Annotated in this window: 55 protein-coding genes, 1 tRNA gene and 1 pseudogene (1 of these 57 only partly in view); 39 read left to right on the top strand and 18 right to left on the bottom strand. The window is 60.4% G+C overall.

The annotated features are described in order from the left end of the window. Positions 1–383 precede the first annotated feature (383 nt). The 7 genes from HYT87_13685 to HYT87_13655 all read left to right on the top strand — a co-directional run bounded on the left by HYT87_13685 (position 384) and on the right by HYT87_13655 (position 3,760). Positions 384–749 (top strand): nucleotidyltransferase domain-containing protein, encoded by a 366-nt coding sequence (locus tag HYT87_13685; protein ID MBI2060814.1) that lies wholly within the window; start codon positions 384–386, stop codon positions 747–749. Next, on the top strand, positions 728–910 hold the full coding sequence (locus tag HYT87_13680; GenBank protein ID MBI2060813.1) for a hypothetical protein: 183 nt from the start codon (positions 728–730) through the stop codon (positions 908–910). Before HYT87_13685 ends, HYT87_13680 begins: the two co-directional genes overlap by 22 nt. Positions 911–941: 31 nt before the next feature. After that, positions 942–1,337 (top strand): hypothetical protein, encoded by a 396-nt coding sequence (locus HYT87_13675; GenBank protein MBI2060812.1) that lies wholly within the window; start codon positions 942–944, stop codon positions 1,335–1,337. 179 nt (positions 1,338–1,516) lie between these two features. Further along, positions 1,517–2,395, top strand: a complete 879-nt coding sequence (locus HYT87_13670; GenBank protein ID MBI2060811.1) for a hypothetical protein — start codon at positions 1,517–1,519, stop codon at positions 2,393–2,395. A gap of 263 nt (positions 2,396–2,658) precedes the next feature. Then, positions 2,659–3,093: a HEPN domain-containing protein gene (locus HYT87_13665; protein MBI2060810.1), complete on the top strand. Its 435-nt coding sequence runs from the start codon at positions 2,659–2,661 to the stop codon at positions 3,091–3,093. Then, entirely contained in the window at positions 3,090–3,437 is a 348-nt protein-coding gene (locus HYT87_13660; GenBank protein ID MBI2060809.1) for a nucleotidyltransferase domain-containing protein, read from the top strand. Before HYT87_13665 ends, HYT87_13660 begins: the two co-directional genes overlap by 4 nt. After that, on the top strand, positions 3,434–3,760 hold the full coding sequence (locus HYT87_13655; protein MBI2060808.1) for a hypothetical protein: 327 nt from the start codon (positions 3,434–3,436) through the stop codon (positions 3,758–3,760). The genes HYT87_13660 and HYT87_13655 overlap by 4 nt, the downstream gene beginning before the upstream one ends. Positions 3,761–3,859: 99 nt before the next feature. Here the strand turns inward: HYT87_13655 and HYT87_13650 are convergent, their stop codons facing one another. Further along, entirely contained in the window at positions 3,860–4,090 is a 231-nt protein-coding gene (locus tag HYT87_13650) for a hypothetical protein (GenBank protein MBI2060807.1), read from the bottom strand. Between the two features lie 209 nt (positions 4,091–4,299). Here HYT87_13650 and HYT87_13645 point away from each other — a divergent pair, with 209 nt between their 5' ends. The 8 genes and pseudogenes from HYT87_13645 to HYT87_13610 all read left to right on the top strand — a co-directional run bounded on the left by HYT87_13645 (position 4,300) and on the right by HYT87_13610 (position 10,439). Further along, the gene (locus HYT87_13645; protein MBI2060806.1) at positions 4,300–4,710 is read left to right on the top strand and encodes a retroviral-like aspartic protease family protein; all 411 of its coding nucleotides are present in this window, start codon (positions 4,300–4,302) and stop codon (positions 4,708–4,710) included. Between the two features lie 40 nt (positions 4,711–4,750). After that, on the top strand, positions 4,751–5,560 hold the full coding sequence (locus tag HYT87_13640; protein MBI2060805.1) for a hypothetical protein: 810 nt from the start codon (positions 4,751–4,753) through the stop codon (positions 5,558–5,560). Between the two features lie 355 nt (positions 5,561–5,915). Further along, a complete protein-coding gene (locus HYT87_13635; protein ID MBI2060804.1) occupies positions 5,916–6,494 on the top strand; it encodes a hypothetical protein in 579 nt (192 codons plus the stop codon). Positions 6,495–6,569: 75 nt separating this feature from the next. After that, positions 6,570–7,841, top strand: coding sequence for a hypothetical protein (locus HYT87_13630; protein ID MBI2060803.1), 1,272 nt, complete (start codon positions 6,570–6,572; stop codon positions 7,839–7,841). A gap of 194 nt (positions 7,842–8,035) precedes the next feature. After that, positions 8,036–8,248, top strand: a pseudogene (locus HYT87_13625) (LysM peptidoglycan-binding domain-containing protein). Positions 8,249–8,278: 30 nt separating this feature from the next. Next, the gene (locus HYT87_13620) at positions 8,279–8,731 is read left to right on the top strand and encodes a M23 family metallopeptidase (protein MBI2060802.1); all 453 of its coding nucleotides are present in this window, start codon (positions 8,279–8,281) and stop codon (positions 8,729–8,731) included. A gap of 113 nt (positions 8,732–8,844) precedes the next feature. Continuing rightward, on the top strand, positions 8,845–9,297 hold the full coding sequence (locus HYT87_13615; GenBank protein MBI2060801.1) for a hypothetical protein: 453 nt from the start codon (positions 8,845–8,847) through the stop codon (positions 9,295–9,297). Further along, positions 9,288–10,439: a pyridoxal-phosphate dependent enzyme gene (locus HYT87_13610; protein ID MBI2060800.1), complete on the top strand. Its 1,152-nt coding sequence runs from the start codon at positions 9,288–9,290 to the stop codon at positions 10,437–10,439. The genes HYT87_13615 and HYT87_13610 overlap by 10 nt, the downstream gene beginning before the upstream one ends. A 147-nt stretch (positions 10,440–10,586) precedes the next feature. On the opposite strand, the gene HYT87_13605 is transcribed toward HYT87_13610, so the two are convergent. After that, positions 10,587–10,991, bottom strand: a complete 405-nt coding sequence (locus HYT87_13605; GenBank protein ID MBI2060799.1) for a zinc ribbon domain-containing protein — start codon at positions 10,989–10,991, stop codon at positions 10,587–10,589. A 93-nt stretch (positions 10,992–11,084) separates the two neighbouring features. Between HYT87_13605 and HYT87_13600 the strand changes: the two genes are divergently transcribed. From HYT87_13600 to HYT87_13550, 11 genes are all read left to right on the top strand, one after another. Beyond that, positions 11,085–11,951: a hypothetical protein gene (locus HYT87_13600; protein ID MBI2060798.1), complete on the top strand. Its 867-nt coding sequence runs from the start codon at positions 11,085–11,087 to the stop codon at positions 11,949–11,951. 179 nt (positions 11,952–12,130) lie between these two features. Next, positions 12,131–16,951, top strand: coding sequence for a hypothetical protein (locus HYT87_13595; GenBank protein ID MBI2060797.1), 4,821 nt, complete (start codon positions 12,131–12,133; stop codon positions 16,949–16,951). A gap of 98 nt (positions 16,952–17,049) precedes the next feature. Next, complete coding sequence (locus tag HYT87_13590) at positions 17,050–18,513, top strand: leucyl aminopeptidase (protein MBI2060796.1); 1,464 nt, start codon at positions 17,050–17,052, stop codon at positions 18,511–18,513. A 21-nt stretch (positions 18,514–18,534) separates the two neighbouring features. Next, entirely contained in the window at positions 18,535–18,903 is a 369-nt protein-coding gene (locus HYT87_13585; protein ID MBI2060795.1) for a cytochrome c, read from the top strand. After that, positions 18,893–20,164 carry a bifunctional ornithine acetyltransferase/N-acetylglutamate synthase gene (locus tag HYT87_13580; GenBank protein ID MBI2060794.1) on the top strand — a complete coding sequence of 424 codons (1,272 nt, stop codon included), beginning with the start codon at positions 18,893–18,895 and terminating at the stop codon, positions 20,162–20,164. Before HYT87_13585 ends, HYT87_13580 begins: the two co-directional genes overlap by 11 nt. Before the next feature lie 138 nt (positions 20,165–20,302). Then, positions 20,303–20,608 carry an integration host factor subunit beta gene (locus HYT87_13575; GenBank protein MBI2060793.1) on the top strand — a complete coding sequence of 102 codons (306 nt, stop codon included), beginning with the start codon at positions 20,303–20,305 and terminating at the stop codon, positions 20,606–20,608. Between the two features lie 535 nt (positions 20,609–21,143). After that, positions 21,144–22,268, top strand: coding sequence for a SpoIID/LytB domain-containing protein (locus HYT87_13570; GenBank protein MBI2060792.1), 1,125 nt, complete (start codon positions 21,144–21,146; stop codon positions 22,266–22,268). A gap of 56 nt (positions 22,269–22,324) precedes the next feature. Next, on the top strand, positions 22,325–22,807 hold the full coding sequence (locus HYT87_13565; GenBank protein MBI2060791.1) for a chemotaxis protein CheD: 483 nt from the start codon (positions 22,325–22,327) through the stop codon (positions 22,805–22,807). A 10-nt stretch (positions 22,808–22,817) separates the two neighbouring features. Beyond that, the gene (locus HYT87_13560; protein MBI2060790.1) at positions 22,818–23,675 is read left to right on the top strand and encodes an HDOD domain-containing protein; all 858 of its coding nucleotides are present in this window, start codon (positions 22,818–22,820) and stop codon (positions 23,673–23,675) included. Continuing rightward, complete coding sequence (locus HYT87_13555) at positions 23,672–24,391, top strand: nucleotidyltransferase domain-containing protein (protein MBI2060789.1); 720 nt, start codon at positions 23,672–23,674, stop codon at positions 24,389–24,391. Before HYT87_13560 ends, HYT87_13555 begins: the two co-directional genes overlap by 4 nt. Next, positions 24,388–24,690 carry a hypothetical protein gene (locus HYT87_13550; GenBank protein ID MBI2060788.1) on the top strand — a complete coding sequence of 101 codons (303 nt, stop codon included), beginning with the start codon at positions 24,388–24,390 and terminating at the stop codon, positions 24,688–24,690. The genes HYT87_13555 and HYT87_13550 overlap by 4 nt, the downstream gene beginning before the upstream one ends. On the opposite strand, the gene HYT87_13545 is transcribed toward HYT87_13550, so the two are convergent. The 12 genes from HYT87_13545 to pdxA form a co-directional block, all read right to left on the bottom strand. Further along, positions 24,657–25,961: an adenylosuccinate lyase gene (locus HYT87_13545; GenBank protein MBI2060787.1), complete on the bottom strand. Its 1,305-nt coding sequence runs from the start codon at positions 25,959–25,961 to the stop codon at positions 24,657–24,659. The two genes, HYT87_13550 and HYT87_13545, sit on opposite strands and share 34 nt — an antisense overlap. A gap of 166 nt (positions 25,962–26,127) precedes the next feature. Continuing rightward, positions 26,128–27,252: an NAD(P)-dependent oxidoreductase gene (locus HYT87_13540; protein ID MBI2060786.1), complete on the bottom strand. Its 1,125-nt coding sequence runs from the start codon at positions 27,250–27,252 to the stop codon at positions 26,128–26,130. 8 nt (positions 27,253–27,260) lie between these two features. Continuing rightward, entirely contained in the window at positions 27,261–27,767 is a 507-nt protein-coding gene (locus HYT87_13535; protein ID MBI2060785.1) for a bifunctional nuclease family protein, read from the bottom strand. Between the two features lie 19 nt (positions 27,768–27,786). Continuing rightward, positions 27,787–29,184: a tRNA (N6-isopentenyl adenosine(37)-C2)-methylthiotransferase MiaB gene (gene miaB, locus HYT87_13530; protein ID MBI2060784.1), complete on the bottom strand. Its 1,398-nt coding sequence runs from the start codon at positions 29,182–29,184 to the stop codon at positions 27,787–27,789. Next, positions 29,184–29,543: a TIGR02266 family protein gene (locus HYT87_13525; GenBank protein MBI2060783.1), complete on the bottom strand. Its 360-nt coding sequence runs from the start codon at positions 29,541–29,543 to the stop codon at positions 29,184–29,186. The genes miaB and HYT87_13525 overlap by 1 nt, the downstream gene beginning before the upstream one ends. After that, positions 29,543–30,091, bottom strand: a complete 549-nt coding sequence (locus tag HYT87_13520) for a hypothetical protein (protein MBI2060782.1) — start codon at positions 30,089–30,091, stop codon at positions 29,543–29,545. Before HYT87_13520 ends, HYT87_13525 begins: the two co-directional genes overlap by 1 nt. Positions 30,092–30,251: 160 nt before the next feature. Continuing rightward, complete coding sequence (locus HYT87_13515) at positions 30,252–31,718, bottom strand: DUF342 domain-containing protein (protein ID MBI2060781.1); 1,467 nt, start codon at positions 31,716–31,718, stop codon at positions 30,252–30,254. A gap of 42 nt (positions 31,719–31,760) precedes the next feature. Beyond that, positions 31,761–32,435 carry a tRNA (adenosine(37)-N6)-threonylcarbamoyltransferase complex dimerization subunit type 1 TsaB gene (gene tsaB / locus HYT87_13510; GenBank protein MBI2060780.1) on the bottom strand — a complete coding sequence of 225 codons (675 nt, stop codon included), beginning with the start codon at positions 32,433–32,435 and terminating at the stop codon, positions 31,761–31,763. Next, positions 32,416–33,420 (bottom strand): glycosyltransferase family 9 protein, encoded by a 1,005-nt coding sequence (locus tag HYT87_13505; GenBank protein MBI2060779.1) that lies wholly within the window; start codon positions 33,418–33,420, stop codon positions 32,416–32,418. Before HYT87_13505 ends, tsaB begins: the two co-directional genes overlap by 20 nt. After that, positions 33,417–34,631 carry a cofactor-independent phosphoglycerate mutase gene (locus HYT87_13500; protein MBI2060778.1) on the bottom strand — a complete coding sequence of 405 codons (1,215 nt, stop codon included), beginning with the start codon at positions 34,629–34,631 and terminating at the stop codon, positions 33,417–33,419. Before HYT87_13500 ends, HYT87_13505 begins: the two co-directional genes overlap by 4 nt. A gap of 13 nt (positions 34,632–34,644) precedes the next feature. Beyond that, positions 34,645–35,580 (bottom strand): alpha/beta fold hydrolase, encoded by a 936-nt coding sequence (locus HYT87_13495; GenBank protein MBI2060777.1) that lies wholly within the window; start codon positions 35,578–35,580, stop codon positions 34,645–34,647. Then, entirely contained in the window at positions 35,577–36,548 is a 972-nt protein-coding gene (pdxA, locus tag HYT87_13490) for a 4-hydroxythreonine-4-phosphate dehydrogenase PdxA (GenBank protein ID MBI2060776.1), read from the bottom strand. Before pdxA ends, HYT87_13495 begins: the two co-directional genes overlap by 4 nt. Positions 36,549–36,745: 197 nt before the next feature. Between pdxA and HYT87_13485 the strand changes: the two genes are divergently transcribed. The 3 genes from HYT87_13485 (at position 36,746) to HYT87_13475 (ending at position 38,222) form a co-directional block, all read left to right on the top strand. Beyond that, a complete protein-coding gene (locus tag HYT87_13485) occupies positions 36,746–36,937 on the top strand; it encodes a hypothetical protein (protein MBI2060775.1) in 192 nt (63 codons plus the stop codon). 647 nt (positions 36,938–37,584) lie between these two features. Continuing rightward, positions 37,585–38,043, top strand: coding sequence for a hemerythrin domain-containing protein (locus tag HYT87_13480; protein MBI2060774.1), 459 nt, complete (start codon positions 37,585–37,587; stop codon positions 38,041–38,043). A 105-nt stretch (positions 38,044–38,148) separates the two neighbouring features. Next, a tRNA-Val gene (locus HYT87_13475) sits at positions 38,149–38,222 on the top strand. A gap of 11 nt (positions 38,223–38,233) precedes the next feature. Here HYT87_13475 and HYT87_13470 read toward each other — a convergent pair. Further along, the gene (locus tag HYT87_13470; protein MBI2060773.1) at positions 38,234–38,452 is read right to left on the bottom strand and encodes a DUF167 domain-containing protein; all 219 of its coding nucleotides are present in this window, start codon (positions 38,450–38,452) and stop codon (positions 38,234–38,236) included. Between the two features lie 78 nt (positions 38,453–38,530). On the opposite strand from HYT87_13470, the gene HYT87_13465 reads away from it, so the two are divergent. The 10 genes from HYT87_13465 to HYT87_13420 all read left to right on the top strand — a co-directional run bounded on the left by HYT87_13465 (position 38,531) and on the right by HYT87_13420 (position 49,550). Beyond that, a complete protein-coding gene (locus tag HYT87_13465) occupies positions 38,531–39,490 on the top strand; it encodes an NAD-dependent epimerase/dehydratase family protein (protein MBI2060772.1) in 960 nt (319 codons plus the stop codon). After that, on the top strand, positions 39,487–40,626 hold the full coding sequence (locus HYT87_13460; protein MBI2060771.1) for a DegT/DnrJ/EryC1/StrS family aminotransferase: 1,140 nt from the start codon (positions 39,487–39,489) through the stop codon (positions 40,624–40,626). The genes HYT87_13465 and HYT87_13460 overlap by 4 nt, the downstream gene beginning before the upstream one ends. Positions 40,627–40,632: 6 nt before the next feature. Then, complete coding sequence (locus HYT87_13455; GenBank protein MBI2060770.1) at positions 40,633–41,268, top strand: acetyltransferase; 636 nt, start codon at positions 40,633–40,635, stop codon at positions 41,266–41,268. 5 nt (positions 41,269–41,273) lie between these two features. Beyond that, positions 41,274–42,095 carry a glycosyltransferase family 2 protein gene (locus tag HYT87_13450; protein MBI2060769.1) on the top strand — a complete coding sequence of 274 codons (822 nt, stop codon included), beginning with the start codon at positions 41,274–41,276 and terminating at the stop codon, positions 42,093–42,095. A 150-nt stretch (positions 42,096–42,245) separates the two neighbouring features. Continuing rightward, the gene (gene acs, locus HYT87_13445; protein MBI2060768.1) at positions 42,246–44,192 is read left to right on the top strand and encodes an acetate--CoA ligase; all 1,947 of its coding nucleotides are present in this window, start codon (positions 42,246–42,248) and stop codon (positions 44,190–44,192) included. A 138-nt stretch (positions 44,193–44,330) separates the two neighbouring features. After that, positions 44,331–45,035, top strand: coding sequence for an oxidoreductase (locus HYT87_13440; protein ID MBI2060767.1), 705 nt, complete (start codon positions 44,331–44,333; stop codon positions 45,033–45,035). An 11-nt stretch (positions 45,036–45,046) separates the two neighbouring features. After that, complete coding sequence (locus HYT87_13435; GenBank protein ID MBI2060766.1) at positions 45,047–45,397, top strand: histidine triad nucleotide-binding protein; 351 nt, start codon at positions 45,047–45,049, stop codon at positions 45,395–45,397. Between the two features lie 227 nt (positions 45,398–45,624). Then, entirely contained in the window at positions 45,625–47,004 is a 1,380-nt protein-coding gene (locus HYT87_13430; GenBank protein ID MBI2060765.1) for an FAD-binding oxidoreductase, read from the top strand. A gap of 27 nt (positions 47,005–47,031) precedes the next feature. Next, positions 47,032–48,438 (top strand): hypothetical protein, encoded by a 1,407-nt coding sequence (locus tag HYT87_13425; protein ID MBI2060764.1) that lies wholly within the window; start codon positions 47,032–47,034, stop codon positions 48,436–48,438. A 59-nt stretch (positions 48,439–48,497) separates the two neighbouring features. Then, positions 48,498–49,550, top strand: a complete 1,053-nt coding sequence (locus tag HYT87_13420) for a diguanylate cyclase (GenBank protein ID MBI2060763.1) — start codon at positions 48,498–48,500, stop codon at positions 49,548–49,550. 16 nt (positions 49,551–49,566) lie between these two features. Here the strand turns inward: HYT87_13420 and HYT87_13415 are convergent, their stop codons facing one another. The 3 genes in view from HYT87_13415 to HYT87_13405 are tightly spaced (at most 14 nt apart) and all read right to left on the bottom strand, a layout consistent with a single transcriptional unit that may run on beyond the window. Further along, entirely contained in the window at positions 49,567–50,460 is an 894-nt protein-coding gene (locus HYT87_13415) for an amidohydrolase (protein ID MBI2060762.1), read from the bottom strand. Further along, positions 50,426–51,202: an enoyl-CoA hydratase/isomerase family protein gene (locus HYT87_13410; GenBank protein ID MBI2060761.1), complete on the bottom strand. Its 777-nt coding sequence runs from the start codon at positions 51,200–51,202 to the stop codon at positions 50,426–50,428. Before HYT87_13410 ends, HYT87_13415 begins: the two co-directional genes overlap by 35 nt. A 14-nt stretch (positions 51,203–51,216) precedes the next feature. Beyond that, positions 51,217–52,121 carry the 3' portion of an acyl-CoA dehydrogenase family protein gene (locus HYT87_13405; GenBank protein MBI2060760.1) on the bottom strand. 235 nt of this gene lie beyond the right edge of the window, so 905 of the gene's 1,140 nt are visible here — the last part of the coding sequence; the start codon falls outside the window, past its right edge; it ends in the stop codon at positions 51,217–51,219.

The raw sequence follows: 52,121 nt of genomic DNA, 5'->3' as shown, positions 1-52,121 counted from the left end.
TTGTCGGGAGGGTCTGAAGACCCTCCCCTACGCATAATGACCAACATAAACCTTTCAAAAAATGGCAAAAGTCGATCTCAGAGCCTCTGACAGAATGCCTCCTCGTAGGGGAGCACCTTCAGGTGCTCCCTCTTGGTTGCTCCCCCTTGTCGGGAGGGTCTGAAGACCCTCCCCTACGCATAATGACCAAACATAAACCTTTCAAGAAATGGCAAAAGTCGAGCTTAGAGCCTATCCCAAAACCCGACGGAACCGGAGCGGGATTCGAGGAGCCTAAAGGCTCCGCTACAGGCGGAAGACGAACTCTCCGTAGCGGGCCCTTCAGGGTCCGCGATACGTTTTGGGATAGGTTCTAAACCTCCCCGCACATGCCCTCCCTTGGGATGCTCCGACCGTTCTGCTACCATGGACTCGTGGATCCGGCGCCCATACGGAACGAATTGACTGAAAGGCTGCGTGAAGCTTTGCAGGATCGTCTCGTCCGGGTCGCCCTCTTCGGATCGCGGGCCAGAAACGACTGGAGACCGGATTCCGACTACGACGTCCTCATGGTGGTCACCGATGCGAGCCTCGACATGAAGGACCGCATCTTCGAGCTGGTCACCCATTTCGAGTTGGAGCGCGAACTGAGCATTTCGCCCCGAATCGTGCCTCTCGACCGGTTCGATAAAATGTACGGGAGCTCGGCTCCCTTCTGGAAAGGCCTTCGGCGCGACGAGAAAGTTCTGTGGACGAAGAAACCGTCCTGAACATCCGCAACGGGCTCCGGCACGGGCGGGAAGACAGCGACTACGAGCGTTTGAGTTTCTTCGACAAGGCCGACGCCGAGAAAGCGATCACCGAGGCGGAGAGATTCATTTCCTTCATCCGGGATGTTCTCATAAAAAGCGGCATCCCGCCCGAACTCTGACCGGTTCCGTGACCGTGGTATAATGGCGGTCGTGGGAAAACCTGTTCTGACCATCACCGTGATCTCGGGGGACAAGAAGAAAAAGACCATCCCCGCCCTGTTCGACACCGGCTCGCATTATTCCATCATTCGATCCGATTGCGTTCCTTCGGCCAGAACCGTCATCCGCTTTCCCCTCATCAAGACCTTGGGCACCGCATCCAAGACAGGAGGCGTGCGTATTGTCGGTGAGACGGGCCTCATCATGACGATCGGGCGGAGGCGCATCAACGATCGCGTCCTCGTATCCCCCGACCTCAAGAGAGAAATGGTCATCGGGGCGGACACGATGCAAGGCTGGGACATCACGATCAAGAATCGGAACGGCAAGACGCGAGTCTCCGTCGGCCACGACATGCGCGACCCGGACATCATCGAAGTGGCGTGATCAGCCCCGCCCGGTTCTCATGGCTTCGTGGGCGAGACCCAAACAGTATGTAAGCTTTTCCCCACCCAGTTCAGAAATGGCACACCCCTAAGCTCCCAGACCATGAGGATTTCAGACTGGACAATCCACTAACCGTCGGCCCGTCCTGCGTTTGTCCCCACTGCCATACGGTGTTGGAGGTGGAACAAGACACCTTCGACCAATTCTTTCGGTCAGGACCGGTACCTTGTTTACGTTGTTCAAATCCGGTCGATCTTTGGCAGGTCATCAAGGACTTCGCGCAGATGATGCCTAATCTGGGTGGCGGCTATGCGGCTATCGGAGCTTCGCAAACTCGGCGTAAGGCGACCATCCAACGCGAAGCGGCAATTGAAATCGATTTCAGTACGTGGGGAATTCCCCCAGACGCGACCATTCTTAGTTTGTACATGACGCCCATAGCGTCGGAGCCGGAGCACCCTCCCTTGCGACCACTCTTCCTGCATAGCAATGTTTTGCCGGTTACCTCGATTCCACCGAAGATTTGGATCTACGGATCGTCGATTGCGAACCATGCTGTTCCGGCGTCAAGCGAGGTCCAATTTTTCGTTTTCTGGTTGCCCGCCGGAACGGCTGCAATTCCGCCCTCACACCTGATGGAGGCGGCAAGGAAATACTCGGCCCACAAACATGATGAAGTTGTCTTGCCCGCACATGTCGCTTTCGAATCGGCATTGGGGCCGCCGGTCCTTAGCGCCATCCGTGCGTTTTGCTCCGTCGAAAAGGCAAAAGAATTTCTCGATCATGGAGCAACTCTGTACCATCAATTGAACGTTCTCGTACCCATGATCTGCCATATTACTGGAGCTCCGCGGCTGCAAGATTCGATCCTCAGTCTCCTGAACAGGCTGCGAACACTGAGAAATGAAATCGCACACGACGGACATCTCAGGACACCGCTCACCCAAGACAATGCAGCCGAATTCCTCACGGCCTCTGTCTTCGGCTACAGGTACGCCCTCCTGCTTCAGTCGTCCATCGGGAACGCTATACAGACAGGCCGTCTTCCCCAACGGTAGCTCGGAGTTTGGAGCCGGTTCAAACTTTCATCGGTTGAGAACTGGCGAAAGGCAACGGAGCAACGGGGTCAAGTCTTGAATTGGCACATGTTGATCGCGTTGAAGGTTGGAGATGTACCAATTCAAGACTTGACCCCCCATCCCTGAGTTTCCGGGCGGAAGAAGAAACGCCCGCAAAATCCGCGATAGATTGAATGCCACCTTTTTTTGAGAGGGGGCGCGCATCGCTTTGATTTCGCACCGGGGAACCGTAGAATGGGAGCATGTCGAAAGGGAAGAAGCAGTCAAGGGCAGGATTCAGCCGCCAACGGGCCGACTTGGAAGTCGGGTATTTGCGGGACAGGGCGCTCATCTTCCTGGACGTGGCGCAGCGGCTCTTCAAGGAAGAAAAATACGACGTCGCCGCCTTCCACATCGAACAATTCTGCCAACTCCACCTGAAATATCGGATCGGCCTGAAGCTGGGCGAGTTTTTGAAAACCCATTCGCTCACCGACCTCCTGCTTGAATTCGGCGGCGCGTACGGCGCGCGCGATCAAGCCGAGAGCTTTATCGAACAACACAGGGCCGTGATCCTTGACCTCGAGCAGGCATACATCGGCACTCGATACATCCCCCTTGAATACACAAGAGAGCAGGTTGAATTGATGCTTCGCTTCGCAAACGTCCTTACGGAATTTGCGGAGGGCCGGAAATGAAACACATCGACTATCTTATTGAGAGGGCCAATCGAAGGACGGAATACTTCCGGCGCCGACGGTCCTACCTCAAGGAGATCAAACGACTCGCAAGACGCATGGTGCCGGGCGCAAGAGTCTTCCTCTTCGGCTCCGTGGCGCGAGGCGACTTCTGGATCAACAGCGATATCGATGTGCTCATTGTCTCCCCTTCCATGCCCAAGAAAACCATGGAACGATCGAAGCTCTCCGCCGACATCCACCACGAAATCGGATACGGCAGCCCGTTCGAGTTTCACCTCGTCACTCCAAGCGAGATGAAGTGGTACGACCGGTTCATCGACAAGAAAATCGAGGTCGCGTGAGCACCCCGCCTCCTTCTGCCTCCCATCGTGGTCGGCCCGATGGGCGGGGCACCGCACCGTCCGTGGCTGGTACTCCGGATCAAGACCGGCCCGCGTGGGTGACGATCCCGTCGGAGGAAGCCCTCCGCCGAGCCCTTCCGTTCGCTCCGTATGACTTCGGATTCCTGCCCGCCATGACCCGGCTCGTGATGGCGCACGACCGGATCGGCCCCTTCTTCGGCCTCCTGTTCGGTCAAATCATGTTCGCACCGGGGAAGCTCACGCGAGGCGAGCGCGAAATGGTGGCCGCCATCACCGCCGCCGCACAAGACTGCCATTACTGAACGCAATCTCACGCAGAGTTTCTGCGTACGGAAAGCGGCGATCCCGCACTCGTCGAGGCGATCAAGAACCGCCGTTGGCGGGAGTTGACCTCTCTCACCTCACGCGAGAAAGCCCTGTGCACCGTGGCCGAAAAGCTCAGCGGCACGCCCACGAAAATGGTCGAGAACGATTGGAAGCCACTGCGCGATCTGGGCTTCGATGACGAAGCCTGCCTGGAAGTCGCCCACATCGTCGGTATCTTCAACCACCTGACGCGGATGGCGGATGGATTCGGCCTCAAGTTGGACGCCGGCACTAACACGGCGTCGAAAGCCGGCACCGCTCTTCACTCATCCCTTCCGACATCCCCGTGGCGCAGCCTCCTATCCCCAAGCTCCATGGGATACCTGATCCGAATTTTTCGACGCATGATAAGTCTTGCCAGGCATGTTGGGCATGACGGATACCATCATCCAACTTGAGTGCGTCCACCTTCCTCCAGTTTCTCGACGTTCGAACCGTCCCCTCACCGGCCTCACGACCGTGATATAATCCTCCGGTGGGTACCTTCCACGTCGATTGCAAGGTTGAGCATCACGTCGAGCGAAGGAGGTCCGTCCGCATTCCGAAGGCTCTCGTTGACACGGGGAGCGAATTCACGTGGATTCCCGCCGACAAGCTCGAACGGATCGGCGTGGTGCGCGAGAAGAAAGACCTTCGATTCGTCATGGCCAATGGTCAAGTCGTCACGAAAAGCGTAGGCTTCGCCATCCTTCGCGTGGCGCAAGCCTTTACCATTGACGAAGTCGTTTTTGCCGAACCCGGCGATCAGGCGCTGCTCGGCGCTCGGACGCTCGAGGGCCTGAACTTGGTTGTCGACCCCGCTCGCAAGAAACTGGTCGCGGCGGGTCCGCTCCCGGCCGCTTCGAATCGGCGGGCCAGACTCGTATCTCCATCGCACACGACATGAGGGACCCGGACATCATCCAAGTGGCTTGAGATTTCCGGCTATGACCGAATGGCGCTCTACGTCCGCCATCGGCGCGTTGGCCGGCGCCCTAACGGGTGTGATATTCGTTGCTGTTTCGTGTGGTCCCGTTCGGGACGAAATTTTGGTCCGCTACTCCACACGGCAAATTGACCGCCCCTTTGCTCTGCCGAAAGGCCTCGCAACGTGGAAAATCTCTTCCGAATCATCCGTTGAGCGAAAAGGGACCAAGTGGGATGCCAATTTCGGCCTCCCCAGCGCGCTCTTTTGGAGCTATGCCGTGCGTGACAGCGTCACGCTACTGTTCGCGCCCCTGCCGTGGGGCGCCCAAGCCCAAGTCCTCCGCGATGAAAAGAATCTGGCGGCCCTTATCGCCCATCTCGGCACGGTTGGATACTCCACCTATGATGGCTGGATTCTCGGACCGAACGTGGGGACCTATTTCCGCAGACGGCTCACTGAGAATTCGGCCTTTGCCATCCGATCCAGCTTCTCCTACACGCATCGAACGCGATATCGAGCAGGCAACCGGGACGATTTGTGGGCACAGGTTTCCATCGGACCGTTCTTCCAGCTTTCGGACCGATGGGCCGTAGGCCCGAACGCCACCGCCGGGTACAGGCGATTCTTCGCCCGATCCATCCTAGGAGCGGAAAGAAACGACGCCTCCCGTTTCGAATTCCCTTTGGGTGTTTGGTCGTCCTGGAGTCTCAGCCGCCTGTGGGACCTCAATGCCGATTACGAATATTCAGGCCCCGGATCACGAAGCGACTTTGAACAGCACACGGTTAGTCTCGTGGTCACTTGGTACTGGTGCTGGTGCAAGCGCTGACCCGAGGAAGTCCGTCTGGTTTTGACCTGATTGCTTCCCTCGCTTACAGGAATTCAGACTAATATATCGTGATCACAGCATTGTTCACGCCATCCTTCAATCGATCTCTCTGACCGATTAGATCGATCAATCAGACCGATTGAAATGGTCTATCAGACCAATGGGATCAGTCGAATAGACCGATTGATCCGGTCGCAATGACAGGTCTGATGGGTCCGAGCTCGTACCCACACTGGTACCCCCGACCGATTGGACCGGGGCACCCTTGACAATCAATCACGGCTGCGATAGGGGGGAGAGAAAACATCCGTCGTTCCGGGGGTGGAGGAACCGGGGTCCGAAAAAAGGAGGAACCATGGCACGAACCAAGAAGACGTCCACACGCGCAGGGAAAACGTCCACACCGAAGGCCAGGGCAAGGCGCTCCACGGCGCCCGGCAGGCTGCTGAGCGTGGCCGAGATTCAGCGATTGCTCAAGCCGCCGGAAAACTTCGAAGAACTGGCCGACAAGGCCATCGAGGCGTGGAATCGGGTACGAGCGAACGTCCGAATACCGGGAATGAGCCCAGGCGCCCTCGCCGGTCTCGTGAAACGAGCCCGGCAAAGGCAAACCGTGGAGGCCGCGCTGCGCGAAGGGCTTGAACTCACCTTGAAGAGGGCGCAACACGCGCGCCTCATCGCCGACGATGCCGCATGGAAAGGCGTCCTCAAGATCTGGAGGTTCGTCAAACCGGTGGCTTCGGAGAACGAGCAGGTGAAGAACGCGTTTCTCTTCCTGGCCGATGCCCTCAGCCGCCCGCGCGCGGAGGCCGAGAAACAACTCGCGGCGCAAAGCCCCCACGATAATTCTAATCGCCGTCCCCGAAGCACAGCGGAGGGGGACGCCGAACCGAAGGCGGAAACCCATCCGGAGGCCACACAGACCCAGCAGTAAACCTCAACAAGCAACACGTAACGGGGTGGCGAAATGGCGCTACCCCGTTTTCGTTTACGAACGTATGATCCCGCCATGATGCGCGTGGCCACCTTTGATCTTGGAACGAATACATTTCGCGTGCTCATCGCCGAGATCCGTGAGCCCGGGAATCGGGAACCCGTGAACCAGACGCGGACTCGCCGGCTCACGGGGTCACGGGGTCACGGGATCACGCTCCGGCCGATCAGGGTCCTCCGCTCCATCACGCGCCTCGGCCAGGATCTGCACAAACGGAAGACTTTTCATCCGGATGCGGTCAAGAGATCCCTGGCGGCGCTGGACGACTTCGCCCGGGAGATTCGAACGCACCGCGTGGACTGGGCCGGCGGAATCTGCACGGCTGCCTTTCGTACCGCGAAGGATGGACCGCGACTGCTTGCTCGCATCCGTAAGCGCTACGGCTGGGACGTGCGCATCGTGAGCGCCCGGCAGGAGGCCACCTACGCCATGCGTGGAATCATCTACGGGCTGAAACAGCCTCGTGAGCCTGTAAATCGTGAACCCGTGAACCGGAGAAAAAGAGACCCCGTCTCGGGATCACGGGATCACGGGATCACGGGATCACCTCTTCTGGTCGTCGACATCGGCGGCGGGAGCACGGAATTCATCCTCTGTGACAAAATGCGTGGGGGTGGGTCTTCAGACCCTCCCGGCAAGAGGGAGCATCTAAAGATGCTCCCCTACCAGACAAAGATGTTGCGGCACTTGCCGATCAACGGCGCCAGGACGGCGCCGAACGAAGGCAAGTGCCAGGCATTTGGAGGAATCCGCGGCATCCAAACCACCCCCCTCGGCGTCGTCCGTCTCACGGAAACCCACCTCCACCACGATCCGCCGCTTCTGTTCGAGATGCGTAAGCTCGATGAAGCGATCAACGCGGCACTGGCTCCCGTAGAAAGGATGGTGTCTTCCGCGCACCTGACTCGTCACCCGTCACCCGTCACCCGGCGCTCCCCACTCATCACTCATCACTCATCACTCATCACTTCTTTCGTCGGCACCGCCGGCACCGTCACCACCCTCGCCGCGCTGAAGATGAAAATGCGCAAGTACGATCCGAAGAAGATCTCCGGAACGCGGCTCACACGTCGCGATCTCGAATCCCTCATGAGGCGTTTGATCGCCGTCCCGGCTGCCGCCCGCCTGAAGCTCCCCGGCATGGAGAAGGGCCGCGAGGATCTCATCCTCGCGGGCATCGCCATCCTCCTCCGATGCATGGACCGATTCGGCCTGCCCGCCCTCACCGTCTGCGATTCCGGCATCCTCGAAGGCATCGCCCTGTCGCACTCCCGGAACGCAGCCTGAAGGCTGCGGCTACCAAGCCGGCGCCGGGCGTCGGACACCCCTGGGTAGGCGCGGGCTTTAGCCCGCGTCTTACGGCCCTGACAGCCGGTTTGTGAGGGAAGCCGCATAGGGGTAGAATACGCTGACAAACACATGGATGTGTCCGGGTTTGCAATCCGAAACCTTGCCGGCTCCGCACGGAGCGAAGGAAGTTTCTGAACCTCCCGAGCTCTCGACGCTTCGTCGCGGCGGCCATCCTTAGCGTCGCACTCACCTCATGCGCTCCCGGCATCTATCATCGGGTCAAATCGGGCCAGACCCTCATCCAAATCGCAGACGAATACGAGGCCGATCTCATCGAAATCGTCCTCATCAACGACCTGGACGATCCGTCCTCTCTCAAGGAGGCACAGCTGCTCTTCATCCCGCGCGTGAAAGAGAAGTCCCCTCCCCGGGAGATGGCAAAAGTCGAAAAACGGCTGCTCCGACAGGATAAAGCGCCCCCGATGCAAAAAGCGCAGGTCCAAAAAACGAAAGGTCGATTCATCTGGCCGATCAAGGGGAGCCTCTCATCCGAATTCGGCGTCCGGATGGACCGTCGCCACCAGGGCCTGGATATCGCGGCGCGCGAGGGCGTCGAATTCGTCGCCGCCGACTCGGGGAAGGTCATCTACAGCGACAACAAGCTGGCCGGATATGGGAACCTCATCATCGTCAAACATGCCGGGGACTTCGCCTCCGTTTATGCCCATGCCCAGAAAATGCTCGTGCGAAAGGGCGATCTGGTGGAAAAAGGCCAGGCGATCGGAAAGATCGGCCAGACGGGCCGCGCCACCGGCCCGCATCTCCACTTCGAAATCCGGTACCGGAACATGGCGAATGACCCGCTTCAATTCCTACCCACCCTGTGAAAAAGCCATCAGCATTCAGCGGTCAGCCTACAGCCGGAACGTTCCGATCCATCATTGCCCTGAAGCCGAAAGCTGATTGCTGATCGCTGACCGCTTCCTGTTATAATCCCGAAATGCTTTTCTCAGCCCTCTTTTCCCCGCAACGGATCAAGTCGAAGATCCGATCCCTTCGCGGGGGACAGAAACACGCGGCGGTCGAAGGGAAAGGCATTCTCGTTCGGATCGGAAACCGCGCGGCCGAAGGTCAACTCGCATCCACGGCCATCGCCGGCCGATTGGCGGCGTGCCTCCCCCTGGCCGGGAAGGGGCGGAAAGTGGACGGACTCTTGATGCTTCGCCAGTCCCTGCCCATGTCCGAGGCCGAAGGAATCTCCGCCGTGGCCACACCGGGCGAGATCCTCTATTGGACGGAAAAACAAGTCATCCTCATCAACACACGCAAATCGCCGCACACCTTGGAAAAATCCGGCCGGTACGTCCCCCTCGGCCGCCTTCGAGGATCCTGGCGAAGCGCGATCGCGCGAACCCCAAGCGGCACTCGCGTAACCATCGAGCCATGGCCGTAGCGCTCACTCACACCCAACCGCGGCCATCCGATCCGCCGGCGGTTCCCGAAGAGCCGAAGGCGCGGCTGCCCCTCTTCGCGGCCTATCCCTCGCTCGAAGAAATTCCCTGGACGAGCCTCAGCGACTACCCCTCGCCCGTCCAGCGCCTTGAGAAATCGGGCCGCGCCCTTCACCACCCCCACCTCTGGATCAAGCGCGACGATCTTCTCGGCACAGTGTACGGCGGGAACAAGGTCCGGAAGCTCGAGTTCATCCTGGGAGAAGCGCGCCGGCGTGGGTTCGAACGCATCATCGTCGTTGGAGGAATCGGATCCCATCACGTCCTGGCTTCCGCCCTCTATGCGAAATCCCTCGGTCTCGATGTCACCGCCATTCTCTTTCCCCAGCCGGCCACCGCCTACGTGCGCGACGTTCTCCTCGCTCTATTCTCCCTCGGCGTCGATTGCCAACTGACCCGTTCCCGCGCCTGGATGCTCCCGCACGTGCTCATGGAGTACTTTCACCGGCAGGTCGTTCGAGTCGACAAATACCCTCTCGTGGTTTACCCCGGCGGTTCCTCTCCCCTCGGTTGCCTCGGTTATGTCAACGCGGCGTTCGAGATCAAGCGCCAGACCGAAACCGGGGATCTCCCGCCACCCGCCACCCTCTACGTCCCACTCGGTTCGGGAGGCACGATGGCCGGTCTCGTCGTCGGATTTGCGCTCGCTCAGCTCTCCTGCAAGGTGATCGGCGTCCGCGTGGTGGAACGGAGCATGTGCAATCGCTTCGTCGTAGCCAGCCTCGCCCAACGAACGCTCGAGTATATGCGAACGTTCGATCCGGTCTTCGGCCAAACCAAGATCACCCTCGACATGGTCCACGTGGAGGGCGGCTATCTCGGCGGGGGATACGGCCACCCTACGCCGGAGGCGCAGGAGGCGATCCGGTTCGCCAAAGAGCACGAAAAACTCAAGCTGGAACCGACCTACAGCGGGAAAACGTTTGCCGCTTTCATGAAACTCGCCCCCTCCGAAAAGGGCGTGCCCGTGCTCTTCTGGGATACCTACAACTCGAAATCCATCCAATCGCTCATCCAATTGAAAGTGAAAGACCTGCCCTGGAAATTCAGGCGCCTGCTTTCGGTCGAGACTCCGCCTCGATAGAGTTAGCGCCTCTAACAGAGTGCCGATTCGTAGGGGAGCATCTTCAGATGCTCCCTCTTGTTGGGAGGGTCTGAAGACCCTCCCCTACTTGCTCCCTCTTGTCGGGAGGGTCTGAAGACCCTCCCCTACGCATTCCGTTAGAGGCTCTTATTCATCTCCGCTCGAATCCCCCGTCGGCGACGAATCCGCCGTTCCCCCCTCCTCCGATTTCTCCACCTCCCCCTTCGCTTCCTTTTCGGCCTCGACCTCCGCCTCCTCCACCATCTGCTCGTAGTCCTCCCCCATGTCGTCGCCCATCTCCTGGCCCATCTTCTTCATCCATTGCACCATGCTGCGCGGATCCTTCTCATCCAACCCCGCCAGGGACGACGGATCGGCCATTCTTTCCATCCGGCTCTCCTCCGATCGCACCACGCGCACCCGGGAAATCAGGCGCTTCATCTCCTTGCTCCCGCAATGCTCGCACACGGGATCCACTTTCTCGGAAACCCGAAGGGTCAAAACGGTGCTCCTCTTCCGACATTTCAAGCACTGGTATTCGTAAATAGGCATGTCCCTATCATAATGAGAAGCGCGGACCTTGCCAACTCCCCGGAACCCCGGCGCGGCATTGCCCCAACTCCGCAACTGTAATAGCCTCCCCGGATGGGATACTGGATTGGCTTGACGCTTCTGCTCCAAGTGCTCGCCACCCCCCGCCCCATCGCGAAAATCGTGGATGGCGGATCTCCCCCGGCCATGATCTCCCTCTTCACCCAATGGCTTAGGCAGGAGGGCTACGAAGTGAGCGTCGAACGGTGGAACAGGGTGACCCCCATCGGCGCGCTTGTTTACGCTCGCGACCCGGCCGGCGCGAAGCGAATCGCCGAACTCATGCGAAACGCCGAAGTCCGTCCCCTCCTCTGGGAAGGCCCGTTCGACCTGATTGCCGTGCTCGGTCAAGGCGCCTCCCTCGCGAATGACGCGCCTCCCCCCCCCAAGCTGACACCCTGGCGCTTGATCGCCGACGTGGGGTTTCTATCTCCGCTGTTCGGGAAGGATCTGAACGTCGCCTCCCTGGGCGGTCGACAACAAACCACGCGCGCCGCTCCTCTCATCCGCGGTACCCTGGGGGTAGGTCTGCCCCACCCCATCGGACCCTGGCTCGATCTTCAGGCTGAGGGATTCGCCTACGCCGCGGGAGACCACTCGTTTCTCGGACCTGCCGCTCGCATCGAGGGACGCATCTGGGAGGAGACTCCTTCCTCCGTTTCGCTCGCCGTGGAGGCGGGAGCGGCCTTCAACACTCGGGAAACGCTGCCCGGATCTTTCGATACCTCATTGATGTGGGGAGCGGGGGCTACGTTTGCACAGGCGCTGGATGGGCCCTGGTCCGGCGCATTCTCCGTCATGTACGTGTTCCTGTCCCCCCGATACGGACGGCCCCCCGATGTTTTCCAGGCATCTTCGAGCCGAATCGACCTCAGCGGACCCCAGGTCAGTTTTCGCTTGTCCTGGAGCCCGAAGGAGTAAGTCTCTTGGCCCGGCCAGAAGCCATCTCATGAGCCAACCCCTCGTTTGACTCCCCCGCCCCACGTGATATAAGTCACAGACATCATTTTGGGGGTGTGCTAAAAACGTCGCATGAATTGTTTTTGTTGGGATTAGATGTTGACCGTCACGATCAGCTTTAAGTTTTCGGGAGGTGGTTTATGAAGATCAGACAATCTCGTCTGTTTGTCTATGGAGTGTTCCTCGCCTCGGCGCTCGGCGCTTGCGGCAAGAGTAATTTCCTGGGGGACCTCCAGAAGCAATTGGCCGCCAGCACACAAGCCGCCACCACCACGGGCGCAGACGTCGCCGCCGTGGCCAACACCACCTCTGCCGTCAAAGGCAGCATTGAGCAGGCCGGCCAAGTGGTGAACTCTGTATCCACTTTGAGCCAAGTCACCGATCAGGCCTCCTCTCTCAATTCCAGTCTTGGCAACGAGTCCAGCGCGGGAGTCCGCGGCGGAGTGCGCGGAGGCGTGCGGGGCGGCGTTCGGGGCGCACCGGGTCGATCCGCCAAGCGACCGAGGCAACAAGCCGCCGATCCCTCGGATTGTCCCGCTCTAGCTGGACTGACGCTGGCCGATGGCTCGGGCACAGCCCCCGTGCCGGGAAGTTACAACTGCCACAGCGACGGGTCTCTTGTGGTTGATGTGACCGACAGCCAGAACGGTCTCTACCACGTCAAGATCACGGATAAGGTCAACGATGGCGTCCTCATGGCGGAGGTCGTCGAGTACGACATCAACCCCAAAGGTTCGGAAACCTGCAACGTAAGCGAGGTCGCCGCCACCCCCCCCCCGAACTGCAAACAAGTTTCAAAGACCGTGACCGAGTGCTCCACCAGCGTGGGGCTGCCTTGCGATCCCGCGGTCGATTTCGAGGGTTGCAGGAGCAACGATTTCCGGACGTGCGAAACGAAGAACATCGAAGGCGCCTACACCTGCAAACAGGACATGCCGTGCGATCCTCAATGGGACTTCAATGGATGCCAATCCGACCCGGGCCGGACATGCCGGCAGTCCGCGGCAGCGCCCAAGCGAATGCTCCCGTGCTACATGAACACCACGTCGGCCATGTGTATCACGGAGCCGACCTGTTGCTGGAAGTCCAGCACCATGACCTGCGAATATTCCGGCAACTGCGGCTCAACGTGCAACGCGAACAACTACTGCGACCCCGGCGAGACGGCCGCGGCATGCCCGAACGACAACTGCTTCACCTGCGGCAACGGCTCGTGCGAGAGCAGCAAGAACCCTCCGGAAACCAGCTCGAACTGCTCCTCCGATTGCGGCAGCTCATGCTCCAACGCCGTCACCCAACCGACCTGTTTCGCACCCTGCAACTGGTGTACCGATACCAACCTTTGCCAAAGCACAGCCTGCGGCGGGGGCGAAGTTTGCGGGAACGGAACCTGCGCGGGGAGTGAAACGGCCTCCTCCTGCCCTGGCGACTGCTGCAAAGTCAACACGGCCGTGGGAAACTGCCCGACGAATTCCTGCTGCTGGGACGCGGGCGCGGCCTTCGGTCAGAATTGCAAAACGTACGGATCCTGCCCGGTCGCGTGCTCCAGCTACACGACCTCCGCCACCTGTACGTCACCTTGCTACTGGTGCAACAACGCATGCCAAACCTCGGCCTGCGGCGGAGTCAGCTGCAACGCAAACAACTACTGCGATATTAGCGCCGGCGAAACGGCGGTCGCCTGCCCGAACGACAACTGTTACACCTGCAACAACGGCACCTGCGAAAGCAGCAAGAACCCCCCGGAAAGCAATGCCAACTGCCCTGGTGATTGCCCCTCCGGCAGCTCGTGCTCCAGCTTCGTCACCATGGCCACCTGCATGGCGCCCTGCGTCTGGAACGGCAACACGTGCGGAACCAGCAGTACGTGTACGGTGAAAACGGTTTCGACGGAGTGCCCTGGCAAGTGCGGAACGGTGTCCGATGGATGCGGGGGATACCTGACCTGCCCATCATGCGCCTCCGGCTACACGTGCAACAGTACCAATCAGTGCGTTGCCGGCAGCACCGGCTGCTCCAGCTTCGTCACCATGGCCACCTGCATGGCCCCCTGCGTTTGGAATGGCAACACCTGCGGGGACGGGGGTGGAGGCGGCGGCTGCGTGAAACAGCCCGCCGACGCAACCAGCGAATACTGGACGGGTATCTACTATTGTAGCGATGGCATCAACAACGATTGCGATGCCTACGTCGATTGCCAGGACCCCGACTGCGCGGGCGCGTCCAATTGCGGCGGTGGAGGCGGAACCAACTGCGCCAGCGCGGTGACTCAACCCACCTGCTTTGCACCCTGCGTCTGGAATTACTCGAACAACACCTGCGGAAGCGGCACCGCAAGCGGCTGCACGCCTCAGCCCGCGGCGGCAACCAGCGAAGCGGGCTACTGCAACGACGGCATCAACAACGATTGCGATCCGTACACGGACGGCGGCGATCCTGACTGCCAAGGTACGGCCAGCGGCTGCTCGACCATGGTCACGGAACCCACCTGCAACACAAGCTATGGTTGCTTCTGGGACTATAATGTCGCCCAGTGCAAGAGCTCGTCAGCTCCACCCCCCAGCGGTGGAACGGCGACCTGCATGCCCCAGCCGGCGGGTATCACCAGTGAGGCGGGCTACTGTTCGGACGGCATCGACAACGACTGCAACTCCGGACCGGATTGCATCGACCCCGATTGCGCGGGCGTCTCCATCTGCGCGGCCACCGGCGGCGGTTGCAACTTCAACAAGTTCTGCGACTCGAACGAATCGCCGTTCTCCTGCCCGGATTGCGCCTCCATCGGCACATCCTGCAACATGAACGCCATCTGCGATCCGAATGAAACCTCCTTCTCCTGCCCGGGCGATTGCATGGCGGGAGGCGGAGTAAAGGCCCCGTACACCTGCACGGCGAGTTTCACCTGCAACTCGGCCACCAACCCGTGTCTGGCCGGTCCCGCCTCCTTCGGTCCCCCGGTATCGGGATCCGCGTGCACGAACCCACCCCCCGGCGTGAAGTGTACGAAGGAGACCTCCAAATCCGTAGTCGAGTGCAAGGAGAAGTTCATCTGCACCGCACAAGCCGCTCCGCCGCCAGGGGGATTCCCCGGTGGTCCCGGTGGATTCGCCGGTCCAGGGCCGGCTGTACCCAATTGCGGAAACGACTCCTGCAAGGCCTGCGGAAGCGTGACCAAGACCATTTATGAATGCGAGGACTGCTTCGCAGGCGGATTGACCCCGGTGGCCGGTCCACCGTTCGGGGGACCTGTTCCCCCTGCTCCGGGGGCCGGACCGCTGGCCACACCGAAACTCCAGGCAGCCTCCGTCTCGGGTCAGCGGTGCGTCAAATACCCATGGGAGCCTCCGCGGCTCGACATGATGGCCAACTGCAAGCTGAGCGGCAGTTCCTACGTATGTAAGCAATGCGTAAAGGACGCATGGACGCCGGTCGGCGGTGAGGCCAACATCAATTCCACCCTCACTTTCGCGGACGGGTCGAAGGAAACCACGCGCAGCTTCGTGATCGAGGGCAAGCGCGTCGGCGCCAAGGCGTTCCAGCCGGCCGACGTCGAGGCCCTGATCGGAATGGTCGGAAAAGCCAAGACGGCCGACATGGAAGGCGCCGGAGCGCTCCAAAACGATGCGATGGCGAAGACCATCGTTTCCATGACGATCCACCAGTACCCCAAGCTGAGCGCCGGTTCAACCGATACGTTCGCTCCGGCAGGTACGGAAGGCGCACCTACCGAAACGGCCCAATTGACTCAGGAGACCGAGATCCGCATCACCTCGGAAACCAACATGGCGGCCGGTTCGGGCCTGCTCAAAAAGGACACCTCGGAAGTTGATCTCTCCATGCTCGACTTCTCCGATGCCAAGAAAGGCTATGAAGTCCGCACATTCAAGGGTAGAGACGACTTGAAGTGCCCCTTGGGACCGAACGGAACCCATGTCCCCACCCAGGACAAGATCGCGGGAACTTTCTTTGAGCAGTACCCCGGTTCCGGTTCGACCACCGGAACTTTCGAGTACTGCGCCATCGACAGGCCCGGGAATCCGAATACGGACGTGGACGATACCGGCGCGTGGTACAGCAAGGAAAGCGGGACGACAACTTACCCGGTTCCACCGGACGCGAAATCGGAAATTGCCACGGCCGAGACGGGTACATCGATCCTCCAGGGCATCTGGTCCAACAACTTGGCGGACTCGGACCCCGTGCTCCAGAACTGCGGCGAGAGCCTCTCCGGCGTGAGCCAGACGCTCGTCACCTTTGTGGCACCGGACGGCACCACGCGCCAGGAACCGCGAGACAGCCAGTTCGCTACGGATCCCAAGAAGTGCGATGTCGCCCCAATCCTCTCGGAGGGCAGCGCCTTTGCGAAGGTCCAGGGGCTCGAACTCTCGAACGGCGGATCGGAAGCCAAAGGCAGCATCCCGCTGCCCGGCGGCTCGATCACCTTCGAAGTGACCGGAGCGGACACCAAGACGCCCCGGATCAAGTTCGACATGTCCCTCGATGCCTTCGGCGTGCAAGTGGCGGCCAAGGCCGACCTGAAAATGCATCCGCCGGACGAGAAAGGAAACACGGGCGACGGCAAGATGCAGGTGACCACCGGCGGCAAGAAGCTCGACGTCCTCCTCTCCATCGATCCCAAAGGCTGGCGCAATGTGTCCGGCGAAACCACGGACGAGGCCGGGAACAAAACCGGTTTCAGCCAGGTCCGAACCGACAAGGGGTCCGAAATGACGGTCAACATCGTCAAACCGGACGGGTCGAAGGATACCGGCACCATCGTGTTTACCGATGAAGCCAACTCCAAGAATGAAGTGGGCGTCGGAACACTCGTGGCCAGCAAATCGGGCGGCGGTACAGCGGACCTCGAGCTCGCCTTCTGCAAAGACGGCTCCATTGCCATCTACGACAAACAGGGTGGCTCGCGGGGCGGCAAGCTGTCCGGACCCGATTCCTGCAAGTAGCAAATCAAGGGAGACGTGGGGAGGCCGTCCGCGTGGGCGGCCTCCTTTTTTTCCAGCGATTGCATTCATCGCATGATCCTGCGTAGAATCCTTTCCTTATGAAGATCGGGATCTGGAGCGCGAAGGTAGCCCCGAAAAGCGAGGCTCTGATCTGCCTGTTCCAGTTCGAAGAGGACAAGTCCCCTGCCTGGGGGTTGCTGGCCGATCGATTCCACGGCGAAATCCAGAAGATTCTCGGTCTCGAACAATTCAAAGGCAAGGAGGGGAAATCCGTCCTGATCCACACGGGCGGAGGACGAATTCTCGTGGCGGGACTCGGAAAGCGCAGTGCTTTCGATCTCGAAAAATGGCGCCAAGCCGCCGCCCGCGCGGCCCGCCGGAGTCGCGAGATGAAAGCAAAGGAGCTTCTGCTCATCCCCGCGGATCACGCCGTACTGGCCGATACCGAAAATGCCCTCCTCGCTCTCGGGGAAGCCGTCTCGCTCGCACTGTACCGGTATGATCGATATCTGAAAGACGAAGAGGCCTCGGAACTCGCGGCCGCGTATCTCGTCACCTCGCATCGGCTGGGACGTCGGGAAGCCGAATTGGCCTCGAAGGCGCAGGTCTTGGCGGAGGCGGTCAATGCGGCGCGGACCTTGATCAACGAGCCGGCCAGCACGATGACTCCCGAAGATCTCGCGCGCGCCGCCCAGTCGCTGACTCCGGGAGTCGAAGTCATGGTCCATGACGAGAAATGGATTCAGAGAATGAAGATGGGCGGTGTCATGGGCGTGGCGCGCGGGAGCCACCGTCCCCCCCGATTCATCGAGCTCCGCTACAAGCCACGGACAAAGTCTCCGAAGGGTCCGATCGCGCTCATCGGGAAAGGAATCACGTTCGATTCCGGCGGCCTGTCGCTGAAGCCGGCCAAATCGATGGAGACGATGAAATCCGACATGTCGGGAGCTGCGGCGGTCATCGGTACGTTCCGGGTGTTGAAGGAGCTCAAGCCGGAGGTGGAGGTTCGCGGCTACATTGCAGCCACCGAAAACATGCCCGGCGGAAATGCGTACAAGCCGGGAGACGTCCTCGTCACCATGTCCGGCAAGACGATTGAAGTGAACAATACGGACGCGGAGGGGCGATTGACGCTGGCGGACGTCCTCTACCATGCCGCGCAGGCCAAGCCCAAAGCCATGATCGATCTCGCCACGCTCACGGGCGCCTGTGTGGTCGCCCTGGGCGAACGCATCGCCGGACTGTTCGGGAACGACGAAAAATTGATCCAGGGTCTCTCCGCCTCCTCAAATCGAACGGGGGACAAACTCTGGGCCATGCCGATGGAAGATGACTACAAGGACTTGCTGAAAAGCGACATCGCCGACATGAAGAATGCCGGAGAACGCTACGCCGGTTCGATCACCGCCGCGCTTTTTCTGAAAGAATTCGTAGGAAGCGTCCCTTGGGCGCATATCGATATCGCCGGTCCGGCGTTCACTGAAAAGGAGCTTCCCTACTGCCCCAAGGGAGGGACCGGATTCGGCGTCCGCCTCCTTGTGGACTACCTGCTTCACGTGTAGTGCGCCGGGGACGGCTGGGAAATGAAACGTCCCACGCTCATCCTTCTCATCATCTTCTCCATGATCCTCACCGGCGCGTTGCTCAAGACAATTCGCGGAAAGCGCCTGAAAGACATCCTCATGATCCTGCCGGAGAACGCCACGGAAGCCGAAAAGGGAGAGGTCGTCTACCTCCGGAAATGCTCCACCTGCCACCAAGGCGGCTCACCCATGTCCGGACCTCCGCTCCATGAGGTGTTCCACCTGAAGGGCGAACGATGGCTCCGGTCCTACACGCGAACCCCGCGGCGGTTCAACCCGGAGGCCTTTATGCCGCCGGTGGAACTCACGCCGGTCGAAGAGCACCGGATCGTTGCCTATTTCGCGGAAGCGATCACTCGTGGCCGCTAAGCTCGGACCCCCTCCAAAACCCTTCCGATTCGCGGGAATCTCGGCCGGGATCAAGCGGAATGGACGCCCCGACCTGGCCCTCCTGTGGTCACCCCTTCCCTGCGCCTACGCGGTTGCCTATACCTCCAATCACGTGAAGGCCGCGCACATCCTGTGGAACGAGCGACACCTGGATCCCCGCCGGATCCATGCCGTCCTCGTGAACAGCGGCAATGCGAATGCCGCGACGGGAAGAAAGGGAGTCGACGACTGCTCGGCGATCGCACGTTCGGCCGAGCGGGAACTGGGCCTTCGCCCGGGAACGGTTGCTCTGGCCTCCACCGGTGTGATCGGCCATCGATTGCCCGTTGATAAGATTCAGTCCTCGCTGCCCCGGCTTCATTCGAAGCTGGACACTGAGGGATGGAGCGCCTTCTCGAAAGCGATCATGACCACCGACACGCGGCCGAAAGTGTCCGTCCGCCGCCTCGGCCTGGAGGCCGGCCTCTCCACGGTGATGGGCTTCGCGAAAGGGGCCGGGATGATCGGCCCACGCCTCATCCCCTACCCTCCCCATGCCGGCCAAGGACGGTGCGGCACTTGGGGCCGGAAGGTCGAGCGTAACGCGAGACCTACCCATGCACCCAGTGCGACCATGCTGGCGTTCGTCGCCTCGGACGCCCGCTTCGCTTCCGGCGAACTTCGCTCCATTCTCGCCCGCGCCATCGAAGAAAGCTTCAATAGCATCATGGTGGATGGCGACATGAGCACGAATGACTCCGTGTTCCTTCTTTCGTCGGGCCTTGCCCCGGTCTTGCCTTCCGAAAAAGACCGTGTGTCCGGCGCCATCCGCGGCGTGCTCCGGGATCTGGCGTTGCAGATCGTCTCTGACGGCGAAGGGGCCACGAAGACCGTGGCCATCCGCGTCACTCAGGCCCGGAATGCAACCTCAGCCGAAGCTGTTGGCCGGGCGATCGCTCTGTCTCCCCTTGTGAAAACCGCCCTCTACGGCCAAGATCCGAACTGGGGACGAATTCTCGCCGCCGCCGGATCGACCCGGTCGCCGATTGACCCGGATCGAACGACGATCCGATTGAATGGAATCCCGCTTTACATCCGCGGGCTTCCAGCCGGCCCCACGGATCTCCGCCGTGCGCGGCTGGCCGTCCGCCGCCCACAAATTGAAATCGAGGTTTCTCTGGGCCTCGGAAAGGCCGAGAAGGTGGTGTACACCACGGACCTCTCGCCTCGATACGTTGCCATCAACGCCGCGTACGATTAGCCCCACCACCTCGAACAGCACACCCTTGGGCGGGCTCTAGGAATCCGGCCTTCGGCCGGTTCGAGGTGGTGGGGTCGCCCGCAACCCCCTTTTTTCACTTGCAATTCTGGAAGCCATCGGTATAGACTGTCACTTAATATGACCAAATACGACTTGGTTCGGCTCCTCATGAAGGAATGCGCCCTCTCCTATCGGAATTCCGAGAGAGTCGTGAACTACCTGTTCGACGCCATCACCGAATCCCTTGCCGAGGAGTCCAGGGTCGAGCTCCGCGGTTTGGGAACCTTCTCGGTCCGCCGCTACGACGCGTACACCGGGCGAAATCCCCGTACCGGCGCAAAGATCAGTGTGAGACCCAAGAAACTTCCTTACTTCAAGATGGGCCGGGAGCTGAAACGAATGATCAACTCGGAGCCACCGGAGGGGGAAGGAAACCAGACCTAAGTATGTGCACAAAAGTCTTTGTGCACATCTACTTGCAGAGCCTAAAGGCTCTGTCGACTTTTGCCATTTTTTGAAAGGTTTATGTTGGTCATTATGCGTAGGGGAGGGTCTTCAGACCCTCCCGACAAGAGGGAGCATCTGAAGATGCTCCCATACGAATCGGCATTCTGTCAGAGGCTCTAAGCTCGACTTTTGCCATTCTTGAACGGTGTCTGAAGATACCTTCCCATCCGAGCGGGATTCTGAGCGATGAATTTTGAAACGAGACCGGAAAACGGCTCCTGTCAACAAATTCACGGCGTGGAAATGGCCTTCCCTCGTGAAGTGATGTTCACACAGCATGGAAAAATGGCAAAAGTCGAGCTGAGGTCTTCCGTGGTGCCAGTACTGCGTAGAGAAATTCATGCCGCGGTACTCTCTCTGGCGCAGTACGTCAGCCCCGCTTCATACGAACTATTCCCCATGACGAGCGGGTCGTGGGTACCATGTTGCCAACACAGATGATCTCTTCCGCGTATTGCCGATCCTGAGCCATATGGTACAAGGATCGCACGGCTCAATTCTCCTCGGCGCTTTCGCCCTTCTGCTCCTGAATTTTTCCAATCCTTCGGAAGCTCACGCTCGGGAAATCATCAAAGTCGCCATCCTCCGTCAGAAATCGCCGATCACTATCAAGGGGGGCCCTTTTCAGATCACGGACGGCTCCACGCAAGTGGACGTTCAAACCAACCCGCTGAAAATTTCCTCCAAGGATCGCAAGTTGCACCTCCACTGGGAAAAAGGGGATGCCGTGGTCCGGAGCGGCGCGCGCATCGTTTCCGTCGGTCTCCCCATCCAAGTCGACCGGCATCCGTACCGCGGGGAAGTCGTCCTGCACTCGGACGGTGGCTCTCGAATTCTCGCCGTGAACGAACTGGACTTGGAAGACTACGTGCGCGGCATCATCAACCATGAGGTCTCGTCGAAATGGCCTCTGGAGGCGGTGAAGGCCCAGGTGGTTGCCGCTCGATCCTACGCCCTTTCCCGCAGGGGAAAACCCAAGGACACCCGGTTCGACGTGGAGGCCACGGTCATGGACCAAGTCTACCGGGGTTCCTCTCGAGAGGACGATGCCGCGGCTCAAGCTGTTCTAGAGACGGAAGGACTGGTGCTCACCCAGGACGGCGAAGTCATCGAAGCGTACTACCACTCCTGCTGCGGCGGGCAGACGGAGGCCTCGGGCACGGTTTGGGGACGGGAACGATCGTACCTCCAGGGGGTCACCTGCGGATTCGACCAGGACTGCCCGAACGCGTACTGGGAAGTGAATCTCTCCACCCCTGAAATCGAGAGGGAGGTAGGCATTAAGAATATCGAGTCGGTGGAAGTGGCCTCCCTGCAGCCCTCCGGCCGCGTGCGGCGCATCCGGTTTGTCACGCCATCGCGTGAAGTCTCGCTGACCGGGAAAGAGTTCCGCGAGCGTGTCGGCTTCAACCGAATCCCCAGCACACATTTCAAGATCGTCCGCCAGGCGAAAGGATACAAGTTCATGGGTTCCGGATCGGGCCACGGGGTGGGTCTGTGCCAGTGGGGCGCCCGGGGGATGGCGCAGGAAGGGCACACCTTTGAGGAAATCCTGAAGAAATACTATTCGGGTGTCGAAATCACCAAGCTGTATTGAATCGCCCGTTTCTCTGTAGACTTGCGACCTAAACCACGCTAACATCCGCCGAAAACGTGTCCAATGGCAAATCGATTGACGTTCGACTGGGCGAGTGGAAAGCAACCAAGGAATCGGGGGCCGTACTTGTCATCGATCGGATCGGCGCAGGCGTCGGGATCGTGGTAATCGACCTCGTCACCCACATCTGCGGCGGTGCGCACTGCATTCTCCCGGAGTCACCTTCCAAGGATCTCGGCAATGCCGGTAAATTTACAAACATGGCGGTTCCCGCCATCGTTGAGGAGCTTCTGAAATTGGGGGCGCAAAAGGGGAAAATGGTGGCGAAAATTGCCGGCGGGGCACAGATGCTCTCGCAGACGGTTCTGAGCGACCGGAACGTCGGCGGAGCGAGAGAAGCCCTGCGCAAAATTCCCATCCCCGTGACCGGTGAAGACGTGGGCGGCAAGTTCATTCGATCGCTCCAGGTCAATTCGACCAGCGGCGAGGTTCTGTGCCTTCGGCTCGAAGGCGCGCAGAGAACGCAGACCAAATTGTAGGAGGGAGCTCATGTCCACCGCGGTCGCCACCATGAACAAGATCCTGAAGACGGTTCAGGAACTCCCCCCGATGCCGCAGACGATGCAGAAGATCATCGATCTGTCCAAGGACGAAAAGGCCTCGGCCAAAGACCTCGCCAATGTGATCGCGCACGACCAGGCCCTCACCACGAAGGTCCTCAAGCTGGTCAATTCCCCGTTCTACGGATTCCCGCAAAAAATCACGTCGATCCAGCAGGCCACCGCCCTCCTCGGCTTCTCCGTGGTGGAGAACCTCGCGCTCGCCGGGATGTTCATCGACACCCTCCGCCGTTCGCTCAAGAACTACGGGCTGGACAAGGGAGGACTGTGGGTCCACTCCATCATGACGGCCTACGGCGCGCAGGCGCTGGCCACGCGTCACAACCGCGCCCTGCGGGACATGGCCTTCACCGCCGGCCTGATTCATGACATCGGCAAGGTGATCATGGACCGCTTCCTCGGCGAGCAGTTCGAGGCCGTCATCAACGTGGTCCAGTCGGAAAATATCGAGTTCCCCATCGCCGAGAAGAAAGTGCTCGGTTTCGATCACGCGGAAATCGGCGCAATGGCGGCCACCAAATGGAAGCTCGCGCCCGAACTGGTGGAGGCCATCCAACTCCATCACCTCCCCACTCAGGCCAAGATGAACCGGCAACTCTGCGGCGTCGTCCATGTGGCCAACTGCCTCTGCCGCATGACCGGTCAGGGCGTGGGCTACGACGGCATGTACTTCAAGCTGGAGGAGCAGTCGCTCAAGGACATCGGCGTGAAGGAAGGCGAGACGGAAGAGATCCTCGGCGAAATGCTCGAGCGCGCGCAGGAAGCCGAGAAGATGTTCGCGGGGTGAGCACCCCCAGCCTCCTCGAAGTCCACCAGCGCGTCCTCAAAATCAAGGAACAGCTCGTCGAGCAATTGGGCGAAGGTCTGCGCTCCGCCATCCTCTTTGGAAGCGCGGTAACCGGCGATTTCCTGCCCGGCGTATCCGATGTCAACCTCCTGCTCGCCGTGAAGTCGGGCATGAAGCTTCCCCTCCTACCCTCCAAGTTTGTTCGCAAGCTGGAGAGAGACCTTCGAGCCTCCCCCGCGGTTTGGTTTGAGGACCGGCTGCCCGACCTTCCGCGAATCTTCCCCATTGAAATTCGTGAGATCGTCCAGTTTCATCGGTGCCTCCACGGGGAGGATCCTTTCGCGCAGAATCTCGTCCAGCCGGAGGACTTGAACCGCGCCGTTCGAGCAGGCCTGTTCCGCCTCCACAGCGAGCTTCAGAAGAATCTCATCTTGGGAGATGCCGAGCGGTCCCCCTTCGACACGTTGTATGATCTCGTTTTTCTCGTACGCGGTTTCCTGCGCACACAGCAACTTCAGCCGGCACGCGCGAAAAAGGACAGCTTGGAGCAATTCGCCGAACAATTCGATACGGCGCTCACGACGGCCAAAGTCCTCCTGAGCGTTCGGGACCATACGCTGGGCCCGCCCGGCGAGCACGAACGGGAGCAGATGTTCGGCTACTACCTGAGAGACGTTGAGCGGGTCCTCGAAGTGGTGGAGAAACGGCTGCCATGACCGTGAGCGCCGATTCCGGCCTGTTTGACCCGCGCTCGTATTCGAACTGGCTCGTGGTGGTGATCATCGTCGCCACCGCCATCCTGATGCTCAGCCTCCGAAAGAAGGCGAAATCGAAGGACTACCTCCGAGGCGATCCCGGCAAGATGACCGCCCGGCGATTGATGGACACCACCATCCGGAAAAACGCCTTCGGTTATCGAGCCGGCGCCTTCGGGGCCGGCGCCAGACCCATCCCCCTCCGGCCCCGCGGCATCGGAGCCCTCTACGCCCGGCTTCTTGAAAAAACGCGTCGGTAGATTTGGTCTACGTGACGCAGGAAATAGTCCGGCTTGAAGAGTGAACGGATGCGTCCCGGTCCAATACTTCTCCTCACTTTCGGGTCGCCTTCGATCAGGGCCCTGAACGGCCGGCCGTTGTTCCACGCCGCCATGGCGTGCCTCTGCACGAGCTTGTAGGCTTCATCGCGTCCCATCCCACTCTCCATCAGCGCCACCAGAACCCGCTGCGAATAGACCAGGCCTCCCAGCCGGTCCACGTTGGCCCGGATCCGGTCCCGGTGAACCACCAAGCCTCGCATGATTTCCACCATCCGCCAGAGCATAAAATGAACCGCGATGGAGGCATCCGGTCCGATGACCCGCTCGACGGAGGAGTGACTGATGTCCCGCTCGTGCCAAAGCGCGATGTTTTCGAGCGCAGCGGATGCGTAAGATCGGACGAGCCGGGCCAATCCGGCGATATTCTCGGAGAGAACCGGATTCTTCTTGTGCGGCATGGCCGAAGAGCCGGTCTGCCCTTCAGTGAACGGTTCCTCCACCTCGAGCACTTCGCTCCGCTGAAGGTGGCGGATCTCGACCGCGATCTTCTCCAGGCTTGAAGCGATCAGCGCCAACGTTGAGAAATATTCCGCGTGGTGATCCCGCTGAACAATCTGCGTGGAGATGTTCGCCGCCTTCAGACCCAGCGACCGGCAAACGTCCTTCTCAACGTCCGGGCCGAGATGAGCGTAGGTTCCCACGGCGCCTGAAATCTTTCCGACGGAAATGGAAGTCCGGGCGCGCCTTAATCGCGCCTCATTCCGCGCGAGTTCGTCGTACCACAGGACAAACTTGAGGCCGAAACAGGTCGGCTCGGCATGGACCCCATGCGTCCTAGCAATCCCCACCGTTCTCCGATGCTCCAGCGCCCTCGCTCGAAGCTCCTTCTTGAGTGCGCGGATGGCCGCCAGGATCAAATCGGACGACTCTCGAAGCTGGATCGCCAACGTCGTATCAAGGAGATCGGATGACGTCAGCCCCTTATGAAAATGTTTTGAGAGCGGCCCCAGCGATTCGTTCACGTTCGTGACAAAGGCCACGACATCATGCTTGGTCGTCTTTTCCAGTTCCCCAATCCGCACCGCGTCGAACCGGGCCCGGCGGCTCATCTCGACTGCATCCGCCTTGGGAATCTTCCCTCGCTTCGAGACCGCCTCGCACGCTTTCAGCTCGATCTTCAGCCACGTGGCGAACTTGTTCTCGTCCGACCAGATCCGCACCATCTCCGGCCTCGTGTACCGCTCAATCATGGGAGGGATTATAGTCCGCAGCATCCGCAGACACCATCCCCGTTTCCGATGGCATCCGACCTCACCGGCACAGACAGCGCCTGGGCCAGAGAGTGATTCGTACATTCCGAACCAACGGTTTTCGAAGATCTTGTGAAATCGGGAGCGGAGGACGGAACGGAGACGGTCAGGCGACTTGTTTCTGAGGTTCAGACAGGGATTCGGTCGGAGAACCAATGTCCGGAATCCAACGTTCCCGTCGATACCACTGGACCACCTCGATCAACCCCTCCCGGGCTTTGGGATGGGCGTATTCAAATCCCAGCGACTTGAGCTTCCGGTTGTCATAGACCCGCTCGCTGCTCAGGTAGTCGAGCCAGTCCCGATCGAGTCGCGGTTTGAGCTCCGGTTTCACGCCGAACTTCGCCGCGATGCGCACCCAGTGGCTCTGGACCCATCGATTGAGAGGGCCGAAAAAACCATTGGGCATGCGGGCCAGAAGCTTGCACATCATGCGGGCGATCCAGGCAAAGACCGGGGATTCGATTCTTCGCGCGCGAACTCCGAATTGGCCCATGATCAATTCGAATCCTTCATCCAGACGCAGCGGCTCATCGTCCACGATGTTGAAGGCCTGGCCGACCGCGTCCCCACGATCCATAAGGAAGAGAATCGCGCGACAAACATCCTCGATGTGAACCTGGTTCGCGGAGGGCATGTTCCACAAAGGCCAGACGGTCCGATCGAGCGCGCGGTGCATGCTGAACAGGGCGAAATACATGGCCTGCCCGTACTTGCTCCCCGGCCCGTAGACCAGACTCGGCCGCACCGCCACCACGGGAAGCCCGCGCTCCCGGTGGTATCGCATGGCCACTTTCTCGCTCTCCCACTTCGTGACGCCGTAAGCGTCGCGCGGGCGCTTCACCGTCTCCTCCCGGCACGGAATTTCCATCGGCTTCCCGTACACCGCGGCGCTGGAGAGCATCACAAACTTCTTCACTCCCGCATCGACCGCCGCCCTGCACACATGATCCGTGCCTTGGACATTTACGTTCCACATGAGTTCCTCGGGAGCGCCCAGGTCGAAGATCGCCGCCAGATGGATCACGGTATCCACGCCCGCGAGCACGGTCTTGAGCGAATCGGGACTCAGAATATCCGCGGGCCGGGCTTCGACACCTTTTGCAATGTAGCGGCTGAGGTCCGCCCGAGGAAGGTCGGTCACGACGACGCGATGTCCCGAGCGGAGGAGATGATCGACGAGGTGGGAGCCCAGGAAGCCGGCGGCTCCCGTGACGAGAACGTTCGCCACGGCGGGGGCTACATCTTGTACTTGCCGAAATCTTCGGGCTTCATCTTCTCCAGCATCTCCGCCCATTTCTCCTTCGAGGCGGGAGTGAAATCGATGGGTTTGGCCTGCTGGAGATCGATCTTTTGCGATTTCTCGATCACGGACTGGGCCACGAAGATCGGCGCGTCCATCCGGAGCGCGATCGCGATGGCGTCGCTCGGACGCGAATCAATCGTAATTTCATCGCCCTTGGAATTCTGCATGTAGATGAGCGCGTAGAAGGTATCTTCCTTCAATTCGGTGACTTCGATTCGCACCACCTTGGCCCCCAGGGCGGCCAGCATGTTGCGAAGAAGGTCGTGCGTAATCGGCCGGGGCGGTTTGATCTTCTCCATTTCGGTGGCGATCGCGCTGGCCTCGAACAGCCCGATCCAGATGGGAACGGCCTGTTTGTCTTCCATGTCCTTCAAAATGACGATCGGCAATCCGGCGAAGGGATCGACGGCGATTCCCGCGACCTTCATCTGTGAAAACACCGATCCCTCCTTCATGGGGCTAAGCGGCGCCAGGATGGCAATGCCGTCCCGCGACTGGCTGGATGCCACAAAGCGGGGCGGCGACACGAAGGGCCTGACCGATGAGGGACTGCGGCGAAATGCGTTCCACGCGCACGGAAGCCCAATCGCCTGCCGATATCCCCGCCCCGGCGGTATGGACGAGCCGGTTCCACCGGGTACGCCCCTGCATGCGCTCCCCATCCGGGCTCGGACCCTCAATCAATACTTCCACGTCGCGCCCGATCCACTTGGAATTGTTTTCCATCGATACCCGTTTGGCCGCCTCGAATAGACGGACCAATCGTTCTTTCTTCACTTCGTCGGGGATGTGTCCCTCCATTCTGGGCGCTTGAGTGCCGGGCCTCTTCGAGTAGCAAAACCCGTAGATTTGATCGTAGCCAACGGCCTGGACCAAGTCAAGCGTAAGGCTGAAGTCTTCCTCGGTTTCTCCCGGAAATCCCACGATGATATCCGTGCTGAGCGCAAGGTCCGGCATCGCGGACCGGAGCAGGCGGACTTTTTCAAGGTAGGCCCCGCGCGAGTAGCCGCGATTCATGGCGGCCAGCACCCTCGACGAGCCGCTCTGGACAGGCAGGTGGAGGTGTTCGCAGACCGGCTCGCACTCCGCCATGGCGGCGGCGAGCGCCTCCGTGACGTCGGGTGGGTAGGACGTGGCGAAACGGATTCTTCCCACACCCTCCACGTTGCTGCACTTCCGGAGGAGATCCGGAAAAGAGATATCCGCGCTGCCGTCCTTCCCGTACGAATTGACCGTTTGGCCGATGAGAACGATTTCCTGAACTCCGCGTTCGACGAGTCGCCGCACCTCATCCAGGATCGCGGAGGAGGGCCGGCAGAGTTCCGCCCCTTTTGTACGCGGGACAACACAATACGTGCACGATTTGTTGCATCCTTCCTGAACGGTCACCAGGGCGCTGGTCGGAGCCGCGCGCCCATCGCCGGTTGATTCCCAGAAAAGCGGCCCCTCCAGACGATCCGGGTCATAGTCGTATTCCGTCCTGACGATCGAGCGCTGCTTACGCCGGGCTTCTTCAAGGAGCTCCGGAAGGCGCCGGATCTGGTGGGTGCCGAAAACAACATCCAGCAAAAGGTTCCGCTCCATAAGCTCGGCGCCCTGCTGCTGGGCCACACAGCCGCCGATGGCCACCTGGAGGCCGGGATTCTTCTGGCGCAGGGCCCGCGTACGTCCCAGCAGGCCATACGCCTTTTCCTCCGCTTTCTGGCGGATGCTGCAGGTGTGGACGACCACGACGTCGGCCTCTTCGAGCACTTCCGTCGTCTCGTATCCCTCGCGTCGCATGAGACCCGTGATGCGCTCCGCGTCCCGATCGTTCATCTGACAGCCGAAGCTCTTGAGAAACAATTTTCGGGACATCACTTCTTTCCTGAAGTCACTTGCATGGATTCCACATATCGCTCGATCTGCGCGCGCTTTTCATCCGAGAGGTCCATGAACGCCACCCCCATTCCGGGAATCAGGTTGCTCTTCTTGTCCTGCCGATTCGCCCACATGACGCGCGCGCGCAATTCGATGGGACGGGCCGAACCCGGCAGCGAAAATCGGAGCAGAAATTCCTGGCCTTCATCGAGGGGTTGCTGCGTGGCAATGAACATGCCCCCACGCGAGATGTTCAGCGCAAAGTCCGAGATGAAGTTTCGGCTCGCCTCATACTCGATTTCGAGGAGCGTCCGTTCACGGGTGCCTACCCGATGCTCCGACCCCGACTTCTTCATCAGGCGGGTGCGCCCGCCGACCCGACCGGGCGGGAGGGGCGACGACCCTCGCGGTGGAAATGAGCCAATGCAAGAAACATGAGAGCGCCGTAGATCGACCCCACGATCACGTTCGGCACGAGCAAACCCATCACCTCGGCGAAAGGCCGGCCTGCTCCGGCCTGGTACTCGGCCATCGTGCCGATATTCATGAGCCGATTCCACGTGGCCAGGCAGAAGATCCCGATGCCCGCGGCGATCAGCCCAACCATCACACGCCCCCACTTCACCTGGCCCAGACGAACTTTGCTGAGCCCGAACCTGTACCCACCCGCAAAGGCTCCCGCATACACGCAGGCGACAAAGAGTGAAAAAAGCGTGTTCCCCGATGGAGGTTCAACATAGTACATCAGGCTCCAATCGCTGAAGCGGTAAGCCAAGTAGAAGCCCAGCGGAAGGAAAAAGACGGCCGTAGCGGCAAAGGGCCACCAGAAATATTTTTTCGCAAAGGGATTCCCCCCGGCTCGAAGTTGCTTCTCCGCGGCGAGCGCGGACCAGAGCCCCATCATGAAATTGAGCGGAACGTCTATCTGGACTGTTTTACATCACCTCCCCCCGCAGAATGTTCCCATGTAGCAATGTCATCATGGAATCATCTCCGCAAGGCTACGTTTGAACATGTCCCTTTGAATACATGACCACATGACCCCATTCTAACATGACTCCATTCTACTTGTAGCTGTACTTGATCTTCTTGTCGTCCGGGTCTTCGTAAAACATCACCCGGCTGTATTCGCGGTCCGTCGTCATGGTGGAAACGCCGATCTTCAATTTGACGCGGGAATACATCTGGTCCTGGGCGGTAATGAAGGCGCGGACTTTGCTCTGCTTTTTCTCCAGAAGATGGACCTTCTGCTCGGTCAGTTCCTTGAGCTGCGCCCGACTGGTTCGCCACGTTTCCATGATCTTCGCGAACTGGGCCCGCTTGTCCTCGGGGATGAAACTCAGGTCGCCTTTTTCCAGGATGTCGCGCGACAAGACGCGTTCGATCTTGCCCAGATTCTCCTGGGTGGCTTTGATCTTGTTATTCACATCGGTGAGCGCCTTTTCTGTGAGGAAATCGATGCCCGCTTCCAATACGGTTGTGGAGGCGAAGTCGGACCCGATCTTCTTGGCCTCGATTCCCTTCGCCGCCCGGATTTCACCGCCGATGATGGCACCCTTCCCCTTCAGCACGGTCACTTTCCCGCCGCACGTCACTTTGCATTCCAGGAGGGCGTTGCCGATCTCAACGTCTCCTTGCACTTCAAGGACCGCCCGCTCGGCGTAGAGCGCCTGGAGACTTCCACCACACTTGATGAATCCCTTGTCCTGCCCCTTGATCCCGCGGTGGAGCATCACATTGCCGCCGGCGATAATTTCAGCCGATTCGACCATGTCTCCCACGTCCAGATGCTGCTCCACCTCGACGCGGAACCCCGATGCAATGTGCCCCTTGATACTCAGATCGCCGTTGCACTTGATGTTCCCCGTTGAAAAATCGATGTCGCCGGCAATCATGGTCTGCTGGTTCACGTCGATCCGATTGCCCAGAACGATGTAGGTGCCGTTCGCGAGCGAGCGGTACTCGATCTCACCCTTCTCGTTCTGATTCACCTCCACGTTCTTGCCGGCCACCAGCTGAACGTCGACGGATTTTTTCGCCTTGATCACTTTTCCCGTGACCGTTTGCCCATCCGACCCCTGGGTCATGGGCGATTTGACGACCAACAGGGCACCCGCCCCGATCGACTTGATGACATGCCGCTCTCGGTAGTCGATCTTCCCCGTGGTTTCATCGGTAAAGGATTTTTGATCCTTGATGTCAACGTGCCAGACGATCTTGGCGTCTTGACCGTCCACCGGAAGTTTCCCCTGGGCAATCATGACGTTGGCAAAATCCTTCCCTTCCTGCATCTGGGTGAGACATTCATTCAACTTGGCCGGAACCAACCCCGCCACGACCCGCTTCCGGCTCAACTCTTCCTTAAGGTCCTGGGGGGAAATGGCTTTCCAATCGTCCGGCGTAAGTCCTTTGGGATCGAAACTGAGGTAGGCTTCCATTTCATCCGACGAGACTAAAACGCTGAATGGCAACTCGAGACCGACCTGCGGCGAGGCCGGTGGATTCTCACTCCCTTTCACTGCTCCGTCCACTGTAGGAGAGATTATAGTGAATTCCACCGCCGTTTCCAGAACTTAGTACGGATTCTGGAGATAGGCGGGCTGGAGGGAATGTGGCGCCACCCCCAGACCCATTTGGAAATGTTCCATGGCCACCGCGGCCACGGAGGACACCGTGGGAATCCGCTCACCATCGGCCGGGTCGGCCCATCCCACCGAATCAAGGGTTGATCGAACCTCGGGAGGGATTCGGCTCAGACCTGTCCCCACGAATCGCACGCCTCTCCCCCCCCCCGCGATGGCAGCCACGAGTTCCGCGGCGCGCACCAGCGTGTCTTTCATCCGTCTCTCGACTTGTCCCTCTTTCCAGCCGAATCGGGCAACATAAAAGAGGTCGCGATGCGAATGAAGGACCGGCACGACATCTTCTTCCGCGGATGGACAATCCCACGCCATTGCCTCCAACGACGATACGGCGATGGCCGGCCGTGGATGCACCAGAGCCAGAGCCTTTAGAGAAGCGAGGCCGACGCGAATTCCAGTGAAGGAGCCGGGTCCCACGTCCACGGCGTACAGGTCAATGGACTGAATCCCGAAGCCTCTCCGACTAAGAAGTTGTTCGAAAAGCGGAACCAAGTGCTTCCCCGGCCGGGCCCCTGGCTCGGCGATCTCCTGATCCAGCAGACCGTCTTCCGTCGCCAGGGCCGCTCCAGGACGAGGTCCAGCGGATTCAACAGCCAGGAGGAGCATTGGCCAACATCATGCCCGCCTGCAAAACGGCGCTTGGCGGGATGTGTCGCAGGCATTTCGAATCGACACATCTTCGCACGTCCTCGCCCTTGCAGGCGCACCCCGTGGGATCCCATACATGGTTCACGGCTCGCCCCCGAGCGCCCCAGACAATCGGGGACGTCGGCCCGTGGATGGCAATCGTCGGCACGCCCAACAGCGCGCTGAGATGTGTCACACCGGAGTCGTTGCCCACGAAAAGGGAGGCGGAGGCGAGCATCCCGGCCGTCCGCATGATATCGTCCGACTCAACGAGCGAAACGCCGTCCGGGAGTCGCAGGCCTCGCAGATCGCCGGCCCACGATTCATCCTCGGGCCCGATCAGCACGAGTACTCGATCGGCCGCGTGTTCTTCCGCGAAACGCCGCGCCAACTCCAAGTAGTAGGACAGAGGCCATCGCTTCCAGTCCCCCCCGCTTCCCGGATGAAGAACGACCGAAGTCGAAAACACCTTTCCCATCCCCATCTGGAAGCGTGAACGGAGCTCCAGTGGGGGTAGGGGGAGGATTCCAAGGGGTTTGAGACATTCCCAGTAGGCGTCCGCGACATGCCCGTTCGTTGCCTCCGCGCTGGACACGTACACTTCGAACCGTCGGCCCAAGACGGTGGGATGTTTCGTTCCCCGCTTGAGCCAGGAAATCAACCCATCGTAGATCTGAGGTGGATCGGCATAGAGGAGCCGGGTCGTATCCGAACGGTCGAGCGGTAGAATCTTTTCCCCAAGCCCAAGCGCGCGCAGGAAGGGAACGTACTTCGCATGGGTCGCGATCGTGAGTCGCCCAAAATGATCCTGCAAGGCGAGAAAATGTGGGATGGAAAGGACGAAATCGCCGAGGGCTCCCCCTCGAAGGGCCAGAACTTCCTTCTGGGTTGCGCCCCCCCCCTCGGTACAATTTGAGATTTGAGATTTCAAATCTGAAATCCCGGAAAGGGGTGGTGGAATCATCCGAACAGTCGGCCGTCCAGGAACCGCGGCAAGAGGTCGTGGCAGGGGTCGGCCGTCACGCCGGCCGCGCGGGCGGACGTTTCCCCGAACTTCAGCGACTTCGGGGACATGGGCTTGGTGGAATCGAAGGCGATGAACGGGACCGGCCCGGCCACATGCGTCTTCCTCGAAAGATACGTGAGATGGTCGGAGGTGACCAGCACGCGATGAGGCTCCACCTTGGCCAGCCCCTCCATCAAGGGTTTGACCACCTCGCGATCGAACAGCTCGATGGCGAGGCATTTTTTCTCCAGGTCGCCCACGTGACCGCACTCGTCGATGGCTTCCACGTGCAGGAGCACGAAGTCGCCTTCTTTCGCCAGGAAGTCGAGCGTGTACTCCACTTTGCCCTTGTAATTTGTGTCGACCCATCCTGTCATCCCGGGCACTTTGAGAATTTTCAGTCCCGCGCAGATCCCGATCCCGCGAAGGAGCGGAACGGCCGAGACCGCGGCGCCTTTGATCCCGTACGTCTTCTCGAACAGCGGCAACGCAGGCCGCGTACCCTGTCCCCAGAACCAGATTGAATTGGCCGCGGGCTCGCCCTTTTGCGAGCGGATACGGTTGACGCTCGACCCGGCCAGAATTTCCCAGGAGCGCCGAATCATGTCCGACAACCGCTCCGCGGCTTCCCCTTCCGGCCAGTGGCCTTCCGTCGGCACGCCTTGAATGTCGTGCGGCGGCGTCGTCTTCAGGTTTTTCGGTCCCTTATTCCAAATCATCGCGTGGCGGTAGCTCACCCCGCGCGCGAAATGGATGTCATCCGCGCGCAATCGCGTGCGGACCTCCGCGAGAAGCTGGAACGCCTCGGCATCCGTGATGTGGCCCGCGCTGTAGTCCTCGATCTGCGGACGATCGGGGAGACCGCTCATCGTGACAAAATTCATGCGGAACGCGACGTCCCCCTCCTGAAGATCCACTCCCATGTCGATCACTTCGAGCGGTGATCGCCCCGTAAAATAGACGTGGGGATCGTATCCCATGAGGCTCAAATTCCCGATATCGCTGCCGGGGAGAAACCCATCCGGAATCGGATACGTGACACCGAGTAGGGATCGGCCCGCGAGGGCGTCGAGATTCGGAGTGGCGACGTGCTCCAAAGGGGTCTTTCCATTCAGCGAGGGAATCGGCTCGTCCGGCATCCCATCCGCCACCAGCAAGACGTGTTTCATCGGAATTTCCTTCCTATTTTTTCTTCTTGGTCGGGCGGCCCCCGGAGAGGATCTTCTCAAACCAACCGACCATCGCCTTCGTCCACTCGCCGGACACGAACTGTCCCCGGTGCGCGAGAGGCACGATCTCAACCGGAACAGTCCTCGGGATGCCGGCGATCCATCGCTGGATACATCGCCTCGGCGTGATGGCATCCGTCACCGCCTCGGCCAGCAGGATGGGCACGCGCTGGGGGTAGCGGTCCAACTGAAAGAAACCTGTAAACCATCGAATGGTGTCCGCCTCCTCGCCGGCGAGGTCCTGCACCGCGCGGGAACCGGAAGCCCGACCCGACAGGATCAGATCAACTGTTTCGCCGCAGAACAGCGGCCCCGCAAGCGCCACACCCCTCACCGGTTGGCTCTGGGAGGCGATCCATACCAAGTTTGCCCCCAAGCCGATCCCGGCCGCGAACACAGCAGGGGTCTCTTCCCTCAAGAGCCTGATCCCCTGGGCCACATCCACCGCCGATTGGAGCGACGGCTGGCGCGGCGTACCCCGTATCGATTCACGCATCCACCCTTTGGTGATGACCTCGGCGTCGCCCGAACTGTGACCGTGGCCGCGGAGGTCGATGGCGAGAGCCCCAAATCCCGCGCGGGCCAGATCTTTGGCGAACTCCTCCAGCCGTCCTTCCCCGAAATCGTGCACGAGCAGAACCAGGGGAACGCCTTCCACGCCAAGCGGCTTGTGGAGAGATCCGAAAACCCTGACGCCGTCCCCGCCGAGGTAGGATACCTCGTACTGGCGGGTATCCCTGGCCTCCTTCACAAGAACAGTCTTGGCGTCGAGCGGGCGCAGGGCGGCCTCCTTCATCTGCGTGAGTACGGAGGCCCGAAGGTCTTCTTTGAGATCGGAGGGACCGGCGATGAGCGCGGCGGCGAATCCCGCTGCAAGACTCAGATTCATGAGGAAGACCTGCGCTTCTTCGCTGTACGCCCGGCCAATTCTGCCGCAAGGCGGATCGCCGCCATCATGCTCGATGGATCCGCCCGGTTCTTCCACGCGATATCGAACGCCGTGCCATGATCGGGCGAGGTGCGGACGAACGGAAGGCCCAGTGTCAGGTTCACGCCGTCCTTGAAATGAATCATCTTGAAGGGTGCAAGCGCCTGATCGTGATACATGCAAACGGCCGCGTGAAATTCTCCCTCGTAGAGACGGTGAAACATCGCATCGGCGGGGAGTGGACCGTCCGCGCCGATGCCTTCGCGCACCGCCTTCTCCACGGCCGGCCGGATGTACTCCGCGTCCTCGGAGCCGAAGGCCCCGTTTTCTCCCGCGTGAGGGTTGAGCCCGGCCACGGCGATCCTGGCCCGCCGAATGCCGAACCAATCCCGGAGCCCGGCATGGGTCAGCGCGATCGTTTGGAAAACTTTTTCCACGCTCAGACTCGATGGCACCGCCCGCAACGCCATGTGAATCGTCACAATGGAAACTTTCAATCTTGGACCGGAAAACATCATGGCGTGCGACGGAGCCTGTGTAAACTCCGCCAGCATTTCGGTATGCCCCGGCCATCGATAACCGGCTGCATGCATGGACTCCTTGCAGATGGGCGCCGTGACAACAGCATCGGCTTCACCCCGCCGGATCCGATCGACCGCGGCACGGATACAGGCCACCGCGTAGGCTCCACCTCTCGCATCCGCCCGGGGTTTTTGAAAGTCCTCGGGGACCTCCACGCCGTCAGGCTCGATCACGTCCACGGCGCTCCGTTTCCGTCCGCCGGCCCGAAGCGCCGAATCCAAAACGGCGCGGCTGCCCACGATGGAGTAGTTGGCCGATGGAAGCCGTTTCGAGAGGAGCGCTTTCACCGCCACCTCCGGGCCCACCCCATACGGATCGCCCATCGTCACCAAGATTCGAGGCTTCATGGTGACGAGCTTACTTCCATCGGCCTCCCCGCTCAAGTTCGCCGCACACCATCGCGTTACACGAGGGATTGATCCGAGCGTCCGGACCGCCTACCCTCTTCCCATGGACAGCGGATTTCGAAAGCATTTCGTCAGAGCGAACGGGATTCGATTCCATGTGGTGGAGGCCGGCGAGGGGCGCCCCATTCTCTTCCTCCATGGGTTTCCCGAGTTCTGGTACAGTTGGCGTCATCAGATGCGGGCGTTCGCCGGCACTGACGCGCGGGCTGGATCGCTACGTCGCGGCGCCCCTTCGGGTGGAGGTTCTCAAGGGACTGGGACACTGGACTCAGCAGGAGGCCCCGGAAGAGGTCAACCGCCTTCTCGCGGGCTTCTTCGCCGAGAAATAGAAAAAACAGGAGCGATCAGCGTTTAGCCATCAGCTTCGGAGGCTGAGGCCGTGCCGCGCTTCGGAACCTTCACTGCCCTGTTCTTTGACTGGACTCGTGCTGCGTAGCGCTTCGCAGAGCAGCAAGCTGACGGCTGAGAGCTGATGGCTGAACGCTTGCCTAAAGTTTTTCGGATTTCGGACAATTAGAACTATGGGGGTCTAGATGGTGATGAATCGGCATAGCCGGGGTCAATATGACTGAACAGTCCGGCATGGGGTCACAAAACCCCACAGCTAAATGCCTAAAACAACGGCACAATGGCAGTGGAAGCAACTCGCCCACCTGCCTTCGCATGAGATTTCAAATCGTTACGTGACGGCACCCATTGACCTTGTACCACGGCCAGTATAGGCATGCTTCTTGCTACTAGATCATGTAGGTCAGGTAGTGACGGGTAGTAATAATCAATGACCAGGGGTCACTAATAGTAGAGAGGTAGAATAAGGGGATGACAGGGATGGTAAAGCTTGCAGACGCCTCAAGAAGAGGCGCGATCGCGGAACACGGCCACGCCTGGAGGGCGTGGAAGACAAGCGCGCATGGAGGTCCAATCGGCTCCGCCAAGGCGGGCGACCGCCAGGGATGGAACCAAGGGGGAAAACCATATGGCAAGCGCAGAAGGGGGACCTATTCAGGTCCAACTGGATCGCTTCGAGCTGGACCATGACTTGCTGAGAATCGGCATCAACCAATGCGATCGGCTCATCAAGCACCCTGAACGGGGGCTTGGATCGCTCAAGCAACTCGCACAGGATGTGTGCCACCGTCTCACGCTCCACCTCGACGTGGAAGAACGATTCTTCGAGGAAACGCTCACAGACAAGAGTTTCCAATCGACGCTTTTTCTGACCATGGCGCGCGACACGCGGAAACAGATACGCAAGATCACGCGACTCGTGGCCAGTTTCCCCTGGCAGCCGGAGCCGGCGAAGGCCGCCACGGTGCTGGATGTGGTCATCCGACTCGTCCGTCAGCACGTGGAGCAGTGCGATCAGCAGATGTTCCCGCACATCGTCCAGCTCCACCGCCTACCCTACCGGGAGGCGAAGAGACTCGCAGCGTAGTCGGACGGATCCGCCGAAGCTTCTCGGCGCAACCACCAAGTCCCATGCCCCACCGGGCATGGGACTTTTCTTTGGCCCGGCCTTCCATTAGGCTTGCACCGGATGGGGCGCTTAGCTCAGTTGGCTAGAGCGCCGCTCTTACACAGCGGAGGCCGAAGGTTCGAGCCCTTCAGCGCCCATTCAACGCTTCCTAAGCATACTCGACGATCTTGGTCCGACCCTTGTGGCCGGCCACGATCCGAAACCGCGACTTGGCCGCGCCGAAGTGTTCGCTCAGCGCTTCCACCACCGCCTCGTTGGCCTTGCCCTCCACCGGAGGCACGGTCACGCTGATCCTGTAGGATTTCCCCTCCAGCGGCTCGACTTTCGTCTGCCGCGCGTTCGGTTTCACAACAATGCGAAGCTTCACGTCACCCACCTCCGGCTTTCCATGCTCCTTCTGCAGGGGACATTGTTATTCTGCGCGTTCTCTGGATACAATCCGGCCATGCGACTTTGGATCACCGGCGTTTCAGGATACATCGGAACGAGGCTCACGCAAGTGTGCGACTCGGATCGCGACATCGAGTCGATCGTCGGGACTGACATCGTTCCCCCTCGAGCCTCATCCAAGAAACTGACCTTCATCCATTCCGACATCAACGACACGGCGTTGGCCGAAAAAGTCCGCGCGGCCGCTCCCGATACCGCCATCCACCTGGCGTTCATCCTGAACCCGATCCACGACGTGCGCCGAATGGCGCGAGTGAACATCGACGGGACCCGAAACTTTCTTCAGGCGGTCGAAGCGTTGAACATCAAGCGAATCCTCGTGGCCTCCAGCGCCACGGCCTACGGCGCGCATCCGGACAATCCGGTTCCGCTCAACGAGGAACATCCCGTGCGCGGGGACTCGAACAGGAACTACCCCTACTCGGAGCACAAGGCCATCATTGACCGCCTCTGCCAGGAGTTTTCGAGCAAACATCCCGGCATTCAGGTGGTCATCGTTCGGCCGACCATCGTGATCGGACCGAACATCTCGAACTACATCGGCCGGATGATCAGTCAGCCTCGCGGATTTACGATCAAGGGCGCCAACCCACCGATGCAGTACGTTCACGAAGAGGACGTCGCCCGCGCCTTTCACTTTCTCCTGAAGAAGGGCGGCAGCGGCGCCTACAATCTCACCGGTGACGGTACGCTCACGCTCTCCGAAGCCGCCGTCCTAACGGGATCGAAAACGGTGCCCTTTCCCTATGGGTTCGCCTACAGCCTGGTCCAACTCTTCTGGCTGCTGCACCTCAAGCCCGTTGAGTCGCAGGCCGGTGTTCTCAATTTCTTCCGCTACCCCTGGGTGATCTCGAACGACAAGATCAAGAAACTCGGCTTTCGCTTCGAGCACACAAGCCGCGACGCGCTCGTCTCCTTCCTGAAGGCGCAAGGGAGACTCACTTCCTCAGAATGAGGCGGCCAGGCCCCAGCGGCCGGATCATCCAGGTATCCAAACCCGCGGTGGGCGCGGAGGAGATTCGCGCCGTTTCGGCCGTACTGCGCTCGGGCAAATACGTTTCCGGGGAAATCGTCCTCGCCTTCGAAGCGGAATACGCCCGGTACGTCGGCAGCCGGCACGCCGTGGCCGTCAGCAACGGTACGGCAGCACTCCACCTCATCCTTGCCGCGATCGGGATCGGCGTGGGGGACGAAGTCATCGTCCCACCCTTGACGTTCTTCGCTACCATCGAAGCCGTCCTCTACACGGGCGCCAGGCCGGTATTCGCGGACCTCGATCCGGACCGTTACTGTCTCGATCCGGCTCAAGTGGAGCGGGCGATCACGCCTCGGACGAAAGCCATCCTTGCGGTACATTTATATGGGCAGATGGCGGATGTGGACGCGCTCTCGAATCTCGCTCGATCGCGAGGCCTCGCCTTCATCGAAGATGCCGCGCAAGCCCATGGATCAAGTTTCCGTGCGAGGAAGGCCGGCTCTTTCGGCCGGGCCGCCGCCTTCTCGTTCTTCGCCACGAAGGCAATGACCACCGGCGAGGGCGGGATGATCACCACCGATGACGAGGAGATCGCCACCAAAGCCCGAATGATGCGGATCCATGGAATGTCGGGACGTGACGATCACGTGATGCTCGGCTACAACTACAAGATGACGGAATTCCAGGCGGCCATGGGGCGCGTTCAACTCCGGAAGCTCAATTCGAACAATCGAAAGCGCATCCGAAATTCGATGGTTCTACACAAGAATCTCGCCGGGCTGGAGGCGATCAGGAGGCCAACGCTGTATCCGGAGGTCGTACACACATTTTTCTGGTATCCCGTCTGGATGGATGAAGAGAAGGCGGGTCGAACAACCGCGGAAATCGTGTCCATGCTCCGAGCCAAGAGCATCGAAGTGCGTCAGAGATACAAGGAGCCCCTCTACAGGCAGAAAGTGCTCACGGATTTGGATCCGGCATACGGACGGCTGAACCTGCCGGTCGCCGAACAGCTGGCCGGTCGCATCATCGGTCTGCCGAACCACGGGCGCCTCACCCGAACGGATTTGGACCGTGTGGTCTCGGCTCTCCGTGAGCTGAACGCTGACCGCTGAAAGCTGATGGCCGCATTGCGCATCCTCATCCTCGGCGCCGGAGCACAGGCCAAGTACGCCATCGACATTTTCAAACTCACTGAGCGCAATGAGATGGTCGGCGTCATCGATCTCGAGGACCGGAAGGATGGCCGCGCGGAGGCGCTCCTGGGCATATCGATCCTGGGCGGGCTGGAGTTGCTGAAGCGGGGAAAGCTCGGCGCCACGCATGCCCTTATCGCGCATCGGGACAACTTGAAAAAGGCGGGCCTGGCGGAGCAGTGCAAGCGGATCGGCCTACGAAGTGCGACCGCCATTCATCCCGGGGCTTCGATTTCGCCATTCTCCAAGATCGGAGAAGGGTCGATCATCAACGCGGGGGCGGTGATCCAGCCGAATGCCGTCATCGGTCGTCATGTGATGGTCCACGCCAATGTGGTCGTCGATCATGATTCAACGGTGGGCGATTTCGCCAACCTCGCGCCGGGGTGTACACTGGCGGGACATGTGCAAGTTGGGCGGATGGCCTATGTCTACACCGGCGCCGTCGTCGGACCGAATCTCCGGATCGGCGACCGGTGCGAAATCGGCGCCGGCGCCGTCGTTCTGAAAGACGTTCCCAAGGGATGGCGAGTAGCCGGCAACCCCGCCAAGCGTATCTGAGGGGTGTGAACCATCTCCGGCGAATGCCGAAAGGCCCGCCGGGTGCCCCCGCGCAGGGCAGAGACCGATCGGGCAGCCGCCCGTCGGTCACTGGAGATCGTTTTCACACCCCGGACAAGATTCTCGCTTTGATCCCCGCGTACAACGAGGCCGAATGCCTCCCGGCTGTGCTGTCGAGTCTGCCCAAGGGCGTTGACGTCCTTGTCGTGGACGACGGCTCAACGGATCGGACCTCCGCCGTCGCGCGCGAAGGCGGCGCCCGCGTGATCTCACACGCGGAGAATCGAGGCCAGGGCGCTGCCCTTCTTACGGGGTTTCACGCTGCCATTGAAGATCGCTATCCGGTGGTTGTGGAGCTTGATGCGGACGGTCAGCACGATCCACGCGACATCCCGCGTCTCACAGCCAAGCTCAGGGAGGGATACGATGTGGTCATCGGTTCCCGCTACCTGCCCTTTCCCGAAGAGGCCCCCGATCCCGCTCCGGATCGGCCAAGATACGCGGGCCCCCTGATCCGGCGTTTGCTGCTCCCCACCTTTGCGCGGATCTTCGCCCGGCGGGCGCACATCGCCACTACCGATCCAATGAGTGGGTACCGGGCGTTCACGCGGGGCATCATCGAGAAGGCTTTCGGCAACGGCGAGGCGGCCGAGGAGCCGCAATACTTCTCGATGGAGCTCTACCGGAAGCTTCAGGACATCGGGGCGCGCATCGGAGAAGTCCCCATCCGGATCCATCCCCGCACGCACGGCAAATCCAAGAAGGGATTCGTGCGGTATGGACTGGGTGTCCTTCGGGGATTTGCGTCCATCCTGCGCGCCCGGTAAGCTCTGCACGGACCGGAAGGATGCCGGCCGTACTCTCGACGCCGAGACCCGATGATGCTACATTTCGTCGTCCCCGGAGCGTAGCGGAGGGGGCCACCTTTTCGGCGGACACGAAGTCCGCGATGACGTAGAGAGTATGGGAGGTTCAACATGACATCACGCGGCCTGGATGATCTATGGGTTGAAAAACGCGCCTTTGCGCCGTCCGCTTCGTTTCGGAAACAAGCCAACGCGCGGAACGGCGCCATCTACAAAGAGGGCGAGAACGTTCTCAAATTCTGGTCCCGATGTGCGGGCGAAATCGACTGGTTCAAACCTTGGAAGAAGGTCCTCGATTGGAAGGAACCCTACGCGAAATGGTTCGTCGGGGGGAAGCTGAACCTTTCGCACAACTGCATCGACCGCCATCTCACCGGCCCGCGGAAGAACAAGGCGGCCATCATATGGGAGGGAGAACCCGGCGACACGCGCGTCTTGACCTACCGGGATCTTCACCGTGAAGTTTGCAAATGCGCGAATGCGCTCAAGACCATCGGGGTCAAGAAGGGCGACCGTGTCACGCTCTATATGCCCATGATCCCGGAGCTGCCGATCGCGATGCTGGCCTGCGCGCGCATCGGCGCCGTGCACAGCGTCGTCTTCGGCGGGTTCAGCGCGGAGGCGCTTAAAGACCGCATCCTGGATGCCCAGTCCAAGGTCCTCATCACGGCCGACGGCGGGTATCGGCGCGGCGGGGTCGTGCCGCTCAAGCAGAATGTGGACGACGCACTCCAGAGCTGTCCGGACGTACATAAGGTAGTTGTCGTCCGGCGGCTCGGCGGGAAGATGATCGTGCCCATGAAGGACGGTCGCGACTTCTGGTGGAACGATCTGATGGACGCCGCACCGATGACGTGCGAACCGCTCCCGGTCGATAGCGAGGACATGCTCTATCTTCTCTACACGAGCGGCACCACCGGCAAGCCGAAGGGCATCATTCACACGAGCGGCGGATATCTCGTCGGAGCGCACGTCACCACGAAGCATGTGTTCGACCTCAAGGAGGACGACGTCTACTGGTGCACGGCGGATATCGGGTGGGTTACCGGCCATACCTACGTGGTCTACGGGCCCCTCTCGAACGGCGCCAGCGTTGTGATGTACGAGGGCGGTCCGGACTGGCCGGAAAAGGATCGCTTCTGGTCCATCGTCGAAAAGTACGGCGTCACCATCCTCTACACCGCCCCCACCGCGATCCGCGCCTTCATGAAATGGGGCGACGCGTTTCCGAACAAGCACGATCTGAGTTCGCTCCGGCTTCTCGGCAGCGTGGGCGAGCCGATCAACCCCGAGGCATGGATTTGGTACCACACTGTAATCGGGAAAAAACGGTGCCCGATTGTGGATACATGGTGGCAGACGGAAACCGGCATGATTTTGATCACGCCTCTCCCCGCTCTCACGCGCCTCAAACCCGGTTCGGCCACCCGGCCGTTCCCGGGGATTCGTGCCGAAATCGTCGACGAGAGCGGCAAGCCCGTCAAGGCAGGCGGCGGGTATTTGGTGATCACCCACCCCTGGCCTGCGATGTTGCGCGGCATCTATGGAGATCCCGAACGGTACAAGAACCAGTATTGGAGCCGGTTCGACGGCGTCTACAACACGGGCGACGGCGCCAAACGGGACAGAGACGGGTATTACTGGCTCCTCGGCCGAGTCGACGACGTGATCAAGGTGGCCGGTCATCGCCTGAGCACGATGGAACTGGAGAGCTCGCTCGTGGACAATCCCAAGGTGGCCGAAGCGGCGGTCATCGGCAAAGCGCACGAGATCAAGGAAAACGCCATCGTCGCCTTCGTCACGCTGAAGGAAGGGATCACGTCATCGGATGCGGTGAAGGACGAATTGAAGCAGCACGTGGTCAAGAAGATCGGGGCCATCGCCCGCCCGGACGACGTTCTCTTCGCCGCCGAGCTCCCCAAGACGCGCAGCGGAAAAATCATGCGACGGCTTCTGCGCGACATCGCCGAGGGCCGGGCCATGGGCGACACCACCACCCTCGCCGATCCTGCGGTCGTCCGATTCCTGAAGGAGAAGTACGAGCACTTGGAGCCGTAGCGCGACGACCGCACCGCTCTCTCGCGGTGCACGGCCCGACGTGAGGTCGGCCGCACTCTCCACCTTCTCGGCGGACACGATGTCCGTGATGACGGGGAGAGTGTTGAAAAGAGGATCGCGCTCCTCGATAATGCGCCGATGCCTCTGAAGGAAGCCTCACTGGTAAAGACCTGGACCGTCAGCCCGCGCGTCAAGGCGTTCCGCCTGAAAGTGCTGGGAGAGGAGCCCTTCACCTTCGTCCCCGGCCAGTGGGTCAATTTCCATCTCCCGATCAAGGCGGACAATCCGCAGCGCGCCTACTCGATCGCCTCCCCTCCCAATGGGAGCCACGAATTTGAGACGGCCATCACCCGGGTGGAAGGTGGGCCCGGCTCATCGTTCTTCCACGACGCACCGGTAGGCGCCTCGCTGAAGTTCGAGGGGCCGGCCGGTCGTTTCGTACTGCGCGATCCGGGAAAGTCCGGCGCCGCCTTCATCGCCACGGGAACGGGACTGACACCCTTCCGTTCCATGATTCCCCACCTGCTGAATCAGGGGTGCCAGCCGGACGTGCTTCTCCTCTTCGGCATTCGAGATGAATCGGAGATCCTTTTCCGACAGGAGTTCGAGGAACTCGCGCGCCGCCACGCCAATTTCCGTTTTGTGCCGACCCTCTCCCGCGCGAACGAGGCATGGCAGGGAGAGCGCGGCTACGTTCAGCTTCAAGTGGAGAAACGGCTCAAGGGCCGTCCCGAAATGGAAACATACGTCTGCGGGCTGAAAAAGATGGTGGACGAAGTGCGCAAGCAGCTCCTGGACTTTGGATTCGATCGGAAGAGAATCTATTTCGAGAAGTACGACTGAGAGGTTGGCCGATGGAAAATCAAGATTGCATTTTCTGCAAAGTCATCCGCGGAGAAATGAAGACCGAGATTCAGTACCAGGATGAACATGTCGTGGCCATCAAGGACATCCGCCCCCAGGCGCCGGTCCACCTCTTGCTGGTGCCCAAGCGTCACATTTCCACCCTCTTGAGCGTCAAGGATTCGGATCAGGCGCTCTTGAGTCACATCTTCCAAACGGCGAACGAAATTGCCCGGAAAGGGGGATTCGCCGACAACGGATTCCGCATCGTCATCAACTGCAATCCCAACGGCGGCCAGACCGTCTACCACCTCCACGTCCATCTTCTCGGCGGCCGCTTCATGACCTGGCCCCCGGGGTAATTTCAGAGTTCGGGTTTCGACTTTGAAAAGGCCCCAAAAAAACTCCTCGCCCGAGGTTTCTTCGGGCGAGGATCTAGGAGGTGACACTACTTGAGATCGATCTTCTTGGACTCAACCCTGCGGGTAGGTGAATGGACGGCTTCGGTTCCGTCCTCAGGGCCTCATCCTTGAGGATCTAGTAGTCCTATCGGTAGCCCTCGCAGTCTACTTTAGGATATAAACGGCCCATGGGCCGCAAGAAAACCAACGGTTCCAAGGTCGCCGCCGCCTTTCGCAGGCTCCTCCCGGCCACACAAGTCTCCGAAAGAGCCGCCGATCTCATCCGATGCGGAAGGGACGAATCCTCTTTTCCCGGCCGAACTCCCGCCATCGTCCTCTGGCCCGAATCCACAAGGGACATTCAGAAAGTCATCCGGAAGGCGCATTTTCTCGGCGTTCCGATTACGCCCCGCGGCGCGGGCTCCAGCTTGGAGGGCAATTCAATTCCCGTCGAGGGAGGCGTCGTTCTGGACGTCAGCCGCATGACGAAGGTTCTGGAATTCCGGCCGGAAGACTTCTTGGTGCGCGTGGAGCCGGGCATCGTCTACAATGAGCTGAACCGTCAGATCAAGGAGTCCGGACTTTTCTTCCCCCCCTCTCCGGGCGGAAGTTCCGACGTGGCTACCATTGGAGGCATGGTCTCCACCAATGCGAGCGGAATTTATTCGGTGAAATTCGGAGGGACGCGGGACTACGTGAAGGCCCTGACCATCGTGGATGGCTGCGGGCAGGTTCACAAGCTCGGCACTTCCTCTCCAAAAAGTTCATCGGGGTTGGATCTCGCGCAGCTTATCGTGGGCGCCGAAGGCACGCTGGGCGTGGTGGCAGAGGTTACCCTGCGGCTCGCGCCGCGACCGGAATCCTTCAAGAAACTCGCCTTCAGTTTCGCCGACGACTCCGGAGCGGCCCGCGCGATCGTAGCTCTCAAGCAGTCCCTCCCCGAACTGGCGGCCGTGGAATTCCTGGATACTGCATCGGTTGCCTGCGTCAATCGCTTTAAGGAATGGCACGCAAAGGAAAGTCCCACGCTCTGCCTCGAACTTCAGGGAAGTCAGTCGGGCGTCGCGCAGGCCGAAGGACCGGCGACGGAACTCTGCCGCGAGGCCGGCGGTGAGGCCGTCAATCTCGGGGGGGTCGATCCGTGGGAGTTCCGTCATTTCGTCACCCGCGCCATCCGGGCGGCCCATCCCGGAGCTTTTATTGTACGAAACGACGTCGGGTTTCCGGTTTCAGTCCTCCCGGAAATGATCGCGCGTTGCCGCGAGATCGAACGCCGGACATCGCTTCGGCTCTTCGCTTTCGGACACGCAGGATTCGGAATCCTGCACGTTCTCATCCCGGCTGATGAGGGAAACGCCGCGGCACTCAAGAAGGCGCGTCAGGCCAACGCCGAAATCATTCGAATCGCCCTCTCCAAAGGCGGAATCATCAGCGCCGAGCACGGGATCGGGATAGGCGGACGAAAGTTCATGCGAGCGCAGCATGGGTCCTCGTTGGATCTCATGCGACAGGTCAAACGCGTATTCGACCCCAGAGGGATTCTCAATCCCGGAAAGGTGTTGCCATAGGTCCGTGGGGCAGATATGATTCGCGGCATGCGACATGGGATTTTCTGGGGAGCCCTCCTTGCCGCCACTCCCTTTATCGCGAGCTGTCCCGCTGACACCGGCAATCTTGACGGGGAGCAGTCCGTGGCATCGAAGCTGGACGCCATGCCGGATGCCGATCTCTCCACTTCAGAGAAAGCCAAGGCCGCCCTGGCCGCTCTCGGTGACCAAGGGGGATTCCAAACCCTTCTGGACCCCGGAGACGCATCGTTCGGACAGAACGAGATGATGGAAATGGCCCTCCTTGGAATGCAGTTCACCGACCAGTTGACGGATGATGAATCTCCTGCCGCCAAAGACCTCGATGCGGAAGCGGAGAGCACGCCTGCCGAAGACTGCGCGGACCTGCAAGCCGACCTCGCGAAATACGGTCTCACTTGCCCGATCGTGGAGTGTAGTGCCTCCGGAAACACGTTCAAAAACCTGGTGAAGGGGGACTGCGAGGGGAGAGATAGAAGCGGGAATGGCTTCAAAGTGCAAGGGGAATCCATCGCGGAGGGCACCTTCGATGAGGCCGGGGGCAACGTGGATGTGAAAGTGACCTACCGGAGCTTCCGCATTGCATTCGACCGCACCCTTCCCTTTGGGGGACCGTCCACGGCATCGACAAACCCCTCACCCAAGTCGATCAAGCTCACGAACACCATCACGGCAGACGGTGAATTCAAGTGGCAGGTTCGAGGGCGGATCGAGAAAAGCCTGGATTTCTCGGGTGAGGTCGAGGGAAGGCTCAGCGTGGGGCTTGGACTGGCCTACGAAATGGACGGGAAGAGTGGGGGCGGAAATGTCATGCTCAAGATATCGATGGGCCAGAAGGTCGCCTCCAAGCAGGAGCAGTTCACGTTCAATGCGCACTATTCGCAGGAGTGCGAGGGCAAGGCGACCGATGGATCACCCTCTACGGGATCGGTCTTGAACCAAATAGCCGGGTCGATCGGTCGAGAGGGCCCCGCCATGACGCTGAATACTACCGGCCGACTCGGCGATTACGGAATGGAAACCTGCGTGGAGGGCCCATCCCATGAACTTCAGAAGATCGTGGAGGAAGCCTACGGTGTCGATTCCTCCAGGAAGTCCACGGCTACGGCCCACCGATTCCCACGGCTTCTTCAGGCACGCCGCTCCCACAATGAGACGGGCGACGGGGACTCGTCCTTGAACGGAAAGTTTTCTTTCAAAGCCGAATCGGTGGCGGCGAATCCGGAGTCATGCAAGCGGGAGCCGGTGTCCGGAACGATGATCTTGACTACGCCCACGCAAACGGTGGAAGTGGCGTTCGACGGTGGAGCAAAGTGCGATGGAACCGCGGGACTCAAGGTCAACGGCAAAGAGGCAGGAAAGGTCGAAACCGGCGATTTTCTTCTCGTGGGCTCGGCTCGCGATTCCGAAGGATAGAACGGCCGCATCGCCGGCCTTGCAATCCCGGTCGACCGCACCCAGAATATCGCCTCGTCATGACCGACGATCCGGGCGCCTCACCCTTTGACTACGCGGATTCGGCGACGGGCGTTTTCGACCGGCGTCACGTTGAGGCCAAGCTCCGGGAAGAGGTGCGGCGAGCGCGGCGGGACAACAGCCCCTTGACCGTCCTTTTGGTCGACATCGACTATTTCAAGATCTACAACGACACGCTCGGCCGGAATTGGGGCGACCGCCTTTTGAGGCGGTTCGCGGAAGTTCTTGGAGGAAACCTCAAGCCGATCGACACGCTGGGTCGGCAGGGGGGCGATGAGTTCGTCATTCTCCTTCCCGCCCACGACTTGTCCGTCGGTGCGGAGTTCGCGCGCCAGCTCTTGAAGTCCGTGAGTTCGGCCCAGTATCCCGGGCAGGAACTGTTTGAAGAACTCTTCCCCCAAGGGAAATTGACGGCAAGCATCGGGGCGACGGCGATGAACCCGGCCCTCCAAGCTGAAACCGATCTCCTGGCGTGGGCGGACTACGCCCTCTACCGGGCCAAGCGATTGGGCCGAAATCGAGTGGTCCTCCAGGAGGGGCCTCCGCACTCAGCCGAAAGCCGCCGTCAGCCACTCAAGCTGTTCGAAAACCTGGCGGCCCTCTTCTCGAGAGCTTCGGATCGAGATCGAAAATTACAGGACACCGCGGCGGCGATTCAGCAATGGCTCGCCATCGATGTGTGTTCGCTTTACCTGTTGGAGGATCGGGCGCTCACGTTGCGTGCGACGGCCGGTCTCAATCCGGATTCCGTCGGGAGAGTCATAATGACCACGAGCGAGGGGCTGACAGGACTGGTGATCGAGACGATGACAACCGTTTGCGCGCGTGATGCCGCCAAACACCCTCGATTCAAGTATTTCCCCGAGACCGGCGAGGAGCGGTACGGCTCCTACCTCGGAGTACCCATCTTGTATGAAAACACGTCCCTCGGCGTGGTCGTTGTGCAAACGAAGGCCATCCAGGACTTCAGCGAAGAGGATGTGACGGTGGTAAAGACGATCGCAGGCTTTCTCGGCGGGTTCCTGGGCGCGTTCTTGAGCGCGTCAAAATAGGACCCTCCCCCGAATCTCACAGCCTGAAGGCCCGGAGGGCGTTCTCGCGTACGATTTTCCGCTTCACGTCGGGTGTCAGGCCGAGTTCATCCACCTCGCGCAGGGTGCGGTCGAAGGGAAGCAGTGGGTAGTCCGTCGCCCAGATGACCTTGTCCTGTCCCCAACCGCCCGCGAACTGGATGAACTCCTTGGGCCAATGTTTCGGGGTACGGGCTGAAGTCTCCACATACACGTTCGGGTGTTTCCACGCCAGGATCATCATCTCCTCGTGCCACGGCTGGCCGAGGTGGCAGCCCAGGATCACGAGTTCGGGAAAGGCCAGCGCCACTTCATCCAGGTAGATCGGCCGGCCCGCCTCGGAAGGGAGAAGCGGACCCGTATGGCCGACCTGAATGCAGACCGGAACGTCGAGTTCCACGCACTTCACGTAAACGGGCCAGTAGTGCTTGTCGTTCGGCGCGAGGCCCGTCGTGCCGTCGCCGTACATGTACGGCTCAAGGCGGATCGCCTTCATGCCGAGTTCCCGGACAAGCCGTTCGACCTCGCGGGCAACATCCATTGGCCTGCGCAAGACATTGACCGTACCTGACCCCACAAACCGCTTGGGATGTTTCTTCACGGCGGCCGCGACTTCTTCGTTGGACACGACCGCAAGGTCCTTGTGGTAGAAAGCGGACAGGACACAGCGATCCACGCCCGCGCGGTCCATGTCCTCGATCATCTGCTCCGTCGTCATGCCTTTGAGAATGACTTCCGGGGAGCGGTACTTCTTGAAAATGTGGACGTATTCTTGCGGCCACTTTTTTGCGCCTTCGGGACCGATCCACGATCCCCATGCGTCGATCGCGCCGACGGTTTGACTCATGATCTCCTCCTCATCGTCCTTTGAAAACCGGCTTCCTTTTTTCAAGAAACGCCCTCATTCCCTCTTTCTGGTCCTCGGATGTGAAACTGATGCAGACGGAGTTGATGGAAAAATCGATGGCCGTCTCGAGGTCGGCCGTCATCCACTTGTGACAGATGTCCTTCTGAACGGCCATCGCCACCGGACTGTAGCCGCTCAGGGTTTCCACCCACTCGTCCGCGGCGGCGTCCAGATCCCGATCCGGTACGACGCGGTTGATGAGGCCCTCCTCGTGCGCCCGCTTTCCGTCCCACGATTTCGCCAGATAGTAGAGTTCCCGCGCGCGGGTGATTCCGATCATCTGCGGCACGATGCCCGCCTCGACGATGGACGGAATCCCGATCTTCATGTGCGGGAAGCCGTATTTCGACGTCTCCGTGCCGATCAACAGATCGCACGATACGGCCAGTTCAAGTCCCGCTCCCAGACAGTTCCCTCGGATCTTGGCGATGTAGAGCTTGTCCGTCGTGCGGACGAGCGAAAACGTCTCGTGCAAAAGGCGCGCGAGCTTTCGCCCCTCGAGAGCGGTCATGTCGTGCGTTTCATTGAGGTTGATCCCGGCGCAGAAATGGCCGCCCGCGCCCTCGATGACGCCCACGATGACGCGCTCGTCCGCCTCGATCTTCCGCACCGCGTCCTGAATCTCCATCAGCATCGGCGTGCTGTGCGCGTTCATGACGGCGGGGTCGTTCATCGCGATCGTCGCCTTGGGCGGTTCGATGGAGAGCGTGATCTTTTCATAAGCCATGGTGCCTCTCCTCCCTACTTGAATCCCAACTGCCGCGCGATCGTGTTGCGCTGGATCTCACTGGTCCCCTCGCCGATCTCAAGAAGCTTGCAGTCCCGGTAGTAGCGCTGGACGGGAAAGTCCATCGCCATTCCGTAGGCCCCGTGGATCTGGACGGCCCGCTCGCAGATCCACGTGGCCGTTTCCGAGGCGTAGAGCTTGGCCATCGACGCTTCCCTGATGTGAGGTCGCCCCGCGTCGGCCAGCCGCGCGGCCCGAAGCGTGAGCAGCCATGAGGCATCGAGACGCGTCGCCATATCGGCCAGCGTCCACTGATTGCCTTGAAACGCTCCGATCGTTTGTCCGAACGCCTTCCGTTCACCGGCAAATTTCAGGCTTGCTTCCAGCGCGGCCCTTGCCAGGCCGCAGGCAAACGCGGCGGCCATGATCCGGCCCAGCGTCAGCGTTTTCATCGCTTGCAGGAAGCCTTCGTTCTCTTTTCCCAGGAGGGCATCGGCCCCCAAGACGCAGTCCTGAAAGTTCAACTCAGCCGATTCGGTCGCCCGTACGCCCATGACCGGAATGCGCCGGGCGGTAAATCCCGGCGTTCCCTTTTCGAGAATCAGAAGGCTCATTCCCTGAAGCGCCTTTTCCGGGGCTGTTTTCGCGGTGACGACCACGAAATCGGCGAAGGTTCCATTCGAGATAAACACTTTTGATCCGTTCAATCGCCAACCGTTCGGACCCCGTTCAGCCACCGTGCTGAAAGACGAGGGGTCGGACCCGCCGGCAGGCTCCGCAAACCCCCAGGCCCCGACTTTTTCGCCGCAAATACCGGGCGTGAGGTATTTCTCTTTCTGCTCCTTCGTGCCGAAGGTGTGGACCGCGCTCAGCGCCAGGGCCACGTGGACGTAGATCCCCACGGCGATTCCGGCCGATG

The organism is Nitrospirota bacterium, assembly GCA_016180645.1.
Taxonomy (GTDB): Bacteria; JACPQY01; JACPQY01; order JACPQY01; family JACPQY01; genus JACPAV01.
The sequence above is the reverse complement of the archived record's forward strand: the minus strand, read 5'-3'. Positions and strand labels throughout refer to the sequence as shown.

Coding starts and splice junctions, on each gene's coding strand:
- HYT87_13685 (MBI2060814.1), top strand. CDS start 384: ATGCTCCGACCGTTCTGCTACCATGGACTCGTGGATCCGGCGCCCATA.
- HYT87_13665 (MBI2060810.1), top strand. CDS start 2,659: ATGTCGAAAGGGAAGAAGCAGTCAAGGGCAGGATTCAGCCGCCAACGG.
- HYT87_13660 (MBI2060809.1), top strand. CDS start 3,090: ATGAAACACATCGACTATCTTATTGAGAGGGCCAATCGAAGGACGGAA.
- HYT87_13640 (MBI2060805.1), top strand. CDS start 4,751: ATGACCGAATGGCGCTCTACGTCCGCCATCGGCGCGTTGGCCGGCGCC.
- HYT87_13635 (MBI2060804.1), top strand. CDS start 5,916: ATGGCACGAACCAAGAAGACGTCCACACGCGCAGGGAAAACGTCCACA.
- HYT87_13630 (MBI2060803.1), top strand. CDS start 6,570: ATGATGCGCGTGGCCACCTTTGATCTTGGAACGAATACATTTCGCGTG.
- HYT87_13620 (MBI2060802.1), top strand. CDS start 8,279: ATGGCAAAAGTCGAAAAACGGCTGCTCCGACAGGATAAAGCGCCCCCG.
- HYT87_13615 (MBI2060801.1), top strand. CDS start 8,845: ATGCTTTTCTCAGCCCTCTTTTCCCCGCAACGGATCAAGTCGAAGATC.
- HYT87_13610 (MBI2060800.1), top strand. CDS start 9,288: ATGGCCGTAGCGCTCACTCACACCCAACCGCGGCCATCCGATCCGCCG.
- HYT87_13605 (MBI2060799.1), bottom strand. CDS start 10,991: ATGCCTATTTACGAATACCAGTGCTTGAAATGTCGGAAGAGGAGCACC.
- HYT87_13600 (MBI2060798.1), top strand. CDS start 11,085: ATGGGATACTGGATTGGCTTGACGCTTCTGCTCCAAGTGCTCGCCACC.
- HYT87_13595 (MBI2060797.1), top strand. CDS start 12,131: ATGAAGATCAGACAATCTCGTCTGTTTGTCTATGGAGTGTTCCTCGCC.
- HYT87_13590 (MBI2060796.1), top strand. CDS start 17,050: ATGAAGATCGGGATCTGGAGCGCGAAGGTAGCCCCGAAAAGCGAGGCT.
- HYT87_13585 (MBI2060795.1), top strand. CDS start 18,535: ATGAAACGTCCCACGCTCATCCTTCTCATCATCTTCTCCATGATCCTC.
- HYT87_13575 (MBI2060793.1), top strand. CDS start 20,303: ATGACCAAATACGACTTGGTTCGGCTCCTCATGAAGGAATGCGCCCTC.
- HYT87_13570 (MBI2060792.1), top strand. CDS start 21,144: ATGGTACAAGGATCGCACGGCTCAATTCTCCTCGGCGCTTTCGCCCTT.
- HYT87_13560 (MBI2060790.1), top strand. CDS start 22,818: ATGTCCACCGCGGTCGCCACCATGAACAAGATCCTGAAGACGGTTCAG.
- HYT87_13550 (MBI2060788.1), top strand. CDS start 24,388: ATGACCGTGAGCGCCGATTCCGGCCTGTTTGACCCGCGCTCGTATTCG.
- HYT87_13545 (MBI2060787.1), bottom strand. CDS start 25,961: ATGATTGAGCGGTACACGAGGCCGGAGATGGTGCGGATCTGGTCGGAC.
- miaB (MBI2060784.1), bottom strand. CDS start 29,184: ATGTCCCGAAAATTGTTTCTCAAGAGCTTCGGCTGTCAGATGAACGAT.
- HYT87_13525 (MBI2060783.1), bottom strand. CDS start 29,543: ATGAAGAAGTCGGGGTCGGAGCATCGGGTAGGCACCCGTGAACGGACG.
- HYT87_13520 (MBI2060782.1), bottom strand. CDS start 30,091: ATGATGGGGCTCTGGTCCGCGCTCGCCGCGGAGAAGCAACTTCGAGCC.
- tsaB (MBI2060780.1), bottom strand. CDS start 32,435: ATGCTCCTCCTGGCTGTTGAATCCGCTGGACCTCGTCCTGGAGCGGCC.
- HYT87_13505 (MBI2060779.1), bottom strand. CDS start 33,420: ATGATTCCACCACCCCTTTCCGGGATTTCAGATTTGAAATCTCAAATC.
- HYT87_13500 (MBI2060778.1), bottom strand. CDS start 34,631: ATGAAACACGTCTTGCTGGTGGCGGATGGGATGCCGGACGAGCCGATT.
- HYT87_13495 (MBI2060777.1), bottom strand. CDS start 35,580: ATGAATCTGAGTCTTGCAGCGGGATTCGCCGCCGCGCTCATCGCCGGT.
- pdxA (MBI2060776.1), bottom strand. CDS start 36,548: ATGAAGCCTCGAATCTTGGTGACGATGGGCGATCCGTATGGGGTGGGC.
- HYT87_13485 (MBI2060775.1), top strand. CDS start 36,746: ATGGGTTTCCCGAGTTCTGGTACAGTTGGCGTCATCAGATGCGGGCGT.
- HYT87_13480 (MBI2060774.1), top strand. CDS start 37,585: ATGGCAAGCGCAGAAGGGGGACCTATTCAGGTCCAACTGGATCGCTTC.
- HYT87_13465 (MBI2060772.1), top strand. CDS start 38,531: ATGCGACTTTGGATCACCGGCGTTTCAGGATACATCGGAACGAGGCTC.
- HYT87_13460 (MBI2060771.1), top strand. CDS start 39,487: ATGAGGCGGCCAGGCCCCAGCGGCCGGATCATCCAGGTATCCAAACCC.
- HYT87_13455 (MBI2060770.1), top strand. CDS start 40,633: ATGGCCGCATTGCGCATCCTCATCCTCGGCGCCGGAGCACAGGCCAAG.
- acs (MBI2060768.1), top strand. CDS start 42,246: ATGACATCACGCGGCCTGGATGATCTATGGGTTGAAAAACGCGCCTTT.
- HYT87_13440 (MBI2060767.1), top strand. CDS start 44,331: ATGCCTCTGAAGGAAGCCTCACTGGTAAAGACCTGGACCGTCAGCCCG.
- HYT87_13435 (MBI2060766.1), top strand. CDS start 45,047: ATGGAAAATCAAGATTGCATTTTCTGCAAAGTCATCCGCGGAGAAATG.
- HYT87_13430 (MBI2060765.1), top strand. CDS start 45,625: ATGGGCCGCAAGAAAACCAACGGTTCCAAGGTCGCCGCCGCCTTTCGC.
- HYT87_13425 (MBI2060764.1), top strand. CDS start 47,032: ATGCGACATGGGATTTTCTGGGGAGCCCTCCTTGCCGCCACTCCCTTT.
- HYT87_13420 (MBI2060763.1), top strand. CDS start 48,498: ATGACCGACGATCCGGGCGCCTCACCCTTTGACTACGCGGATTCGGCG.
- HYT87_13410 (MBI2060761.1), bottom strand. CDS start 51,202: ATGGCTTATGAAAAGATCACGCTCTCCATCGAACCGCCCAAGGCGACG.